The sequence below is a fragment of the Dehalococcoidia bacterium genome, assembly GCA_022451965.1.
In the GTDB taxonomy this organism is placed as follows: Bacteria; Chloroflexota; Dehalococcoidia; order Lucifugimonadales; family Lucifugimonadaceae; genus TMED-70.
On the sequence record JAKUNJ010000007.1, the window covers coordinates 45,591 to 103,261 of the forward strand.

The 57,671-nt window shown below is 31.6% G+C and carries 56 protein-coding genes and 1 tRNA gene (1 of these 57 only partly in view); 36 read left to right on the top strand and 21 right to left on the bottom strand.

Features of this window, described 5'->3' with window-relative positions:
- From MK083_04915 to MK083_04930, 4 genes are all read left to right on the top strand, one after another.
- Nucleotides 1–651: ammonium transporter (locus MK083_04915; protein MCH2673795.1), on the top strand; the 651-nt coding region annotated here is incomplete at its 5' end.
- 70 nt (nucleotides 652–721) lie between these two features.
- A complete protein-coding gene (locus MK083_04920) occupies nucleotides 722–991 on the top strand; it encodes a winged helix-turn-helix domain-containing protein (protein MCH2673796.1) in 270 nt (89 codons plus the stop codon).
- 192 nt (nucleotides 992–1,183) lie between these two features.
- Nucleotides 1,184–2,188, top strand: coding sequence for a fructose-bisphosphate aldolase class I (locus MK083_04925; GenBank protein ID MCH2673797.1), 1,005 nt, complete (start codon nucleotides 1,184–1,186; stop codon nucleotides 2,186–2,188).
- A 2-nt stretch (nucleotides 2,189–2,190) separates the two neighbouring features.
- On the top strand, nucleotides 2,191–3,354 hold the full coding sequence (locus MK083_04930; GenBank protein MCH2673798.1) for a M20 family metallopeptidase: 1,164 nt from the start codon (nucleotides 2,191–2,193) through the stop codon (nucleotides 3,352–3,354).
- Here MK083_04930 and MK083_04935 read toward each other — a convergent pair.
- A complete protein-coding gene (locus MK083_04935; protein ID MCH2673799.1) occupies nucleotides 3,351–4,142 on the bottom strand; it encodes an SDR family oxidoreductase in 792 nt (263 codons plus the stop codon). The two genes, MK083_04930 and MK083_04935, sit on opposite strands and share 4 nt — an antisense overlap.
- Nucleotides 4,143–4,205: 63 nt before the next feature.
- Between MK083_04935 and MK083_04940 the strand changes: the two genes are divergently transcribed.
- Nucleotides 4,206–5,306, top strand: a complete 1,101-nt coding sequence (locus MK083_04940; GenBank protein ID MCH2673800.1) for an alanine--glyoxylate aminotransferase family protein — start codon at nucleotides 4,206–4,208, stop codon at nucleotides 5,304–5,306.
- Here MK083_04940 and MK083_04945 read toward each other — a convergent pair.
- Nucleotides 5,303–6,457 (bottom strand): alpha-hydroxy-acid oxidizing protein, encoded by a 1,155-nt coding sequence (locus MK083_04945; GenBank protein ID MCH2673801.1) that lies wholly within the window; start codon nucleotides 6,455–6,457, stop codon nucleotides 5,303–5,305. The genes MK083_04940 and MK083_04945 overlap by 4 nt on opposite strands.
- A gap of 116 nt (nucleotides 6,458–6,573) precedes the next feature.
- On the opposite strand from MK083_04945, the gene MK083_04950 reads away from it, so the two are divergent.
- On the top strand, nucleotides 6,574–7,665 hold the full coding sequence (locus MK083_04950; protein ID MCH2673802.1) for a pyridoxal-phosphate dependent enzyme: 1,092 nt from the start codon (nucleotides 6,574–6,576) through the stop codon (nucleotides 7,663–7,665).
- Here MK083_04950 and MK083_04955 read toward each other — a convergent pair.
- Complete coding sequence (locus MK083_04955; GenBank protein MCH2673803.1) at nucleotides 7,655–8,836, bottom strand: pyridoxal phosphate-dependent aminotransferase; 1,182 nt, start codon at nucleotides 8,834–8,836, stop codon at nucleotides 7,655–7,657. The two genes, MK083_04950 and MK083_04955, sit on opposite strands and share 11 nt — an antisense overlap.
- Nucleotides 8,833–9,258, bottom strand: coding sequence for an RDD family protein (locus tag MK083_04960; GenBank protein ID MCH2673804.1), 426 nt, complete (start codon nucleotides 9,256–9,258; stop codon nucleotides 8,833–8,835). The genes MK083_04955 and MK083_04960 overlap by 4 nt, the downstream gene beginning before the upstream one ends.
- A gap of 91 nt (nucleotides 9,259–9,349) precedes the next feature.
- Between MK083_04960 and MK083_04965 the strand changes: the two genes are divergently transcribed.
- Complete coding sequence (locus MK083_04965; GenBank protein ID MCH2673805.1) at nucleotides 9,350–10,129, top strand: SDR family oxidoreductase; 780 nt, start codon at nucleotides 9,350–9,352, stop codon at nucleotides 10,127–10,129.
- 10 nt (nucleotides 10,130–10,139) lie between these two features.
- Nucleotides 10,140–11,540, top strand: coding sequence for an ADP-ribosylglycohydrolase family protein (locus MK083_04970; protein MCH2673806.1), 1,401 nt, complete (start codon nucleotides 10,140–10,142; stop codon nucleotides 11,538–11,540).
- A 17-nt stretch (nucleotides 11,541–11,557) separates the two neighbouring features.
- Here the strand turns inward: MK083_04970 and MK083_04975 are convergent.
- The 3 genes from MK083_04975 to MK083_04985 form a co-directional block, all read right to left on the bottom strand.
- Nucleotides 11,558–11,634: transfer RNA gene (locus MK083_04975), tRNA-Arg, on the bottom strand.
- A gap of 69 nt (nucleotides 11,635–11,703) precedes the next feature.
- A complete protein-coding gene (locus MK083_04980) occupies nucleotides 11,704–12,900 on the bottom strand; it encodes an NAD-dependent formate dehydrogenase (GenBank protein MCH2673807.1) in 1,197 nt (398 codons plus the stop codon).
- 68 nt (nucleotides 12,901–12,968) lie between these two features.
- Complete coding sequence (locus tag MK083_04985) at nucleotides 12,969–13,598, bottom strand: DedA family protein (GenBank protein ID MCH2673808.1); 630 nt, start codon at nucleotides 13,596–13,598, stop codon at nucleotides 12,969–12,971.
- Between the two features lie 303 nt (nucleotides 13,599–13,901).
- Between MK083_04985 and MK083_04990 the strand changes: the two genes are divergently transcribed.
- Nucleotides 13,902–14,138 carry a hypothetical protein gene (locus MK083_04990; protein MCH2673809.1) on the top strand — a complete coding sequence of 79 codons (237 nt, stop codon included), beginning with the start codon at nucleotides 13,902–13,904 and terminating at the stop codon, nucleotides 14,136–14,138.
- Between the two features lie 85 nt (nucleotides 14,139–14,223).
- Nucleotides 14,224–14,676: a c-type cytochrome gene (locus MK083_04995; protein MCH2673810.1), complete on the top strand. Its 453-nt coding sequence runs from the start codon at nucleotides 14,224–14,226 to the stop codon at nucleotides 14,674–14,676.
- Nucleotides 14,677–14,708: 32 nt separating this feature from the next.
- On the opposite strand, the gene larB is transcribed toward MK083_04995, so the two are convergent.
- Nucleotides 14,709–15,371 (bottom strand): nickel pincer cofactor biosynthesis protein LarB, encoded by a 663-nt coding sequence (gene larB, locus MK083_05000; protein ID MCH2673811.1) that lies wholly within the window; start codon nucleotides 15,369–15,371, stop codon nucleotides 14,709–14,711.
- Nucleotides 15,372–15,484: 113 nt separating this feature from the next.
- Here larB and dnaN point away from each other — a divergent pair, with 113 nt between their 5' ends.
- From dnaN to MK083_05025, 5 genes are all read left to right on the top strand, one after another.
- Nucleotides 15,485–16,612 (top strand): DNA polymerase III subunit beta, encoded by a 1,128-nt coding sequence (gene dnaN / locus MK083_05005; protein MCH2673812.1) that lies wholly within the window; start codon nucleotides 15,485–15,487, stop codon nucleotides 16,610–16,612.
- 268 nt (nucleotides 16,613–16,880) lie between these two features.
- Nucleotides 16,881–17,237, top strand: coding sequence for a hypothetical protein (locus MK083_05010; protein MCH2673813.1), 357 nt, complete (start codon nucleotides 16,881–16,883; stop codon nucleotides 17,235–17,237).
- A 58-nt stretch (nucleotides 17,238–17,295) separates the two neighbouring features.
- On the top strand, nucleotides 17,296–18,579 hold the full coding sequence (locus MK083_05015) for a homoserine dehydrogenase (protein ID MCH2673814.1): 1,284 nt from the start codon (nucleotides 17,296–17,298) through the stop codon (nucleotides 18,577–18,579).
- A 251-nt stretch (nucleotides 18,580–18,830) separates the two neighbouring features.
- Nucleotides 18,831–19,844, top strand: a complete 1,014-nt coding sequence (locus tag MK083_05020; GenBank protein MCH2673815.1) for an IMP dehydrogenase — start codon at nucleotides 18,831–18,833, stop codon at nucleotides 19,842–19,844.
- A gap of 75 nt (nucleotides 19,845–19,919) precedes the next feature.
- The gene (locus tag MK083_05025; protein ID MCH2673816.1) at nucleotides 19,920–20,453 is read left to right on the top strand and encodes a redoxin domain-containing protein; all 534 of its coding nucleotides are present in this window, start codon (nucleotides 19,920–19,922) and stop codon (nucleotides 20,451–20,453) included.
- Between the two features lie 77 nt (nucleotides 20,454–20,530).
- Here the strand turns inward: MK083_05025 and MK083_05030 are convergent, their stop codons facing one another.
- From MK083_05030 to MK083_05045, 4 genes are read right to left on the bottom strand one after another with little or no spacing between them, the layout of a single operon-like run.
- A complete protein-coding gene (locus tag MK083_05030) occupies nucleotides 20,531–21,658 on the bottom strand; it encodes a mandelate racemase/muconate lactonizing enzyme family protein (GenBank protein MCH2673817.1) in 1,128 nt (375 codons plus the stop codon).
- Between the two features lie 15 nt (nucleotides 21,659–21,673).
- The gene (locus MK083_05035; GenBank protein MCH2673818.1) at nucleotides 21,674–22,924 is read right to left on the bottom strand and encodes a Gfo/Idh/MocA family oxidoreductase; all 1,251 of its coding nucleotides are present in this window, start codon (nucleotides 22,922–22,924) and stop codon (nucleotides 21,674–21,676) included.
- A gap of 24 nt (nucleotides 22,925–22,948) precedes the next feature.
- The gene (locus MK083_05040; GenBank protein ID MCH2673819.1) at nucleotides 22,949–23,734 is read right to left on the bottom strand and encodes an SDR family oxidoreductase; all 786 of its coding nucleotides are present in this window, start codon (nucleotides 23,732–23,734) and stop codon (nucleotides 22,949–22,951) included.
- A gap of 9 nt (nucleotides 23,735–23,743) precedes the next feature.
- Nucleotides 23,744–24,643, bottom strand: coding sequence for an SMP-30/gluconolactonase/LRE family protein (locus MK083_05045; GenBank protein ID MCH2673820.1), 900 nt, complete (start codon nucleotides 24,641–24,643; stop codon nucleotides 23,744–23,746).
- 91 nt (nucleotides 24,644–24,734) lie between these two features.
- Here MK083_05045 and MK083_05050 point away from each other — a divergent pair, with 91 nt between their 5' ends.
- Complete coding sequence (locus MK083_05050; protein ID MCH2673821.1) at nucleotides 24,735–25,532, top strand: glucose 1-dehydrogenase; 798 nt, start codon at nucleotides 24,735–24,737, stop codon at nucleotides 25,530–25,532.
- Here MK083_05050 and MK083_05055 read toward each other — a convergent pair.
- A complete protein-coding gene (locus tag MK083_05055; GenBank protein ID MCH2673822.1) occupies nucleotides 25,520–26,596 on the bottom strand; it encodes a DUF4432 family protein in 1,077 nt (358 codons plus the stop codon). The two genes, MK083_05050 and MK083_05055, sit on opposite strands and share 13 nt — an antisense overlap.
- A 124-nt stretch (nucleotides 26,597–26,720) precedes the next feature.
- Between MK083_05055 and MK083_05060 the strand changes: the two genes are divergently transcribed.
- From MK083_05060 to gnd, 4 genes are all read left to right on the top strand, one after another.
- The gene (locus tag MK083_05060; GenBank protein MCH2673823.1) at nucleotides 26,721–28,142 is read left to right on the top strand and encodes a DNA photolyase family protein; all 1,422 of its coding nucleotides are present in this window, start codon (nucleotides 26,721–26,723) and stop codon (nucleotides 28,140–28,142) included.
- A gap of 116 nt (nucleotides 28,143–28,258) precedes the next feature.
- A complete protein-coding gene (locus MK083_05065) occupies nucleotides 28,259–30,613 on the top strand; it encodes an MMPL family transporter (protein MCH2673824.1) in 2,355 nt (784 codons plus the stop codon).
- Between the two features lie 82 nt (nucleotides 30,614–30,695).
- A complete protein-coding gene (gene hemH / locus MK083_05070) occupies nucleotides 30,696–31,793 on the top strand; it encodes a ferrochelatase (GenBank protein ID MCH2673825.1) in 1,098 nt (365 codons plus the stop codon).
- An 80-nt stretch (nucleotides 31,794–31,873) separates the two neighbouring features.
- Complete coding sequence (gene gnd, locus MK083_05075; GenBank protein MCH2673826.1) at nucleotides 31,874–32,767, top strand: decarboxylating 6-phosphogluconate dehydrogenase; 894 nt, start codon at nucleotides 31,874–31,876, stop codon at nucleotides 32,765–32,767.
- Nucleotides 32,768–32,829: 62 nt separating this feature from the next.
- Here the strand turns inward: gnd and MK083_05080 are convergent, their stop codons facing one another.
- From MK083_05080 to MK083_05105, 6 genes are read right to left on the bottom strand one after another with little or no spacing between them, the layout of a single operon-like run.
- Entirely contained in the window at nucleotides 32,830–33,117 is a 288-nt protein-coding gene (locus MK083_05080) for a DUF1330 domain-containing protein (protein ID MCH2673827.1), read from the bottom strand.
- A gap of 10 nt (nucleotides 33,118–33,127) precedes the next feature.
- Nucleotides 33,128–33,841, bottom strand: a complete 714-nt coding sequence (locus MK083_05085) for a haloacid dehalogenase type II (GenBank protein ID MCH2673828.1) — start codon at nucleotides 33,839–33,841, stop codon at nucleotides 33,128–33,130.
- 12 nt (nucleotides 33,842–33,853) lie between these two features.
- On the bottom strand, nucleotides 33,854–34,657 hold the full coding sequence (locus tag MK083_05090; protein ID MCH2673829.1) for an SDR family oxidoreductase: 804 nt from the start codon (nucleotides 34,655–34,657) through the stop codon (nucleotides 33,854–33,856).
- A gap of 13 nt (nucleotides 34,658–34,670) precedes the next feature.
- A complete protein-coding gene (locus MK083_05095) occupies nucleotides 34,671–35,033 on the bottom strand; it encodes a DUF805 domain-containing protein (GenBank protein ID MCH2673830.1) in 363 nt (120 codons plus the stop codon).
- A 41-nt stretch (nucleotides 35,034–35,074) separates the two neighbouring features.
- Nucleotides 35,075–36,286 carry an FAD-binding oxidoreductase gene (locus MK083_05100; protein ID MCH2673831.1) on the bottom strand — a complete coding sequence of 404 codons (1,212 nt, stop codon included), beginning with the start codon at nucleotides 36,284–36,286 and terminating at the stop codon, nucleotides 35,075–35,077.
- Nucleotides 36,287–36,291: 5 nt separating this feature from the next.
- Complete coding sequence (locus tag MK083_05105; protein MCH2673832.1) at nucleotides 36,292–37,677, bottom strand: sulfatase-like hydrolase/transferase; 1,386 nt, start codon at nucleotides 37,675–37,677, stop codon at nucleotides 36,292–36,294.
- Between the two features lie 99 nt (nucleotides 37,678–37,776).
- On the opposite strand from MK083_05105, the gene MK083_05110 reads away from it, so the two are divergent.
- The 14 genes from MK083_05110 to MK083_05175 all read left to right on the top strand — a co-directional run bounded on the left by MK083_05110 (nucleotide 37,777) and on the right by MK083_05175 (nucleotide 53,225).
- Nucleotides 37,777–38,289, top strand: a complete 513-nt coding sequence (locus tag MK083_05110) for an adenine phosphoribosyltransferase (protein ID MCH2673833.1) — start codon at nucleotides 37,777–37,779, stop codon at nucleotides 38,287–38,289.
- A 128-nt stretch (nucleotides 38,290–38,417) separates the two neighbouring features.
- Nucleotides 38,418–39,776 (top strand): BMP family ABC transporter substrate-binding protein, encoded by a 1,359-nt coding sequence (locus MK083_05115; GenBank protein ID MCH2673834.1) that lies wholly within the window; start codon nucleotides 38,418–38,420, stop codon nucleotides 39,774–39,776.
- A 52-nt stretch (nucleotides 39,777–39,828) separates the two neighbouring features.
- Complete coding sequence (locus tag MK083_05120) at nucleotides 39,829–41,265, top strand: ATP-binding cassette domain-containing protein (protein MCH2673835.1); 1,437 nt, start codon at nucleotides 39,829–39,831, stop codon at nucleotides 41,263–41,265.
- Between the two features lies 1 nt (nucleotide 41,266).
- Nucleotides 41,267–42,313 carry an ABC transporter permease gene (locus MK083_05125; protein MCH2673836.1) on the top strand — a complete coding sequence of 349 codons (1,047 nt, stop codon included), beginning with the start codon at nucleotides 41,267–41,269 and terminating at the stop codon, nucleotides 42,311–42,313.
- The gene (locus tag MK083_05130; protein ID MCH2673837.1) at nucleotides 42,310–43,266 is read left to right on the top strand and encodes an ABC transporter permease; all 957 of its coding nucleotides are present in this window, start codon (nucleotides 42,310–42,312) and stop codon (nucleotides 43,264–43,266) included. Before MK083_05125 ends, MK083_05130 begins: the two co-directional genes overlap by 4 nt.
- Entirely contained in the window at nucleotides 43,267–43,827 is a 561-nt protein-coding gene (locus MK083_05135) for a hypothetical protein (protein MCH2673838.1), read from the top strand.
- A 6-nt stretch (nucleotides 43,828–43,833) separates the two neighbouring features.
- Nucleotides 43,834–44,952 (top strand): hypothetical protein, encoded by a 1,119-nt coding sequence (locus MK083_05140; GenBank protein MCH2673839.1) that lies wholly within the window; start codon nucleotides 43,834–43,836, stop codon nucleotides 44,950–44,952.
- A gap of 2 nt (nucleotides 44,953–44,954) precedes the next feature.
- A complete protein-coding gene (gene solA, locus MK083_05145) occupies nucleotides 44,955–46,088 on the top strand; it encodes an N-methyl-L-tryptophan oxidase (GenBank protein ID MCH2673840.1) in 1,134 nt (377 codons plus the stop codon).
- A gap of 158 nt (nucleotides 46,089–46,246) precedes the next feature.
- On the top strand, nucleotides 46,247–47,329 hold the full coding sequence (locus MK083_05150; GenBank protein ID MCH2673841.1) for an amino acid ABC transporter substrate-binding protein: 1,083 nt from the start codon (nucleotides 46,247–46,249) through the stop codon (nucleotides 47,327–47,329).
- A 67-nt stretch (nucleotides 47,330–47,396) separates the two neighbouring features.
- Complete coding sequence (locus MK083_05155) at nucleotides 47,397–48,599, top strand: ABC transporter permease subunit (protein ID MCH2673842.1); 1,203 nt, start codon at nucleotides 47,397–47,399, stop codon at nucleotides 48,597–48,599.
- A gap of 4 nt (nucleotides 48,600–48,603) precedes the next feature.
- On the top strand, nucleotides 48,604–49,749 hold the full coding sequence (locus MK083_05160) for an amino acid ABC transporter permease (GenBank protein ID MCH2673843.1): 1,146 nt from the start codon (nucleotides 48,604–48,606) through the stop codon (nucleotides 49,747–49,749).
- Nucleotides 49,750–49,760: 11 nt separating this feature from the next.
- On the top strand, nucleotides 49,761–50,498 hold the full coding sequence (locus tag MK083_05165) for an amino acid ABC transporter ATP-binding protein (protein MCH2673844.1): 738 nt from the start codon (nucleotides 49,761–49,763) through the stop codon (nucleotides 50,496–50,498).
- A gap of 76 nt (nucleotides 50,499–50,574) precedes the next feature.
- On the top strand, nucleotides 50,575–51,615 hold the full coding sequence (locus MK083_05170; GenBank protein MCH2673845.1) for a 2-dehydropantoate 2-reductase: 1,041 nt from the start codon (nucleotides 50,575–50,577) through the stop codon (nucleotides 51,613–51,615).
- A 5-nt stretch (nucleotides 51,616–51,620) separates the two neighbouring features.
- Nucleotides 51,621–53,225: a glycoside hydrolase family 32 protein gene (locus tag MK083_05175; protein MCH2673846.1), complete on the top strand. Its 1,605-nt coding sequence runs from the start codon at nucleotides 51,621–51,623 to the stop codon at nucleotides 53,223–53,225.
- 14 nt (nucleotides 53,226–53,239) lie between these two features.
- On the opposite strand, the gene MK083_05180 is transcribed toward MK083_05175, so the two are convergent.
- Together MK083_05180 and MK083_05185 are read right to left on the bottom strand one after the other, a co-directional pair.
- A complete protein-coding gene (locus MK083_05180) occupies nucleotides 53,240–54,433 on the bottom strand; it encodes a mandelate racemase/muconate lactonizing protein (protein MCH2673847.1) in 1,194 nt (397 codons plus the stop codon).
- The gene (locus MK083_05185; protein ID MCH2673848.1) at nucleotides 54,408–55,178 is read right to left on the bottom strand and encodes a hypothetical protein; all 771 of its coding nucleotides are present in this window, start codon (nucleotides 55,176–55,178) and stop codon (nucleotides 54,408–54,410) included. Before MK083_05185 ends, MK083_05180 begins: the two co-directional genes overlap by 26 nt.
- A gap of 115 nt (nucleotides 55,179–55,293) precedes the next feature.
- On the opposite strand from MK083_05185, the gene MK083_05190 reads away from it, so the two are divergent.
- Both MK083_05190 and MK083_05195 read left to right on the top strand, forming a co-directional pair.
- On the top strand, nucleotides 55,294–56,388 hold the full coding sequence (locus tag MK083_05190) for an alanine racemase (protein MCH2673849.1): 1,095 nt from the start codon (nucleotides 55,294–55,296) through the stop codon (nucleotides 56,386–56,388).
- Nucleotides 56,389–56,438: 50 nt separating this feature from the next.
- On the top strand, nucleotides 56,439–57,671 hold the 5' portion of the coding sequence (locus tag MK083_05195) for an NAD(P)/FAD-dependent oxidoreductase (protein ID MCH2673850.1). Its footprint extends 384 nt past the window's final position; only the first 1,233 of its 1,617 coding nucleotides appear in the window; the start codon lies at nucleotides 56,439–56,441; its stop codon lies off the right edge, out of view.

The window sequence follows — 57,671 nt, forward strand, 5'->3', positions numbered from 1 at the left end:
GTTTTGATGGCTCTTGGTGTTTTCATACTTTGGTTTGGTTGGTTTGGATTTAATGCTGGTTCAACAGTTTCTGGAAACGATGGATCAATAGCAGTAATTTTCATAACTACAAACTTAGCTGCAGCTGCTGGAGCAGTTGGTGCCATGGTTCTTTCATATGCAATTTGGAAGAGATTTGATGTGTATATGACACTTAATGGAGTAATTGCAGGTTTAGTTGCTATTACTGCAGGTTGTGCAAATATGGGCCCTGGAATGGCACTAATAACAGGACTAATTGGTGGTTTTGTTGTTGTAGGTTCCGCAGTCTTCCTTGAAAATGTTCTAAAAGTTGATGATCCAGTTGGTGCGATTGCAGCACATGGATTTACAGGAGCTTGGGGAACATTAGCTGTAGGCTTATTTGCCCAAGAAGAATTTGGCGGAATTAATGGATTATTATTCGGAGGTGGTGCCGGACAACTTGGAGCTCAATTTGTCGGTGTGATTGCAGCCTTCGTATTTGTTTTTGGAACTTCATTTGTGGTATTCAAACTGATTGATCTAACTATCGGTATGAGAGCATCAGATGAAGAGCAAGAAATCGGACTTGATGTTACTGAACATAGTGCATCAGGATATCCAGATTTCACAAACGTTACTCAAAAATAAATTTTTACCTTATAACTGGCTCCCTAATCCCTCTGGGGAGCCAGAATTTTAGCTAAGAAGGATTTTGAATATGCTTAAGGTCAAAGAAGAAATATATGAGATTTCTTACAATAATGAAGTTATAGATTTAACTCCAAAAGAGTATGAACTCTTAAAAACACTTATATATCAATCACATAAAGTTCTTAGTAAATCTGAAATTACTGAGCAAATTTGGCCAAATAAAACTCCCAAATCTAGAGTTGTTGATACATATGTATCTCGAATTAGAAAAAAATTAAAGAGATTCGGGCACCCTGGAATAATGGTTCAAAGTAAAAGAGGATATAGGCTTATCTAAATGCCAGCAAATAATATCCTAAAATCTTGATTTATAATTATAAATAAAAAAATTTTAGATTAGATAAAATTTACCTAAAGTTCTCTCATTGAACTCAATTTCCAGTTACAATTTACCTTAAGATGCGATAGATTCTAAAATAATATAATCGTTTTATTAACTTTTTTATTCGGTTTAATATGGAGAATTTTAATGAACAAAAATGAATTAAAAAAAGTTGCAAATTTTATGGTATCTCCTAGAAAAGGAATATTAGCAGCTGATGAAAGCACAGGAACCATAAAAAAAAGGTTTGACTCTATAAAGCTAGATTCTACTGAAGAAAATAGAAGAGACTGGAGACAGCTTCTTTTTCAAACAAGGTCAATATCCGACTACATAAGCGGAGTTATACTTTTTGACGAAACTCTGAGACAAAATACTTCTGATGGTCAATCTATTGTTGAACTACTAAATGAAAATGAAATAGTACCAGGCATTAAAGTTGATAAATCTACACATCAACTAGCAGGTTTCCCTGGAGAAGTGATCACTGAAGGATTAGATGGATTACGTGACAGACTTCAAGAGTATTACGATATCGGAGCTAGATTTACTAAATGGAGAGCAGTCATTAATATTAGTGATATCCTACCCAGTAAATATGCAATAAATGTTAATTCTTACCTTCTAGCAATGTACGCATCTTTAAGTCAGGAAATAGGATTAGTGCCTATAGTTGAACCGGAAGTTTTAATGGATGGTGATCATACAATAGATAAATGTTCTGAAGTTACTGATATTACTTTGTCTAAAGTTTTTCAACATCTCAATGAAGCTGATGTTTATTTACCAGGTATTATACTGAAGCCAAATATGATTTTATCAGGGAAAGATTCCAAGAATAGAGCTAAACCAGAATCTGTTGCAAATTATACTATTGATGTATTAAATAAAAATGTGCCTTCTGAAGTTCCAGGTATAGCCTTTCTATCTGGGGGGCAAGAAGATCAAGAATCCATTGATAACTTGAACTCTATAAATTTATTAGCAAAAATTAAAAAATCCCCATGGCAACTAACTTATTCTTATGGAAGAGGATTACAATCTGCTCCATTAAGAATTTGGAATGGGAAAAAAGAAAATATAGCTATGGCTCAAAAAGAATTTGAAAAAAGAGGGATTTCTGCTTCAAAAGCGAGTCAAGGGATTTATTAATTATGGATTTTAAAAAATTATTAAGTAATACCGATAATAACTTAATTACTCATAGAAGAATACTTCATTCAATTCCTGAATTAGGATTTGAAGAATATAAAACTTCACAATATATCCAAGATGAGCTAGAAAAATTAGGAATTCCTTTCAAAACTGATTATGGGAAAACTGGAGTAGTTGGCATAATTAAGGGAGGATTAGGAGGAGGAAGATCCATAATGATAAGAGCGGATATAGATGGATTACCCTTAACTGAAGAAACTGGACTAGATTTTGCTTCTAAAAATGGAGCTATGCATGCCTGTGGTCATGATGGACATGTATCTATTCTTTTAGAAACTGCTAGAATTTTAAATTCTCTAAAAGATTCACTTAAAGGTGAAATAATTCTGTGCTTTCAACCTGCAGAAGAAATTGTTCAAGGCGCACTGGCTATGATTAATGATGGTTTATTTGACGATTATCATCCAGAAAGAGTTATTGGACTTCATATTTGGAACCAATTACCTTCGGGATTTGTAGGGGTTAATGATTCAGCTGTTTTTGCTTCTGCAGATGCTTTTTCATTAGAAGTTAAGGGTAGAGGAGGCCATGGAGCGCTACCTCATCTTAACATAGATCCAATTGTAGCGGCATCTCATATTATTTCTAATGCCCAGACTATTGTAAGTAGGGAAATATCCCCTCAAGATCCAGGAGTATTAACTTTTGGAAAAATTGAATCAGGATTTGCTCCTAATATTATTCCTGATACAGTGAATATAGAAGGAACAATTAGAGCATATTCACAAGAAGTTCGAGAAAAAATTTACTCATCATTGGATAGAATTAGTAAGTTGAGTGCAGAATCTATGAGATCTACAGCAAGCACAGAAATCATGTATGGAGCCGGTCCAGTCGTAAACGAACAAGAAGTAGCATCATGGGTCAGAGATAAGGCTAGAGAAGTCTTGGATGATTCATTAGTTGGACCAACTGAACCTGTAAGTGTTGGTGATGATATGGCTGAATTTTTACAGAGAATTCCAGGGGTATATTTTCTTTTAGGTGCAAGTGTAGGTAATAAATATCCACACCATAATACTAAATTTGATTTTGATGAAAAAGCTATGATTAATGGTGTAAAAGTTTTTTTATCTTGCACCCTAGATTTCTTAAATAACTAGACTACCGGAGATGTTCCTCCATCAACATTAATAGCTGTTCCTGTTACATAACTAGCTTTAGATGATGACAAGAAACAAATAACATTACCTACTTCTATAGCTTCACCAACTCTTCCCATTGGCACATTTTTTCCCATAACTTCCCAGTGATCTTCTAGTGTGTAATCAGGCTTTTCCTTCTGAATATTTTCTACTCTAGTTCTGTGTTGACCAGATTTTAGTAGTCCAACACAAACAGTATTAACTCTTATATTTTGGGCTGCATATTCTTTAGACCATGCTTTTGTTAGAGAAATTCCTGCAGCTCTAGATAGAGAGGTAGGTTGACTTCCTCCTGCTGTTGCTTTTCCACCAGGTGTTGTTATATTGATAATACTTCCTGATCTATTGGATTTCATATCATCTATGACTGCTCTGGCACAAAATATTGCTCCATAAACTTTTAAGTTAAGATCTTCAGTTAATTGTTCATTTGTCATTTCCTCAAGCGGAGAAGCAGATGACGTCCCAGCGTTATTAACTAGAATATCAATTTTTCCAAATTCATCTTTTACTTTATTTATTGAGCTTATAACTGAAGATTCTTCTCTTACGTCTGTAGATATTGCTAATACTTTACCCTTAGCATCTCTTTTGATCTCTGTAACAGCGTTATCAAGTTTTTCTTGAGTTCTTGCAAGAATTGCTACATTGGCCCCTTCTTTAGATAATGAGATTGCAGCAGCTAAACCAATACCGTCACTTCCTCCCGTAATTATTGCATTTTTGCCATTTAATCCAAGGTCCATATTTTTGTCCTTTCAGTTATAATTTAGTTAATTCTTAAGAATATATATTAACAGGAATTTTCTTTGAAGCCTCTAAAAGTAAATAAAAGAATTATTCTAGGACCTGGTCCATCATCTGCTAATCCAGATGTCTTAAAATCTATGTCTAATCCAATACTTGGATATCTAGATCCAGATTTTTTTAAAATATTAGATGATGTAAGAGTCAGTCTTAAGGATCTTTACAGGACTAAAGATCATGCATTTGCTTTAAGTGGATCAGGATCTTCCGGAATGGAAGCTGGTCTAACTTGTTTAGCAGAAAGAGGTGATAAAGTTATAATTTGTGCTTATGGATATTTTTGTGAGAGACAAATTTTGATGGCAGAAAGACTTGGTTTAGAAATAATTCCTATAAGAACCGAATGGGGTAAACAAATGGACCCTTCACTTCTAGAAGACGCTCTAAAAGAAAATCCTGATACTAAACTTGTAGTTGCTACACATGCTGAAACGAGTACAGGAGTTTTGCAAAATATAGAAGAGTTAGGAAATATAGTTTCTAAAACTGACGCTTTATTTATGATTGATTGCGTTACTTCAATAGCAGGAACAGAAATTCTTTTTGATGATTGGAATTTAGATTTTGCATATTCAGGATCGCAAAAATGCCTTGCCTCTCCTCCAGGATTGTCTCCATGTGCTATGTCTGAAAAGGCATATCAATATATAAAAAACAGAAAGGCAAAGCCATCATCATGGTATCTAGATTTATCTTTGGTAAATGATTATTGGGATAAAGATCATATACCTCAATATACGGTTGCAGTGAGCTCAATCTATGCTCTTTATGAATCTCTCAGACTTCTTGAGGAAGAAGGTTTAGAAAATAGATGGAATAGGCATAAAGTTAATGCTGAAAAACTAAGAGCAGGTTTGACTGAAATTGAACTTAATTTACCTATATCTCCAAACGATAGATTAGATCAATTAACCGTAGTTACTAAACCTGACCACATAGATGACGTTGAATTCAGAAATAAACTAATTTATGACTACAATATTGAAATAGGTAGAGGGCTTGGAGACTTTTCAGGGAAAGTATTCAGAATTGGTCTAATGGGAGAATCTTGTAAGTCTGAGTATGTTGACCAAATATTAGAAGTTTTTAGAAAAGAAATTTAATTATTATATCTAAACCTCAGGTTATTCATTCCAAGCTCACTTATGTTTTTACAACCCATAAGTTTCATATCCCTCTCTAGAGCAGTTTTATATAATCCCAAGGCTTTCTCAACACCAGCCTGACCAGCTGCAGCAAGGGCATAAAGATATAATCTACCACCAGCAACGGCCTTTGCTCCCATAGATAATGCCTTGAGCATATGCGTTGATCTTTGTATTCCGCCTTCACAAATTACATCAATTTTATCTCCAACAGCATCCATTATTTCAGCAAGTTGATCGAAGTTAGATCTCTGTCCATCAAGTTGTCTGCCTCCATGATTAGATATGATTATTCCTGTACATCCTATATCGATGGCTCTTTTTGCATCTTCAACAGACATAACTCCTTTTAGGGCAAAATGACCACCCCAATCTGAAGAAAGTTTTTCCGCATCATTCCAATCCATGGATTGATCTAGCATGGTTGAAAAGTATTGTCCAATAGAAGTGGATACATTAGATAATTCACTTACGCTGTCTTTTAGAAGTGGTAACTCGAATTTTTCTCTAAGAACATAGTTCAATCCCCACTTAGGTTTTGAAATAAAACTATACAAGCTTCCTAAAGTTAATTTTGGAGGAGAAGTAAATCCGGTTTTTAGATCTCTTTCTCTATTTCCTGAAGTTATTGTATCGACTGTAAGAGCTAAAACATCGAATGATGATTCCTTAACTCTATCTAAAACAGCATCATTTATTCCATGATCTTTATGATAGTAAAACTGAAACATTTTTGGAGTATTTATTTTACTTAATTCCTCTATTGGTACAGTACCAATCGTAGAAAGCCCAAACATTGTTCCAAATTTTTCAGCTGCTTTTGCTACAGCTCTCTCTCCTTGATGATGAAATAATCTTTGAAGAGCGGTAGGAGAACAGTAAAAAGGTAAATCTAATTTCTTTCCAAAAATAGTTGTAGATAAGTCTATATCTTCAACTCCACGAAGAACATTTGGAACAAGATCTACATCTTCATATGAACTAGTATTTCTTCTATATGTTGTTTCATCTTCAGCAGCTCCATCAATATAGTGAAATATTGGAGATGGAAGGTTTTTTTTAGCTAACTTTCTAAAGTCATGAAAGTTATTACAATGTTTAAGTTTCATATTAGATATTTAAATTTTTTACACTAATAGTTAATCTTACATTCTTTAAATAAAGTCATCATCTTTTTCTTTGCTTAAATCGTTCATTTCCTCCATAATTTTAATAAGGATTTATAATGAAAAAATATTCTCTGAATTGTTCTATTTGTGATGTTAGACAATCTAATAACTCAATTTCTAATATTTTTTGTGACTGCAACCGTAAAGCTTTACTTTATTGTGAAGATATTTCAATTAATAATATAAATCCTATTGAATCTATAAAGAATTCTAAAAATTTAATCTCACTTGGGGAGGGAAATACGCCATTAGTTAAGTTAGAAAAAATTGGTGAAAAACTAGGCCTAAATAAATTATTTGCTAAGCTTGAATTTATGTCTCCAACAGGTTCATTTAAGGATAGAGGTAGTGCCTTAGTTGTGAGTGTTGCTAAAAGAGAAAAAGTTAAAGAATTTGTGGAGGATTCTTCTGGAAATGCTGGTGCATCTCTATCTGCTTATGCTGCTGCGGCAAATATAAAAGCTCATATCTTTGTTCCGGATACTGCAGGAAAGGGTAAACTCGATCAAATATCTATTTTTGGAGCAAAATTACACAAAATATCAGGACCAAGGGAAAATTCTACTATTGAAGCAAAGAAATTCTCTGAAAAAAATGATATTCCATATATATCTCATAATTTATCGCCATATTTTTCTGAAGGTATGAAAAGCTTTGCTTATGAAATTTATAATGAGATCAAAGAAATAGATCATATAATTTTTCCAACAGGAAATGGATCTCTACTTCTAGGTACCTGGAGAGGTTATAAAGACATTATGAAATCTAATAAAACTATCCTTCCTAAATTACATGTAGCTCAGTCTAAGAATATTGAACCAATAGTAGCTAAATTAAATAGCAAAAAATGGAAATTTGATATACACAAAAAAACTCTCGCTTCTGGAATATCTGTTTCTAACCCTCCAAGAATTAATGAGATTATTCAAGCTGTAAAATCTTCTGCAGGTGAAGGGGTTTCATCTACTGATGAAGAAGCTCTTATTTGGCATGATATATTGGCAAAAGAAGAAGGGATTTTTAGTGAAATAACGTGTGCTTTTGTTTTTCCTGCATTAGAAAAACTAATAAGAAACAAAAAAATTAAAAAGGATGAAACTGTTCTTCTACCAATCACTGGATCTGGATTAAAAGAACCTATTTTATAGATTCAAAAGCTTTCTTGAATCCCTCTATTGATCCTTCGAGTACCCAATCATCAACACTATAAGATATTCTAAAGTATCCTTCAAGACCAAATCCTCTACCAGGAACTGTAAGAACTTTTGAATTTTGAAGTATATTTACAAATCTACTATCATCCTCAATTGGTGATTTGGGAAAAAGATAAAAAGCCCCATCTGGCTTTACACATTCATATCCAATCTTTATTAGCTCATTATATATAAAATCTCTTTTTTGCTTATAAACATTTATATCTACAGATTCTTCTTGAATATCCTCTATAGATTTTTGCATAATTGCTGTTGCATTTACATGCCCTAAGGTTCTTAAAGAAAATACTAATGCATCATAAAGTACTTTTTTATCCTTATCCTTTGGAGATAAGGCTATGTACCCAATTCTTTCTCCTGCTAGCCCTAAATCTTTAGAATGAGATGTGACTACAATTGATCTATCGTGATGAGGAAAAACAAAAGGATATTTTTTATTATCAAATATGATTTTTCTGTATGGTTCATCAGATATAAGATAAATTTCAGTATCTAGCTCTTTTTCTTTTGAAGATAGTATTTCACCGATTTTCTCTATAATTTTTCTTGGATACAAAACGCCAGTTGGGTTATTTGGTGAATTTATTATTATACCTTTAGTATTTTTTGTAATCCTTTCACTTAAATCAGACAAGTCAGGGAAGAAATTTCTATCAGTTTTAGCAAGGACTGGTATTCCATTATGATTTTTAATATAGAATAAATATTCAACAAAGAAAGGACTAAAAACTATAATTTCATCATTTGGATTTAATATAGATTTTAAAATTGCATTTAATCCACCTGCTGCACCTGTAGTTATGATAAGTTCTTCAGCTGTTATAGGAAAATTAGATTCTTTTGCTAAGGAATTAGCCACTTTTTCTCTTGTAGATAGAAATCCCTGATTTGGCATATATCTGTGAAGCCCTTTTTCATCTGAATTAGACAGTTCAATTAATTTTCTTTTGAATTTTTCAGGAGGCTCTAGTAATGGATTTCCTAAAGATAAATCGAAGATATTTTTTTCACCAAATTGCTTCTTTAATTCGATTCCTTCCTCAAACATTTTTCTTATCCAGCTAGATTGTTCTAGCACATCAAGAATTGCTTTAGATATAATCATTTTTTTCTTTCCACTCGTTTATCTTTAATAACTAAAGTTTCAAAAAATATATCATACCATGCTCTATTTTTTTCATCTTTAATTATCCATAGAATACCAATTAGTAGAGGAATAGAGGAGAAAATTTTTCCTCCAATTTCTCTTGCAAATGCTGCTCCAATTCCTATCTTATTTCCTTCTGGATTAACTACTGATATTCTAAGGGCCCATTTCCCTATAGTTTTACCATACAAACCAGTTGGTATTACTAGATAAGAGAAACATACAATTATTATTATGTAATCAAAAATTTCTGTGCTAATAGAAAAAATATTTCTTCCTATAATATTGAATCCAAAATATAAAAGTAGAACATAAAATAGATCTACGATAAAAGCCATAAATCTTCTTCCTATTCCTGCAATTTTAAGTTCTTTTTTCATATCTAAAATTCCTCTAATCTTTTTATGGTATATAAATTTTGAAATTTCGAATATATTATTTACTTAATTATTTGTGTATCGGAGGGAAAAATTGTCTAGATTAAATAATAAAGTAGCAATAATAACAGGTGCAGGTTCAGGTATAGGTTTAGCAACAACTAAGATTTTTCTTGAAAATGGATGTAAAGTTATTTGTTCAGATAATAATGAAAAATCTTTAGAGAAAATAAACAAAGATTTTTCAAATTATAAAGGTGATTTTCTTACTCTTAAGGCAGATGTTTCTAAAAAATCAGAATGTAAGGATACTACAAAATTCACAGTTGATAATTTTGGGAAAATAGACATTTTGGTAAATAGTGCAGGAGTTAGCCAAAGACAGGCTCCTGATCAGAACTGGGACTATGAGAAAAAGTGGGATTTTGTGATGGATATCAACTTAAAGGGATCTATGATGATGTCTTATGAAAGTGTAGTTTATATGAAAGAAAACAAGGTAGGATCAATTATCAATTTAGCATCAATAATTGGAATGGTTGGATACAATGACATCTTAGAATTATCAGATGGATTTAATCCTTATCCACATTCAAAAGGTGGAGTAGTTCAATTATCTAGAGATATGGGTGTAAATCTTGCAAAATTTAATATTAGAGTGAATGCTATATGTCCTGGTTATGCTTATACAAATTTGACTACAGCCTTAACTAAAGATAAGGAGATGGAAAAAAAATTAATAGACCTTCATCCATTAGGAAGATTGGCCACAGGAGAAGACGTTGCTAAAGCAGCGTTATTTCTTGCTAGTGATGATTCCTCATTTATTACCGGAGTATTATTACCCGTGGATGGTGGATATACAGCTAAATAAAGGAGAAAAAATGTTAATTAGATTAGATACGCTAAGAGAAAGGCTTCATGGAGTTGTACTTAACAAAGGTGAACAGGGTTATGATATAGAAGGATTACAGGATCAACTTGATAATTTACAAGATAGTTATGATGAATTTGTAAATTTTACTAAAAAATTATTAAGTCTAAAAATTAGGCCTGATTGGTCTTATGTTGAACCAAGTTCTATAAATGATATTTTGAATGAAATGGATCCATCCAGACCTAAAGGTCAAATTAAAAAAGTTGATATAGAAGATAGTTCAAAAAGAGTAGAAGCAGCTTTTATAGCATCTTTATGCGGATGTATGTTAGGAAAGCCATTAGAGGCTATGTTTACAGGGCATGAAATTATGAAAGCTCTAAAAGAAATAAATCAATGGCCTATGACTGATTACATAACAAAAGAAATAGAAAATGTTTTACCTAGAGTTCATAGATCTTTTCCAGAAACAGCTAAAGAGTATATAAATTATGTAGCTCCAGATGATGATATTAATTACACAATTATGGGCATGTTGATTTTAGAAAAATTTGGTTCAGATTTTACACATGAAAATATGAAAGAACTTTGGATTCATCATTTGCCAATAGGAACAACTTTTGGGCCTGAAAATACAAAGTTATTAAAGTCAGGAATGGATTTAAAGATTGATGGAATGGATAGATCTACTTTTCTTGAAAAGGGCGGCAATGGGCCAAGAAATATTTTACCTTCTGAAAACTCAGAAGATTTAATTGATGTTTTTAATGATGTATTAAATCCTGGAGATGAATTATGTGGAGCAGCAATTAGAGCTGATGCTTATGGTTATGCTTATCCTGGAAACCCTGCAAAGGCTTCTGAACTAGCTTGGAGAGATGCTAGCTTTACCCATAATCGAACTGGTGTTTATGGAACTATGTTTATTGCAGCGGCTATTTCATGTGCTCAAATCATGGAAGATAGAGATGAAATAATTGAAACAGCTCTTAAGTTTGTGCCCCAAAAAAGTCGTTTTTATGAAAGAGTTTCAGTTTGTTTTAAAGATGTAAGAGAATCTAATTCTTGGGAAGAAGCATACGATAAAATAAGTGATAAATATGGAGAATATGGTCACTGCAGAATTTATCAAGAGATTGGTATGTTAATTAATACTTTGAACTTTGCTGAAGATGTTGGTCATGGAATTTGTATTCAAGTAAGTCAAGGTGCCGATACTGATAGTTTTGGAGCAACTTCAGGTTCTCTTCTGGGAGCATATTTTGGCCCAGGTTTTCTTGATGATAAATGGGTAGAACCATTTAATGATGATATTCATACAGGATTAGCATGGTTTTTTGAAAGGTCTATTTCTAAATTAGCAAAAAGAATGTCAAATCTTCCAAGAATGACAAATTCATTGAAGTAGCCTTGTTATTTATTTAATGGCACGCCCGGGAGGATTCGAACCCCCGACCTATTGGGTAGAAACCAATTGCTCTATCCAGCTGAGCTACGGGCGCATGACGACATATACTATTATAAAATTTAAATTTATCTATTGCCAATGCTTATTTTGGTTAGTGAAGCTTTTACTTCTTAAACTTTGCTGCTTCTTCAGATCCACCAGTAGCACTTCCTTTAGTATAAGAATGGGCTCCCATTCCTGCTAGATCTCCGTTTTCTACTATGAGATATTCATTTCTTATTTTTCTTCCCTCAAAAAAACATTCAAGTATTTCTCTTACTCCCGCAGCATATCTAGTTTGTGCAGACAAAGAAGTACCACTTGTATGTGGTGTCATACCATGATTAGGCATTTTTCTCCAAATATGATCATTAGGAGCAGGTTGAGGAAACCACACATCACCTGCGTACCCACTTATATGACCCGACTCTAATGCTCTGGCCATAGCTTCTCTATTTACTATTTTTCCTCTTGCAGTATTAATTACATATGCACCTTTCTTACATTTATTAATTAATTCATCGTCAAAAAGATTTTCTGTTTCAGAATGTAAAGGACAACTGATATTGATTACGTCACATACCTTGACTAAAGACTCAACTGTGTCGTGAAAAGTTAAGTTTAATTCTTTTTCTTTTTCTACAGGCAATCTGTGTCGATCGTTATAATGTAGATGAACATCAAATGGATACATTTTCCTTAAGACATCATAACCAATTCGTCCCGCAGCTATTGTTCCAACATGCATACCTTCGACATCATAAGATCTCTTAACTGCGTCAGCAATATGCCATCCACCATCATTAACAATTTTATGCTGATTATGATAATCTCTAACCATAGCTAATATCATCATTACTATATGCTCTGAAACGGACCTTGAATTACAATATGTAACTTCTACAACATCTACATTATTATCTATAGCAGCTTGTAAATCGACATGATCTGATCCAATCCCAGCTGTTATAGCCATTTTCAATTTTTTTGCAGACTCTATTCTTTCTTTTGTTAAATAGTATGGCCAGAAGGGTTGAGAAATTACTATGTCTGAATCAATTAATTCTTTATCAGCTACACAACCTTTAGCATCTTTATCAGATGTCACTACAAGTGTGTGTCCATTTTCTTCTAAGAATTTTCTCAAACCTAATTCTCCTGAAACACACCCTAGAAGTTCACCTCTCTTGAAATCTATAGTTTTTGGGTTTGGAAGAGACATTCCATCTGGATATTTATCGAGAATAGGGATTTCGTTTAATGGATATGATTTTGGCATACCATCTGTAGGATCGTCATATAAAACGCATAATATTTTCATAATATTTTCCTTATATTTATAATTTCTTTAAGATTTATATTTATATTATTAGAAATTTTTATTTTTGGTTATTGATTTTGTTTTATTTTGAAATACTTGAATAAAAAATATCCTATGATAACTATTATCAAAATTATAAGAATTGGAAATCCAAATCCTCCAACATAATTTTTTATTTCTGAATAGTTTTCTCCTAAATTATTCCCAATATAAACATAAATAAAAAGAGTTGGATATGAAGCTATGAAAGTATATGCTACGTATTTATAAAAATTAAGATTATATATACCCGAAATTACTGAAGTAATAGTTTTGGGTATAAAAGGGATCATTCTCGTTATAAAAATAAAATAAAATTGATTCTTTACAAAGAACTTTTCTTGTTTCATTAAGTCCTCTTCAGAGATAAATAAATATTTTCCATACTTAATTATGAATTTCCTTCCGACAGCTTTTGCCAAATAAAATTCAAACAAACACCCTATCGTAGAACCAATAGTTGCAATCAAAGATAATAAAAATACTTGAGAAATATTATCAGCAAGTATCCATCCCGCTAGAGGAAGAATAATTTCAGCTGGAACGGGTAGGGCAGTCGGATCTAAAATCATCAAAATAAAAACACCTAAATAATCTATAGTTTCTAAAACTTTAGTTATCCACTCGATTATTGAATTTTCTAAACTTAGGCTACCCATTTAAGCTCTTTAATTTATTGTTCTTATAAAAAGTATACAAAAATTAAAAAAGAGCCCTTAAATCAAAATCAAAATAAAAATAAAAAAAGTCATTACTTAATTAAAAAAACAAGACAACATATATGAATTACATGAATATCATATAATATTCAGATAATTATCAGAAAAATTTCGTTTTTTTGATAATTATTATTTGGCTAAAATAAGTTCAAATAATATAAAGTTTTGAACAAGTTCAAAACTAAAACAATAAAAGTATTGAATTAGTTTTGTACTTTTTCTTTGCTATGTTATAATCAAAATATGGCTAACGAATCAAAAAAAACATCTAAAATGTTAGGTGTTGAAAAGAAGTTCAAAAGAGAGCTCGAAAAAGTTATACCAGAACTAGTTAATGAGTTTGGTCTTACTGGTGCTGCTAAGCAGCTAGGCGTTGGTAAAGCAACCTTATCATATTGGATGCTAAAGCTTGGAATTCAATTTAGAAAAGTTGCTCTAGCTCCAGGGGAAAATATAGAAATTAAGAGATTATCTGATTAATAATTACTTTTTTTATATTTATTTTTCTTATTTACTACTTTATTCTTAAAATGAATTATAGAAAAAAACGAATTATACTCACAAAATGAATAAAAAATTTACTTTACTGTTTATTTTCACTTTATTTTCCGCACTACTTGTATCATGTAGAGAGGTTACTGTAGATCCTTCTCCTCCAGTTGTATTTCAACCTACGCCTGCAACATCTGAAAAACTCATGGCAGGAGCTGCTCCGGTTGTACAAGTAGTAATAGTAGGAAATCCTGCTGCTGGTGAAGAATGGTTTCTTACACAAGGCTGTAATGCTTGTCATTCTACTGGTGCAGAGAAATTGGTTGGTCCTGGTCAAAAAGGAGTTTATGCTAGATCTGGAGCAAGGCCTGGTTACGGATCAGCTGATGAATATATAGAAGCTTCGATAAGATATCCTGGGGAATATCTAGTTGAAGGCTACTCAAATCTTATGCCGGCAAGTTGGGAAGAGGCTGAAAAGCAAGATATTGCTGACGTAATTGCATATTTGAAAACTCTAGAATAATTTAGTTACAAGCCAACTTAATAAACAAAAAATCATCTCTTAGCTATTAGTGCTGCTTGATATCCAGCAGAGAAGCCAGCATCAATATTAACCACCGATATTCCAGGCGCACATGAGTTCAACATTGTAAGTAAAGCGGAATATCCTTTTTCTCCTGTTCCAAATCCTACAGATGTTGGAACAGCGATGACTGGTTTATTTACCAAACCAGCAACAACTGTGGGTAGCGCGCCTTCCATTCCAGCTACAACAACTATGCAATGGGCTTTTTTAATTTTTTCAATTTTACTTAAAATCCTGTGTATCCCTGTTACACCAACATCATTAATTATCTCAGTCTTTGCCCCCATCAATGAAGCTGTTATTTCTACTTCTTTAGCTATTGGTATATCTGAGGTACCCGCACTAACGACAGACACAATACCACTAGTATTTTTGATATTTTTAGATGACCAAATCATTTTTGCATTGGAATCGAATTTTGCTTCAGGAATTATCTTTATAACTTTTTCATAAGTTTCAATATTAGTTCTTGTAATTAGAAAAATACCAGAATTATCATATATTCTTTTAGCAATTTTAGAAGATTGATCTGGGGACTTTGTTTCTCCATAGATTACTTCGGGAAAACCTGTTCGTTTTTCTCTTTCATAATCAATTTCAGCGAATTCGATTGTATCATCTTTATTAGTCATTTATTTATTTTACATTATTAAAAAATTAAACTGATTATTATAAATCCCTTGTAAATTACGTTCTAGTTTTTATAATTTACATATTATTTAGTAAAAAATTGGAAGGCAACCTTATGAAGCTCAGCTGCATACAATCAAACTTAAGGAAAGGCTTAGCAATCGTTAGTAGGGCAGTAGCTACAAGATCAACTATTCCTGAAACTCAAAATGTACTCATTGCAACAGATAATGGAAGACTAAAATTAACCGCAACAAATTTAGAAATTGCTATAACTACATGGATTGGTGCTCAAATAGAAGAAGAAGGAGCAATAACTATACCTGCAAGAATGCTATCTGATTTCATAAACTCGCTTCCAGATAAGAAAGTTGATATTGAGATGGTACCTAATCCCATAGGATTAAAAATACATTGTGCAAATTTTGATGCTCAAATGAACGGTATTGATCCTGAAAGTTATCCTCCTATACCTAATATTACAGATGGCCCTAAAGTATCAATTTCCTCTTCAGATTTTAAGAGTTCTTTATCAAGAGTAAAATTTGCTGTGGCTTCAGATGAATCTAGGCCTGCTCTGACTGGAGTAAAAGTTGATATCAAAAATAATCAATTTACACTTGCTTCAGCTGATGGTTTTAGATTGGCTGTAGAAACTGGTAGTTGTGATTCTTCAGTAGAAGACGATATTTCTGTCATTGTTCCTGGAAGAACAATGAATGAAATTTTTTCATTACTAGGTTCTGATAACGGTATGTTGGATATGACTGTTACTGATCAAAAAAGTCAAGCACTTTTTAAGTTTGGAGATGTAGAAGTTGTTACTCAACTAATTCAAGGGAATTTTCCAGATTATGAAAGACTAATTCCTTCTGAAAAAGGTACTATTTGTAGAGTAAACAGACAAGAAATCATACAAGCCACAAGTGCTGCTTCAGTTTTTGCTAGAGATGGCAGTGGGATAATTAGAATGGTTTCTGAAAATATTGATGATGAAGGCTCTGTTAGGATTATGTCTCAAGCTGAAGAACTAGGATCAAATGAAGCTCGAATTAAAGCCGAAATTGAAGGAGAAGAAGCTAGAATAGCATTTAATTCTAAGTTCCTTGGAGAAATCTTAGGAGTTTTAGACGGAGATGAAATTGAAATCGAAACTATGAGTCCTTCATCTCCTGGAGTATTTAGGTCAGCGGCAAACTCCGGATATCTTCATATAATTATGCCTATGTTCGTACAATGGTAATAATTTATTATCAATGATCCTTTGGAAATGATAGAATTATAATGAGCCGACTACTAAGAATTATTTCTTAGTACAGGATATTTGGCCCTCTTATTAAAATATTTTCTCTAATCCACTTTAGATTATGTTTTTTGAGGGTCATTTTGTTTTTAATTGATATAATTTACAAGTGCTATTAATTATTTACGGAACTAATAACTAATAGCACATTTTTTATGAAAAAATATCTCTCAATATTTTAAACTAAATTTATGAGGTGAATTATAAGATGGAATTGATATATGCAGTAAAAGATGGATTTAAGAATTATACTAATACTAAAATTACAGCTACAAGATCTCAACTCTACTATTGGTTTTTATTCGCATTAATATCAATTACACTTTTTAACTTAATTGATATTGTTATTTTTGATTCAAATACATATAGCCAGTTATTCGAACTAAACGAACCCACAGGATGGTTAAGTAGAATATGGTTTTGGTCTATAGTTACCCCTTCAATAACAATTATTATAAGAAGGATAAAAGTTATGCCTAAGCCTATATGGAAACAAAGATCATTTGTAGATATTCTTACAATGGTAGTAATTTTGATGCTTATGTTACTAATACTCGCTTATTAGGTAAAAGATAAATAATCTTTGTGTTTGCAACCCACTTGGAGAAAATAGGAAATTACTTATGAAAATAATAAATATTGGAATACTAGGATTCGGAAATATTGGAAAAGAATTATTTGTATCTTTGACAGATAAAATTGCTTTGATAGAAGAGACGAGCGGTTATAAATTAAACATCTCTAAAGTTTTAGTTAAAGAAATCAACAAAAAAAGAGATATTGATATAAATAAAGAATTAATTACTAATGACCCAGAAGAAATAATAAGTAATAAAGATATATCTATAGTAATAGAATTGATGGGAGGAGCCGAAAACGCATATCCTTTTGTAAAAAAGGCATTGCAGTCAAAAAAATCTATTATAACTGCTAATAAAGATTTGATAGCTACTTATGGGACTGAACTATTTAGTTTGGCTAAAGAAAATAAAGTTTCTATATTTTTTGAAGCTGCTGTAGCGTCAGGAACTCCTATTATTTCAACATTGATGAGAGATTTATCAGCCACAAATATATCTTCTATCAGAGGAATAATTAATGGAACCAGTAACTTTATTTTATCTGAAATGGAAGAGAAGCAATCAGAATTTAAAGATGCCTTAAAATTAGCCCAAAATTTAGGATATGCTGAACCTGATCCATCAAATGACATCACAGGGCTTGATGCTTGTTATAAACTTGCTATCTTAACATCATTAGCATTTAATACTGAAATTACATTTGAAGATATTTTTGTTGAAGGAATAGAAACAATTGAAAAGGAAGATTTTGATTATGCTAAAGAATTAGGTTACACCATAAAATTACTAGGTATTACAGAAAATCAAGATAATAATTTATTATGTAGGGTCCATCCAGTATTACTAAGCTTGAAAGCGCCATTAGCAAAAATATTAGGTCCAAATAATGCTATTGAAATAAAAGATACAATGCTAGGAGAATTGATTATTCAAGGACCAGGAGCAGGTCCCTCCCCAACAGCTTCTGCAGTATTAAATGACCTAGTTTATCTGCTTAATAATCTGTCGAATTTGTCGGTAACTCTTCCAAAAATCTATAATAAAACGAAAATGGAGAATATAGATATTCTAAATTCTAAATTTTTCTTACGATTTGAGGTAATAGATCAACCTGGAGTTTTAGCAAAAATGTCTAACATTTTTGGTGAAGAAAAAATTTCAATTGCATCAGTTATTCAAAAAGAAAATAAATCTTTACAAAATGGTGCTGAATTAGTTTTTATGACTCATGAGTCATCTCAATCTTCAATTGATAAATCATTAAAAAAGTTGCATAGTCTTGATTGTGTAAATAAAGTAATCAATGTTCTAAGGGTTCAAGATTAAGATATGAATTCTTCTAATATTTTTTGTTCTATAGTTATTTTAATAAATACAAAGTATGAAAAAATATAGTTAATATTTAAATTCTTTCATTTTGTTATTTATTTCCTTGAGTTTTATCTAAGCTTGGGTACTATTTGAATAGTATGAATTAGAAAGATTATACTCACTTGAGGAATAGAAGGCTATATGTTTGTTCAATGGTAAAAAAGTCGATTTATTTCTGATTTTGTAACATTATAAAATAAAAAATTATGTTTTATTCAAAAGAAAAAAAATTAAATTTTAAAGATGTGCTTATAGTTCCAAAGTTATCAAAACTTAATTCAAGAAAAGATGTTTTTCTTGATACAAAAATAATTTTTCCTGTTTCAGGCATAAACTGGGAAGGAGTGCCAATAATGGCATCAAATATGGATTATGTTGGGACATTTGAAATGGGTTTAAGTCTGCAAAAATTTCATATGACTAATGCTGTTAGTAAGTTCTACAGTTTAGATGCTTGGATCAATTCTATAAATAAAGGACTAGATCTTAATTACAACTTTATGACATTTGGATTAGAAAAAGTTTCTAATGTTTATGAAATTATTTCATCAATATCTCAAAAAACTAATAAAAATCTTAGCGCTATTGTTTTTGATATTCCAAATGGGTACATTGAAAAATTTTCTTCACTTATAAAGGAAACAAGAAAGGAATTTCCAAAGTTAGGAATTATAGCTGGAAATGTTGTAACTCCTGAAGGAATTAAGCAACTTATGGATTCAGGAGCAGATGGAGTAAAAGTTGGAATTGGCTCAGGAGGAGTTTGTGACACAACTGAAACAACAGGTATAGGGTACCCTCAATTATCTGCAGTCATAGAATGTAGTGAAGAAATAAAGAATTACAATGGATTCGTTGTTTCAGATGGAGGAGTAAAAATTACTGGAGATATTTCAAAAGCTTTCGCAGCGGGTGCAGGATTTGTAATGTTGGGATCTCTGTTAGCTGCTCATAAAGAAAGCATGGCTCCAATTATTCGGAAAGATAATAAAAATTACAGAGAACTTTATGGTATGAGTTCAGCTCAAGCTATGACTAAGCATTATGGTGGTGTTGCAGACTACAGAACATCAGAAGGAAAGTTAATACTTGTTGAAGATAGGGGCCCAGTAAAAATTACTCTAAATAATATTTTAGGAGCACTCAGATCAACTTGTACTTATATCGACGCAAAAAATATTGGAGAAATTTATCAAAATTCAAGCTTCGTATTAATTTAAAAGGCTTGTTGTAAATAACAGACATTTAACAATAATGTAATTTGTATGTAAAACAAATAATGTAAATTTTTATGTATGAAAATAAATATAGGCGATAAATTAGATGATATTAAACTTCCTTCAGTAGATGGTTCTAGTTTTTCTCTCCATAGCCTCAGAGGTAAAAAAGTTCTTCTAACATTTTATAGATTTGCAAGATGTCCCATGTGTAATCTTCGCATAAATGAAATTATCAAAAGATATGATGAATTGGGAAATGATTTTGCAATGGTTGGCATCTTTGATTCTAAAATTAGTAACCTACAAAAAGCTATGAGTAGGCATGATTTATCATTTACAATATTAGCTGACGAAAATTATGAATATTTTGAAAAATATGAAGTAAAAACATCTTGGTGGGGTGTAATCAAGGCATCTCTTACTAGATTCAATAGATTTAATAAAGCACTTTTCGTTAAAGGTTATGTCCCTTTTCCAATTAAAGGTCATTTCAACACCCTTCCTGTTGACATACTAATTGATGAAAAAGGTGTTGTATCTGATGTTAAGTATGGTGAAGATATAGGAGATCATTTTTCATTTGAAAAGATTAAGAGCTTTTCATCTTAAGAAGTAACCATTTCTATCTCAATGAATATTTCTGCATAGCTTTATAATAAATTAAATGAAACAAAGCATATAAAATACTATTGTAAAGCTACGCTTCCATCTTCTCTAATAGGAGGAGGTATTTTTGCGGGATCAAAGCTGTGTATTTTAGGTGCATTATCATTAAATAATATTCCAAGTCCTGGTTTTTCAGATGGTATGTACCATCCATTTTCAAGTTTCATTATTTCATCTGTCATATCTCTTCTAGGAGGTATATCTTCTTGAACTGATTCTTGTACATCCCAAGATTGTGAAGATACCCCAAGAGCAATACACGCAGATGTAGCGATTGGTCCCTGAAAATTATGAGGAGAAATCTTTATATGATGGGCTTCAGCAATTGTAGCTATTTTTTTTACTCCAGTTATTCCACCTGCTACTGCAATATCAGGCTTAAAAAAAGCTGGTTTTGCTAATTGAGCATATTCTCTAAACTCCCATATTCCCATATTTCTTTCTCCTATAGCTAAAGGCAGTTTCATTTTTTTTGAGACTTCTCCCATAGCTAATACAGAATCAGGAACAATAGGATCTTCAATGAAATAAGGTCTTAGTGGGGCAACTTCTTCACAAAAAGCTATAGCTTCATGAGGTTGCATATTTCTGTGAATCTCTATTCCAATATCAAAATCCCATCCGACTGTTTCTCTAACTGCTCGGACACTATCTAATGCAAAACTAATCATTTTGGTATAGTTCATTTCTGCCCATTCCTTAGCCATAGGAGTAAATTTTAAAGCACTGAAACCTTGTTTCATTACTTTTTTGGCTCCAACTGCAAATTCATCAGGAGTATTACCGGAAATTCCTTGAGCAATAGCTCTAACCTTATTTCTAGTCTTTCCACCAAGTAAATTCCAAACTGGAGATTGTAATCTTTTACCTTTTATATCCCATAAAGCCATATCTATTGCACTTATAGCTCCACCTATACTATTGCCTCTGAAAGCAGAATTATATCTCCATAAGTATGACCAAATGAACTCGATATTATCTGCATCCATGCCTATTAGTTCATCTCTAAAACCATGAATTGTAGCCTCTGCAGCTTTTGGATAAGACCAATAACAAGATTCACCTATTCCTTCTATGCCATCTTCAGTAGTTACTTTTACAACTAGGAAACGAGAAACAAAGAACGTTTCAATCTTTTCAATCTTCAATTTTTTCTCACTTTCTTAAATTTTCCAGTATTTATTAATACTTGATTCGTAAACTGATGTTTTTTCATTTTCTATTTCTTCAATAGTAACTGGTCTTCCTAGAATTGAGGATTCTAAAGCAGCGTTACATACAGCCAAATCTTTTCTTCCAACGTATGCATCTACTTCTGGTTGAGTACCTTCAGCTATACATTGACCAAGTTCGTAATATTCTAGAGCTACTAAAAATCTGTCTGCATCTTCAAAAGGTGTTTTATAAAATCCTAATCTATCAGAACCAAACAACCTTGCAGGTAGCTCTTCAAGATGAAAATCAGGGACAAGATCTAAAACCTCATTTCCAGAATATGAGTCGGATCCATCTAGAGTTACATTAAGAGGATCTCCTCTACGTTGTTTAGCGGGTGTTATAGACCCTTTACTTCCGTAAATCATACTATAGTCTATTTCTTTACCGTGGGCAGCAAAAAATGATGTCCACTGACCAATAGCTCCATTCTTGAATTTAATAGTTGAAATAACCATATCTTCAGCTGTAGATTCTATTTCTTCAGGTACTTCATCAATCCAATGATCATAAAAATTAGCAACCCCTATTTTTTCACCCTTAAATCTTTTAGTTTCCCAAATTTTAGAAACTGCAAATACTTCTTCAATCTCACCAAGGTAATACATCATTTGGTCTACTGTATGAACTCCAGCGTCTACAAAAATTCCACCAATATTTTTATAATGTCTCCATGGCCATATGATTATGTTATTTCCTCCACGTGCTGATCCTTGAATAAAACTATACGGTTCTCCAATTATTCCTTTCTCAATAATAGCTTTATTTAATCGACACATAGGGTCTCTTCTTTCTTGTTCTCCTACGCTCAGCACTTTACCACTTTTTTTCCATGCTTTTATTACACGATTGCAACCTCTTATAGTAAGAGATAATGGCTTTTCACAAAGAACGTTATAACCAAGTTCAAATGCTTGTTCGGCGACTAAGTGATGAGATCCTGAATCTGTGGTTATATCAATAGCCTGAATATCAGGTCTATTTTTTTTCATTAGCTCCATAGAATCGAAAACCTCTGGTCTTTTATTAAGAATTTCTTCAGCCAAATCTGCAAGATGATTTGCATTCTCTTTTCTTATGTCACAAACTGCTACTAGTTCCACATTAGACATACCGCTTTCATATAGAGCATTAAGCGCTCTTAGATGTCTGCCACCCATGCCACCTGCTCCTATAATAGCTATTGGTATCTTTATCATAAATTATCTCTTTCCTTATTATTATTAGTCATGAAACTTTTGTGAAGCAATCATTCCTCCGTCTACTAATATAGTTTCACCATTAACATATTGCCCAAGTTCTGATGAAAGATATAAAACAGCATTTGCAATATCGCTGGGTAAACCACCTTTTCCAGAGGGAACAAATCTCTTAAAGTCTTTGGGGTTATGAGGTGGACCATCAATTGAATCATCAGATAATTCAGGTAGTCTATTAGAAATTGCACCTGGAGCTATACAATTTGCTGTTATGTTTTTACCAGCAAGATCTGCTGCAATCCCTTTTACCATTCTTCTAAGACCCATTTTTGCTGTCCCATAAGCAGTCCAATTTGGCATTGCAATGTAAGAGTGAACACTTGAAAGACAGATTATCCTACCGCCTTTTCCACTTGAGATCATCTCATTTGCAGCTCTTTGTGAAGCAAAAAAGTATCCCTTGAGAGATAGATTCATCATTCTATCCCAATAAATTTCATCTGTTTCAAAAAAAGGTCTTTGTTGATCTGGAAATATGGCATTATTTATCAATATATCAATTTGAGCATGAGCTTTCAAAAATGAATCAAATACTTCATTGATACCAGTAAGACTACTTACATCACCTTTATGAAAACTTGATTTAGACTTTTTAGAAATTATACTAAGTAATTTTTTTGTGTAATCATCATCAACAATATCATTTATACCTACTTCAGCACCTTCATTTGCTAGGGTAATAGCAATTCCTCTTCCTATTCCTTTCCTTGCTCCTGTTATTAGAACCTTTTTGCCGTCTAGTAATCCCATAATAATCTCCTAAAATTTTGTACTATATTCTAACTTTCCTTGAATATCTAAAGTTACTTTGAACAAATCTCCACCACGATATGCTTTGTGATTATATCCTTTTGGCTCTGAACCAATTGGAGCTTCTCCTGTACCTGAAAAAGCGGTACTAACATATAATTCATTCAAATCTTCGCCTCCAAACATTGGGCATGAGGTTTGAGTTGCAGGAAAAATAATTTCTCTTTCCAATTTTCCATCTGGATCAAATCTCATTACCTTTGAACTAAACCAAATAGCAGACCATATATAACCTTCAGAATCCACTGTCATGCCATCGACGATACCTATTGAATCATCGTTCAAATTAATAAATACTTTTTTATTAGTTATTGATTTTTTTTGTTTATTATAATCCCATTTATATATAAGTTTTCTCAGTGAATCAGTGCTATAGAAAGTTGATTCATCAGGAGAAAAACCCATTCCGTTACAAAGCTTTACGCCTTCATCTATTACATCTATTGAATTATTAGGATTAATTCTAAAAACAACATCATTACTCCAGTTTGAAGCATCAGTACCACAATAAAAACTTCCATCTGGACCTGCAGTAGCATCATTAATTCTAATATTTATTTGCGTTCCGTCAATTTTTCCACTTTTCAATAATTTGTAATTTTTACCTAGATCCCACAAGTAAATACCTTCCCATGATCCTAGAATTATTCCTCCACTCTCATTAAATCTGAACCCACCAATATTTATACCATCATGTATTATTTCATTAGTTTTTTTATTAGGATCATATCTATATAATTTTCCCCCTGAGATATCCGTCCAATAAATTTTTTTTTCTTTTGAGTTCCATACTGGACCTTCCCCAACATTAGCATTGGGAGAAGCAACTTTTTCAATATGATAATCCATAAAACCTCATTACTTGAATATGAATTTTATATTATCAGGATATATCACTATCGTGTATACTTTTTGAAGAATAATCTAAGAAAGGTAAATTATGGGTGATCTCAATAATAAAGTTGCAATTGTTACTGGTGGTGCACAAGGAATAGGAAAGGGAATAGTTGATATATTTTCAATGGATGGAGCCAAAGTTTGTATTGCAGATATTTCAAAAGAGCACGGTAATAATGCTGTAAGAGATATTACTAAAAGAGGGGGAGAGGCATTCTTTGTAGAGGCTAATTTTCAGAATTCTCAAACACCTGAAAAAGTGGTGGAATCATGCATGAATTATTTTGGTTCAATAGAAATTTTAGTAAATAATGTTGGTATCCAGCCTCCAAGTTCCTATAAAAATGTTGAAGAAACTTCAGAGGAAATTTGGGACGCAGTTATAAATGTTAACTTAAAAAGTTATTTTCTAATGTCAAAATATTCTATTCCCTATATGAAAAAAAATGGTAGAGGATCAATCATAAACATAGCAAGTGTTCAGGGTTTACAATCACAAAAGCTAGTACCACCATATGCAGCTAGTAAGGGAGGTGTTTTATCACTCACTAGGCAGATGTCTTTAGACTATATCAGTAGCAACATAAGGATTAACGCAATAAATCCCGGAACATTTAATACACCCATGGTCAGAAATTCTATTTCGGGAAATATTGAGGAAAGTATTGATCTTTTTGGAAGCGATATTCCAATTGGAAGAGTTGGTGATCCAAAAGAAATTGGTCATGTAGCCTCGTTTCTTGCAAGCGAAAAATCTTCATTTATATCAGGTGAATACATAAATGTAGACGGAGGAATTATGGCAAAAGGGGGATGGGATTCTGATCTTCAGGGAGAATAATTAAAAGGATTATCACCATTCGAGTATTTAGAAAAAATTCCTGCCTTGATTTTTGCTTTGATAGTTTCTCCAGCTTTGACAATATAGGCTGATCCATTATTTTCAGCTTGTTCTACTCCTCCATTATGCCAACTAGTGCATGGTTCTAATCCTGCGTTGTAGCATCTACCATACCATGGATATCCGTATCCTCCTCCAAAATTTCTCCAGTACCATATGTACTTAAATAAATCTTTTGGAAATTCTACACCCCAAGTCAATTGCAAATCATTATTTGTTATTGCGTACCAACCATCAGTTAAGTTTGTAAAGTATGCCATATCTAAGGATCTATCTTGCTTACCAGGTATTTTTCTTAGGTCATTTTTAGTTCCATCTTTCATTTCAATATATGGCCACTTTCCCTTATAATTAGGTTTAAGTTTGGATGATTTGTCTGCATCAACAGGATGAGACAATACTGTACACTCAGGAATTGACAGAGAACATTTATCTGAAAGGAATGATCCACCTATAGCAATGTGTTCAAGCCACACAATATTTAGATCTTCTTCTGCAAAATTAGAAACTTCTTGATATATTTCTATAAAAGTATCTTCATCACTTAAGGAAATAATCCTCTTGATTTCAAATGGACTTCTCAAACTTCTTGTTGTGAATTCTACAATACATTTTTTATTTGAATCCTGAACTATTTTTGTATCCCATGGGATGTTATTAACATCACCATGAATTCCAAAATCAGCTCCATAATATTTACTTGGATATCCACCATGTGGCACAACACTTTGCCAACCACCTTCATAATAATCTAACCAAACTGAAGCTCCATCACCAGTTGAAGGAACATTATTCTTGGGATTTCTTATACCCCATGGTGTCTTGAACATAAATTCTGTATCTGAAGATTTATGAACAAAACTGGATATATCTGCTCCCTTATCAGCAAGGATTTCTAAACGAATATTTTTATTTTCTAAAATTACTGTTTTTAATCCTCTAAAAGTCCATGCATCAGACACTCTCACTCCTTCTGACCTTTCTTCCCTATAATTAGTTCCCATAAATATTTCCTTGTTTCTGATTTAGTATGTGATAATAATACAAAACTTATTTATTAATGGTTAAGTTTATTTGACTTTTTTCTTTTCAAAGAATTTATTTAATATAAAAGTTTAGAATAGTAGTATGAATACGTATGATGACTTATCTGTTTATTGGCTTAGGCAAGATCTTAGGCTAACTGATAATCCAGCTCTAACAAAATCTCTTGAATCAAATAATGTTCTTGTAATCTACATTTTAGATGATATTAATTCTAAAGATAATAAAATGGGAGGATCAAGTAGGTGGTGGCTACACAGATCCTTAGAAAATCTAAATGAGAAGCTAGATAATAAAATATCATTTTATTCTGGAAACCCTTCAGACATTTTTTCTGAACTTACATCAAGACTAAATATTAAGAAAGTATATTGGAACAGATGCTATGAACCATGGAGAATTAAAAGAGATATTGTGCTAAAAAAACTTTTGTTAGACAAGGGTATAAAAGTTAACTCATACAACTCAAATTTACTATGGGAACCTAATCAAATACTTAAATCTGATAAAACTCCATACAAGGTTTTTACTCCTTATTACAGAAAAGGTTGCCTAAATCATTCATCTCCTAGAATGCCTATTAATAAGCCAAACTTAGAAAATATAATAAAGGATGAGAAAAATAACAATTTAGAAGATTTGTGCCTTTTGGACAAATTTAAGTGGTACTCAAAATTTGAAAATCTTTGGACTCCTGGTGAAGATTCTGCTTATTTAAAGTTTAATAAATTCTTAGAAAATGGCTTAAATGGTTACAGAAATGGTAGAAACTTTCCAGAAAAAGAAAATGTTTCTCAGTTATCTCCACATCTTCATTTTGGAGAAATATCTCCAAATCAAATCTGGTATGAATTAGATGAAAAATTTAATAATTATCCAGAAAAAGATATCAACCATTTTAAGAGTGAACTAGGTTGGAGAGAATTCTCATATTATCTAAATTTTCATTTTCCTGATTTAAATAATAAAAATCTACAAACAAAATTTGATGCTTTTCCTTGGGAAAATGATTCAAAGCTATTAAATGCTTGGAAAAAAGGTGTTACAGGATATCCTATAGTTGATGCAGGGATGAGAGAGCTTTGGCAAACAGGGTATATGCATAATAGAGTAAGAATGATAGTTGGTTCCTTTTTAGTAAAGAATTTGTTAATAGATTGGAAAAAAGGTGAAAGATGGTTTTGGGATTGCCTAATTGATGCAGATCTTGCCAGTAATTCTGCCAGTTGGCAGTGGGTTGCAGGAACTGGAGCAGATGCAGCTCCATACTTCAGAATTTTCAATCCAATATTACAAGGATCAAAATTTGATCCAAATGGAAATTACACAAGAAAATTCATCCCAGAATTGAATAAAGTTCCTGTAAAATATCTGTTTAATCCCTGGGATGCACCAAAAGATTTATTATTAGAAGCAGGAGTAATTTTAGGTGTCAATTATCCAAAACCAATAGTTGATATTAAGGATTCAAGAAATAAAGCTCTTGAATCTTTCTCTATGTTATAGTTTGTTGTAATAAATATCTGACATTTATCATTACAAAAAAAAGTTCATATAATTTTCACATATCTTTTATAAAATGGTTTCAAATTCATTAAATATAACTGTATTAAGGAATTAAGATGTCATTACAATCTTTGGTAAGTTTCTGCGCTAGAAGACCATTTGTAACTGTTGGAATTTGGGTATTACTAATGATTTCTTCAGGATTACTTTCTCAAAATTATTTAGATAGCGCATTGAGTGGCGGTCAAGGTGCTACTCAAGATCAAGAATTTAGGCTTGCTCAGAAGTTAAAAGATGAAAAAATGAATGATCTGAATCCACAACAACAACAGTCTTCAGGATCCTCTGGTATGGAAGACAATCTATTAGTAGTAACCTCTAATGTTTATACATTTCCTTCTGACGAGTATTTTACTTCACTAAATGGATTCTTTAATAAAATACAATCTGAAATTGACAAATTTGAAGTTGACCAAAATATTGGTAAAGTTGAAGATTATCAGATTAATCCCTCCCAAGATGGAACAACAATAATGATATCCGCACCTTTCGTTAGAGGCGAACTTGTTGGTCCACTAATACATGTCACTGAAGATTTTTCAGATGATAATTTTCAATATTATTTTATTGGATTTGAATCTATTCAATATTCATTTGCACATATAGCAGAAAAAGACTTAATAACAGGTGAAACTATAGGAATCTCTGTAGCATTAATAATATTAGCTCTTGTATTTGGTTCGGTAACTTCAGCGATAATACCGGTTATTCTAGCAGTAGTGGCAATTTTTGTTTCTATTGGTGCAGTTTCTGTAATAGGTCAGATAGTTGATTTAAATGATTTTGTGCCCAATATTATGACTATGATGGGTCTAGCTGTTGGGATTGATTATTGTTTGTTCATATTATCAAGATATAGAGAAGAAAGAGCAAATGGATTTGAAAAATACGATGCAATTATAAACTCAGGGAGTACTGCAGGAAGAGCTGTTTTGTTCAGTGGATTAACTGTAGTACTTGCATTAGTTGGAATGTTTATAATACCTGAAAAAACTTTTCAGGCATTTGGAGTGGGAGCTATCGTAGTAGTTTTTGTTGCAGTAATGGCAGGAATTACCATACTTCCTGCAATAATTGGTATTTTAGGAGATAGAGTCAACAGTTTTGGCGTACCCAAAGGATTAACTATAATTCTCTACATCATTGGTTTTTTGATTGTGGCTTTTACTCAAGACTTAGGCCCAATATTATTATTAGTTTCTGGTGCTGTAATGTCATTGCTAATTTTATTATCAATATTAAGAAAAAGAGGTTTAAATATTAGTTTCTTCAATCCTGATAAAAGTAGTGAAACAGAAGGAGGCTTTTGGAATCTAATTACTCTTCAAGTAATGAAAAGGCCATATATCAGTATGTCTATTGCAGCAGGCTTTCTAATAATACTTTCTTATTTTTATTTCGATTTAGAAAAGGGCACTAGTGGTATTTCAGTTTTGCCTGATGATGAACCTGTCAAGGTTGGATTTAATCTTTTGGATGAAAAATTTGGATTTGGTTCAAATGCTCCCGCCACAATAATGATAGATGCAGATATGAATTCTGAAAAAATTACATCATCAATAAATAAAATCGAACAAAGCTTAATTGAAGATGCAGGCTTTTTACCTCCTGAAGTATTGATTGAACCATCAGTTAATTTTGCCGAATTGACATCAATGATACCTGGTGACCCTCAAAATCAAATTTCATTAAATTCAATAAAGCGTCTTAGAAATGAAATAATTCCATCTGCTTTTGATGGAATACCTTCATCAGAGTATACAATTTACGTCGGTGGACAGTCAGCTGAAGTAGTAGATTCTGTTGAAATGACAGATGAATATTTCCCTATCGTCCTGGGATTAGTTCTTTCATTGAGTTTAGTACTATTATTGTTTGCATTTAGGTCAATAACAATTTCAATAGCTTCAATAATAATGAATTTGCTTTCTGTAGGAGCTTCCTATGGTTTGTTAGTCTTAGTTTTTCAGAAAGGATTTATGATAGATATATTTGGATTTGAGCAGGTAGATCAGCTTGAATTTTGGCTACCATTGTTTATGTTCAGTATACTTTTTGGATTATCCATGGATTATCACGTTTTTATGCTAAGTCGTATAAAAGAACATTTTGATGAAACGGGCTCATCAGATGAATCTGTAGCTTTTGGTCTGAGAAAAACAGCAAGTATCATTACAGGTGCAGCTTTGATAATGGTTGCTGTTTTTGGAGGTTTTGCTTTAGGTGAGCTTGCATTTTTTCAGTCAATGGGATTTGGGCTAGGAGCAGCAGTACTAATTGATGCAACAGTTGTAAGATCAATTCTAGTTCCAAGTGTAATGAAGTTACTGGGAACAAATGCTTGGTATTTGCCAAAGTTCTTAAATTGGTTACCGAATATATCTATTGAGGGTAATATAAATAAAAATTAAAAAAGACATTTTTTACAGTTTTTTTTATTTCAAATCCTTAATAAAATTAAAGAAAACTCGAATTTAGTTTTCAGGAGATAAATTGGTTGCTACAAAGAAAAATGGATATCTAATATTAAATACAGGCACACCTGATGAACCGAGTATTCCTGCTCTTAGAAGATATTTGAAAGAGTTCTTATCAGATCCAGATATGCTTGATTATCCGTCTACAAGGCCTGAAGAAATTTCAAAAGGATTTGATAAAGTCAAAAATAGAATTGCATCTGTTCTCAGATGGACAATAGTTAATCTTATTGTAGTACCTTTTAGACCTGCTAAAATTCAACATAAATACCAAGGTATATGGACAGATGAAGGATCTCCTTTATTAGTAAATACTGTTAAATTTACTGAAAAATTAAAAAAGTATGTTGATGGAAATATTGAGATAGGAATGAGATATGGTAACCCTTCAATTGAAAGTGCCATAAAAAAATTAAAAGCAAGTGGAACTGAAAAACTTTTTTTAGTTTCTATGTTTCCACAATATGCCGAAGCTACTTCAGGTTCAACATTTACTGAAATATATAGAGTATTAAAAGCAGAAAACTTTGATCCTGAAATCATAAAAGTTGAACATTATTATAATGAAGATTTTTACCTAAAATCATTAGCAAAAAGTATAATTGAATCTGAAGAATATAAAAATAGTGAATATTTACTATTTAGTTTTCATGGTCTACCAGTAAGACATCTAAAAAAAGCAGATCTTTCTCAATCTCATTGCCAAAAAATAGATAATTGTTGCGAAAAGGTTAGTAAAAATAATGAATTTTGTTACAAATCTCATTGTGTAAAAACAATTATGAAACTTGCAGATATAATTGATCCGGATAAACCATTTAAGGTATGTTATCAAAGTACATTTGGACCAGAGCAATGGATTCAACCTAATATTGTTGACGTACTTGAAGATTTAGCTAATAAAGGTATAAAGAAAGTTTCTGTAGCTTGTCCATCTTTCACAGCAGATTGTTTAGAAACTTTAGAAGAAATTGCAGTCGAAAATCATGAAGATTTTGAAAAAAATGGTGGTGACTCGGTTAAATTAATACCAAGTTTAAATGATAACGATGATTGGGTTAAAGGTTTTGCTGGTTATCTTCAAGATAAAGAGTTTGAATTTTCTAGAAAATAATTCCTTTGTCATAAAAATTAATCTAAAATAAATACCAATTGAAATAATAATTCTTTTAATTTAGTAAGTTGAGGTAATTAATGGAAGTTGGTGTAGTCGGTTTAGGAAAAATGGGTAACCAAATAGCTCAGAAGTTAAGTGATTCAAATTTTACTGTTTTTGGTTATGATCAAGACCAAGAAATAATAAATACTATTGACCATTCATATCATATAGATAATGACTTAATAACTCTAATGGATCGATTTACCTCAAAAAAAATTATTTGGTTGATGGTACCAAGTGGAGAACCAACAAATAATCTAGTTATCAAATTGTCAGAGATTATGAGCCAAGGTGACGTAATTATAGATGGTGGGAACAGTTATTATAAAGACTCTGTAAAGAATAATAATATTTGCTCCAAAAAAGGTATAAGTTTCCTTGATTGTGGTACAAGCGGAGGAGTTTGGGGATTAAGAAATGGATTTTGTTTGACTATAGGAGGCTCTGAAGAAGTTTATAAAGAAATTATAGGTATATTTGAAACATTATCTACCAAAGAAGCTCAAGGTGGTCTATTTGTGGGACCTTCTGGATCAGGTCACTACGTAAAAATGATTCATAATGGTATTGAGTACGGGATGATGCAATCTATTGCTGAAGGTTTGGAGATATTGAAACATAAGTCAGAATATAAATTAAGTCTTGATCAGATAGTAAATAATTGGAGAAGAGGCTCAGTAGTTCAGTCATGGCTTATAGATTTAATTGCAGTGGAATTAAGTAAAGATTCAGATCTGGAAAAATTTAGTTCAGAAGTTAGTGATTCAGGAGAAGGAAGGTGGACTATAAAAGAGTCCATAGATCTTTCAGTTCCTATTCCGAGTATATATGCTTCTATTTCTCAAAGATTTAATTCTAAAAACACAAATTCTTATGCTGGTAAAATACTTTCAGCTATGAGGAATGCTTTTGGTGGTCATACGAACTAGATAAAATATAAATAATAACTTAATCTCTTACTTCGACTAAATCCACTATATTAAGATATGCTTTATATACCTTGAACTACAAAAGATTCGCTTTCAGAAGCTTTGATTCTTATAGCAGCGACAGGCTTGTAGTCTTCAGAATTTATGAAATTATTCATATCTTCAATTGTAGGAAATTCTAAAATAACTATTCTTTGAGGATTCCAGGTTGTATTATCCGATATGATTTCACCACCTCTAACAAGATATTTACCACCATATTTTTTTATAATCGCAGGTACTAATTTCATATACTCTGCATAAGCATCCCAATCTTTAACAGTGATACTACCAATATGATAAACTGACATTTTTTCCTTTCTATTTTTTCAAGTATACAGAAATTTCTTCAAAACTTTCTACAACTAAATCAAATCTAGATAAATCTCCATAATTTTCACTAATACCTGTACCAAATTCATTTGGTCTATGAACATAGCAAGTTTTCATCCCTACATTAATTGCACCATCTAAATCATAAGCATGTGATGCTACCATCATAGATTCTTCTGAATTAGATTCAAGTAATTTCATAGCACCTAAATAGACTTTTGGGTCAGGTTTATAAGTCCCAAAAAATTCTGTAGATAAAATTGAGTCCCAGTGAATATTAGAATTTTTTGACAACTTAACTAACATTGATAAATTCCCATTTGACAATGCTGAAATTATGTAATGATTTTTTAGATCTGATAAACCTGCTTTTGAATCATCCCAAGGTTTTAATCTATGCCATGATTCGTTGAAATTAACCAGGTTTTCTTTACTAATATCATTTATATTTAGTTCATCTAGTAATTGATTTAGCACTTCCATATGAATTTCATCCATTGATAAATAATCTCTTTGACCATTTGCTACCTTTGATTGCAGTAATCTAAAGCCTGCTCGCCATTTATCGGTAAAAACAAACTCATCAAAAGAAAGTTTGTACTTTGATGAGAAGATTGTAGTTTCTTGTCTAATTGATTTATGCCAATCAAAAACAGTGCCAAAAACATCAAAAAATATTGTATTTATTCTTAATTTCTTCATAAGAGTTAAGGCTTATATTTTAGCCGCAACTCCTCCATCAATATTTATAATTTCAGAAGTTATAAACCTTGAATTTTCACTTACTAGGAAAAGAACTAAGTTTGCCACATCCTTTGGATAACCAGGGCCAGGAATTATTTGAGCTAAATCAAACATTGATTCAAAAACATGATGACCTCCGTCTGGATCACTTAGAGTTCCTCTAGTCGCTCCTGGAGTCATTATCTGTCCAGGTCTTATACAATTTACTCTTATATTTTTATCTCCTCCTACTCCGGCCATATATCTAGTTAGAGCATCAATTCCTGCTTTTGCGACATAATATGATGGAGCAGTAGTACCAAACTCCTCCTTCATTTTTGGGGAAAATCCTCGTTGAGCTGCTAAAGAAGACATATTTACTATAGCTCCTCCTCCAGAATTAACCATATAAGGCCAAACTGCTCTTGATACAAAAAATGTTCCATTTAAATTATCATTTATTACATTATTCCAATCTTCAGTTGTTGACTCAGGAAAATCTCCAGCTGCTCCATGTCCAGCATTATTAAATAAAATATGAATTTCACCATAAACTTCAGCAGCTTTTGAAATTGCTGAATTTACAATATTTTCATCTCCTACATCACATTTTATAAATGCAGCTTCTCCACCATTCTTAATAATTTCAGACTCTACTCTTTTTCCTTCTTTATCTCTACGTGCCATAATTATAACTTTGGCGCCTTGTTCAGAAAATAAATGTGCTGTAGCTTCTCCAATTCCACTATTTCCACCAGTTACTATTGCAACTTTATTTTCTAGTATTTTATTCATAAAATCTCCTTAATTATTGTGGTATTCCTATTGGTCTTTTTTCAGGATCAGTTTCAAAAGATTCTTCACTCCATAAGATAATTAATATTATCCATCCGATAATTGGTGGTATTAATAAAAGTTGCCACCAACCACTTCTATTTGTGTCGTGTAATCTTCTTGATCCTACTGCTAAGACAGGTATTATTGTGAACAAAATCCACAATAACAGTATAAATCTATAGGGTGCTCCAAATACTAAATAATCAATTATTGTTGCAATTATTACTCCCAGAAAGAAGAAAAGTTGAAACCACCAAAATTGAGATCTATCAGCATTTCCAGTAAACATTCCATAATTATTTATTCCATCTTTAACTGATGGTATAAATTCCATATTTAAACTCCTAAGATTTTATATTGATAATATAGCAAAAATTAGTGTCTTTTTACTTCTAAATCTTCTAATTTATGTGTTTTGGATAGGTATTCTTTAGTATTAAATTCCTCAAACCTTCTTGGTAAATAAGATTCTGAATCAATACTTGTTTCTCCATTTATTACGTGTTCAGATATGAGCATTCCAGCTACTGGATTATAAGCAAATCCACCTGAATGAAAATTTGAGCATAAATATAATCCTTCGATATTTGGTACTGGCCCAATAACAGGCGTTGCGTCAGCGGTTACGCTTATTAATCCAACAGTATGGTAGTCCCATTCTTTATTCTCAATAATTGGAACTCTATTTTTGAAAGAGTCTTTGAGAAAATCTAAAGCATTTGGATAAGGGTGTAATTCATTTATATTAAAATCTTTATCTTCTATAACGAAGTTTTCTGGGTTATGCTGAGAAGTTCCTACTAAAATTCTATTATCTTCTGTACCTCTAATGTAGCTTTGGTAAACTCTATCATTTATTGCAGGTAAAAATAGTTCTCTATCAAATGGTTTGGTTACAAATCTTTCATGTACAAAATTTTTCATAGGTATTTTAAAATCAATAGGGGATAGTATTAAATTTGTCCAAGCATTGACTGCACATATAATAGCATCGCAATTGTATGATTTTTCTTTATTTTCAGTTTTTGAAAAAGTAATTAATCCATTTGTTTTATTACCTGAAAATGTAAAATTTCTTACTTCTTCATTTTCAAATATTTTTACACCCATATTTTCAATTTTTTTTCTTAATGCAGGTATATATGTATGAGCTTCACTGTAGCCGCCTCTTGGATCTAGAATTCCGTATTCATCATCTTCTGCCTTAAGATCACTAAATTTTTTAGTAAGTTCATTTCCTATATATGTTTCATATTTTGCGCCTAGTTCGTCATGCAAATTTCTTAAGTCAGATCCTAAATCATAATCTTTTTTATCAGATAAATTTAAACATCCTACTTGTTGAAAAGTATAGCCATCCAGAATTTGACTAAATTTCTCGAATAAATCTAATGATTTCATTCTTGCTTTTACAGATGTTTCATTCCACTGCAAGCATGTAACTATACCAGCAGCTTGTGAACTTGAACCGCTTCCAATATTATCTTTTTCAATTATAGTAATATCTTTTACACCTTTTTCAGCAAGTTGAAAAGCTGTACTCATACCTATAACTCCGCCACCAATAATTATTACTTTTTTTATCATTATTTCTATCTAAGTCCCATTTGAGTATTAAGTCTTTGAGCTTCACTTGGAGCTCCATAATCTTTTATCCATTTATCCTCTATTTTACTTCTCCAATTTTCTGCTAATTTAGTTAACTCAGCGGTAATTTCAGGCTCTTTGTCAGCAAGATTATTTGACTCACTAATATCCTCTTCTAAATTAGCTAGATGAACATCTGGAACTGGTCCATAAGCATCAATCAATTTTCCTTTTAAGACTAATTTCCATTTTCCTTTTCTTACTGCTGTTTGATCAAGATACTCCCAAAAAATAACTCTATCATCGTGATTATCATTTCCTTTAGCAAGTTCAACAAGACTTTTACCATCTAAATAATGATCATCTAAATTTACACCTGCAGCTTCTAGAATAGTTGGGGCAATGTCCATAGAAGCGCATGGTTCACTGGAAACAACTCCCGTTTGAATATTTCCAGGCCAATGCATTATTCCAGGTTCCCTAATTCCACCTTCAAACAAACTACCTTTGTGACCCTTAAATTTGCCTGCAGTACCTCCATAATAAGGATCTAGAGTACTGTCTAGCCAATTTCTTGTTTCTCTAGATGGCCCATTATCTGATGTAAAGAATGTAAGAGTATTATCATCTACTCCTAATCTTTTTAATTCATCCATAATATTACCTACTGAATCATCCATTGCACTAAGCATGGCTGCCATTACTTGCCTATCCCAAGGTAGATTAGAAAATCTATCCATATACTTCTTTGGAGCATGCATAGGATAATGAGGTGCATTGTAAGGAACATATAAAAAGAAAGGCTTACCCTCAGAATTCATTTTTCTTAGATATTCAATACATTTTTCAGTAATAATTTCAGTAAAATACTCCCCATCCATCCAAACTTCTTTTTCGTTTTCCCAAAGATCATGAGTTGGATTTACCTGAGGTAATATTGAATCTTTTGTATTTGCACCGTAATAGTATATATGTGAGTAATAATCTACATTTCCAGCTAAAAATCCAAACCAATTATCAAAACCATGATTATTAGGTCTAGATTTTTTTTCTAAACCTAAGTGCCATTTTCCCACCATAGAAGTTGAGTATCCTTCAGATTGTAATATTTTTGCCAATGTTGGAGTAGATTCTGGTAACCCAGCAGCTTTCCTATGGCCAGGCAGGATTCCTCTTATACCTGTATTACCTGGGTATCTACCAGTTAATAATGCTGCTCTAGCTGGGCTACATACTGGACAATTAGTGTACCAATCTGTAAACCTAATTCCTTCGCTTGCTAATTTATCTAGAGACGGAGTCTTAAAGTCTGTAGCCCCCATGCAGGATAAATCTCCATATCCTTGATCATCTGTCATAAATACAATAAAGTTTGGTTTATCATTAGCCATGGTTTTCTCCATAATATTTAGTATTTTTAAGAATATTATTTAAGATAGAAAAATTATTCCACTAACATATGATAATTTATCAATATAATTATTAGATATATGAATATTAGTAACTACATTAGATCTATAGACAATTTTCCTTCAAAAGGAATAATTTTTAGAGATATATCTCCAATATTTCAAAATCCTAATATTCTTAATTATGTAGTAGAAGAAATGAATAAATATATTGATAAATTGAAGCCCGACTATCTTGCAGCTATTGATTCAAGGGGTTTTTTACTGGGATCATCTGTGGCATATTCTTGTAAAATCCCACTTATATTAATTAGAAAAAAAGGCAAACTACCCCCACCTATAATATCTGAGAAATATTCATTGGAATATGGGGAAGATTACTTAGAATTGTCTTCAGATTTAGATCTTTTAGGAAAAAAAATAGTAATCATTGATGATGTATTAGCTACAGGAGGAACTGTTTTGGCTGCAATTAAGCTACTTACAAGACTTGATGCTAGTGTATGTGGATTAAGTTTTTTAATTAATTTAAGGGATATTGTTAGGCCACAAGAATTAAGAGATTATTCAATAAATTATCTAATTTCTTATTAGTTAAAAATTAACTTTTTGTTACATTTTCTAAAAATTGACTTAATTGATTATTTAATTCTTATATTTTAATTCTTCAGATGTTATTGTTTCTTTATCAAAAAAAAAAAACTTTTTACAAGGAAGTAGTTATGAAAATTTTTCTTAAATTATTTTTGGTTTCGGTTCTAATGTTTTCAGTTTTTGCCTGTTCTGATGAGGCAGAAGAAATTGTTGAGTCAATCACTGAAAGTACTTCTTCAGAATCTGAGGAAAAAGAAGCTCATTCTGATGAGGATGATCACGGTGAGGATGAAGATCATGAACACGATGAGGATGAAGATCATGAACACGATGAGGATGAAGAACATGATCATGATGAGGAAAAAGAAGCTCATTCTGATGAGGATGATCACGGTGAATTTAAATTTGGATTAATACTTGTTGGTCCTAGAGATGATAAAGGGTGGTCACAAGCTCATTTTGAAGGTGGAGAATATGTAGAAGAAATAACTGGTGGAGAGATGATAGTAGCTGATTTTATTAATCCAGCTGATAGTCCTAATCTAACTGTTGATCAAGTAGCTTCAGACATGATCGATGAAGGAGCACAACTTATAATTGCAACTTCAGATGATATGAAAGATGGTATTCTTGCTGCTGCGGAAATGTATCCAGATATACCTATGATTTGGGCATCAGGGGATAGTGCCAAAGCTGATGGTAAGGGATATAGAGAGGATCTTGAAAATTTGGGAAATATTATGGGAAGAATGGAATATGGAAAAATGATAGCTGGTTGTGCAGCTGCCCTCAAAACTAAGACGGGTCATATAGGATTCCTTGGCCCATTAATAAATGATGAGACTAGAAGATTAACAAATGCTGCTTACCTTGGAGCTAAACATTGTTACAAAGGAGAGAATGAACTTAAGTTTGATGTAATATGGATTGGATTTTGGTTCCATATTCCTGGAGTGACTTCTGATCCAACTCAAGTAACAAATGAGTTCTTTGATGCAGGAGCAGATGTTGTTATTTCTCATATCGATACTCCNGAAGCATTAGTTGTAACTGGACAAAGAGCAGCTGAAGGTGAAGATGTTTATGTTGTTGGATACGATTATGAGTTCACTTGTGAAACAGCTCCTGATGTTTGTTTAGGTGTTCCTTACTACAATTGGGGTCCAGATTATCTAAACGCTGCAATGAATGCTGCACATGGAGAATTTGAAGCAGAATGGATATGGTCAGGACCAAATTGGGAAGACATGAATGATAAAGACAGCTCAGCAATTGGATGGCAAATGGGTGATGGTTTATCTGATACTGAAGCAGGTGAATTGGGAAGTTTTATGAGTCTATTAGCTTCTGAAGAGCTAAACCTTTTTACTGGACCAATTAATTTTCAAGATGGATCTGTTTATCTAGAAGATGGAGTTGAAGCAACAGATAATGAAATATGGTACACACCTCAGTTATTAGAAGGAATGTTAGGGGATAGCGAATAGTAAATTTTTTCGGGCTTCTTATAATAAAACATTAAGAAGCCCGAATTACTTTATGAAAATTGAAATAAATAACATTTCTAAATCCTTTGGTAATGTTGATGCAAATAAAAATATATCTCTCAAATTATCTTCTGGTATACATGCTCTCCTAGGGGAAAATGGTGCTGGAAAATCTACTTTGGTTAAGATTATTTCAGGTCAAATTTTGCCCGATAAAGGTAATATCTTGATCAACGACAAAGAAGTTATTCTTGGTTCGCCTAGAAGTTCTATAAATGTTGGAATTGGTTTATTAAATCAAGATCCCCTAGATTTTTCTAATCTTTCTATCTTTGAAAGCTTCTTGATTGGAATTAGCGAAAGTAATCCTTATAGAAAGATTGTTCAAATAAAATCAAAAATTGAAAAATTATTTGATAATTATAATGTCAAAATAAATCTAAATAGAAAGACTAGCTCATTATCTATTGGAGAAAGACAACAAGTTGAACTACTGAGACTTCTATATAATGGGGCAAAGTTAATTATTCTGGACGAACCTACTAGCGCATTTTCTCTTGAACAAAAAAAAATAATGTTTGATACATTAAGGAAATTATCAAAAGAGGGAATAATAATAATTTTTGTTTCTCACAAATTAGATGAAGTTTTTGAGATTTGTGATTCAGCTAGTATTCTAAGGTCTGGTAAATTGATAGAAAATATTAAACAGCCATTTGATTCTAAAAAAATCCTGTCGATAATGTTTGAAAAAAGTGAAATTAATTCTCTTGCAATAAAAGATTTCGATAGAGAAGAAAACTTTATTATAAATTTTTCAAAAAAAGATCTAAATTTAAAATCTGAAATCTCCAGTTCACACAAAATAAAACAAGGAAGTATTATTGGCATTGCTGGTCTTCAAGGTTCCTCTAATGATGACTATGTAAAAAATTTTTTTACTGGTGAATTTTCATCAACAGGAATTGAGTTAGAAAATAATTTAAAGTTGAGTAAAAATGAAATCTACTATATGCCTGCTGATAGGTTAGAAAAAGGGCTATTTAGTGATATGACTCTAATTGAACACTTCGGATTATCAGAAACTGTAAAAAAAAGAATAATTAATTGGAATTTTGTTAAGGAAAAAGCAACTAATAAAATTCAAGAGTTTGATATAAGAGCTAATTTAGATAGCCAAATAAATGAATTATCTGGTGGTAATCAGCAAAGAGTAATGCTCTCTCTAATGCCTTCAGAAAAATCCTTTCTTTTGTTAGAGCAACCAACAAGAGGATTAGACATAAATTCAGCTAATAAGATTTGGGAAATGATATTGGAAAGAAAGGAAAAAGATTACGGAGTATTTTTTTCCTCTACAGATATTGACGAGATATGGGATTATTCTGACATAATTATATCGGTTTCGGGTGATCAGATAATGAATATTGATACAAAGAATAATTTACAAAAAGATAGAATTGCAAAATATATATCAGGAATAATATAAGATGTTTGATTTATATAACTTAAGAATAAATTTATTGAGACTTTTTCTTACATTAATTATTATTTTTTTTACCCTAATTTTATTTGGAATTTCACCATTTCAAGTATTTGAATCTATTATATATGGATCTCTAGGTAGCTTACCTAAATTAATTAGAACACTTATAGTTTGGACTCCAATTTCTTTAGCATCTTTGGCTCTTATTTATACATTTTCTGCTGGTATGTGGAATATTGGAATTGAAGGTCAGATAATTATGGGTGCTGTAGGGTCCACGCTGGTAGCAAGATCATTTTTAGGTGATGATTTTATTTCTCCTTATTTACAAATAATCCTAGCAATTATTTTTGGTGGACTTTGGGGTTTGATTTCTGCAATTTTGAAAGTCAAAGGAAATGTACATGAAATCTTTAGTGGATTAGGATTAGACTTTGTAGCTTCGGGAATAGTAATTTATTTGATTATTGGACCTTGGAAAAGAGCAGGGATTGCTTCAACTGGAGGAACAGATATTTTTGACAAATCATCTTGGGTTCCTACAATAGGTAGCTCTAACTTCCCATTATTTTTACTAATAATTATATTATTTCTTTACATATCAAGTGCCCTATTGATCAAGTATAGTTCTATCGGAATAAGACTGAAGGCAACAGGTATTAATATTTTTGCAACTGAAAGATTTTATTTTACATCAGATAAATATATTATTCTTTCCTACTTATTAGCAGGTGGAATTGCAGGTATAGCTGGATTTTCTCAATCATCAGCCGCCTATCATAAATTAGTACCATCCATATCAGGAGGATTTGGCTTTTTATCTATTTTGATTGTCTTAATTTGTTCCAGAAATATTTATTTCTCTTTTATAGTTAGTTTTCTTTTTTCAGCTCTAATTGTTGGAGGTAGTCAATTACAAATAAGGATGGGACTAGACCATAGTATTATAGGAATAATTCAAGCTACATTCGTTCTTAGCTGGCTTGTTTTGCAAAAACTAGAATTAGAAAAGATTATAACTAAACAAATAACTAAGGTATTTACGAGATGATTTTTTTTGAAAATACTTTAGTAACTGTAATATCACTGAGTACCCCGCTTATTATTGCAGTAATCGGAGAGACTATTTCAGAGAAAGGAGGAGTAATTAATTTATCTGCTGAGGGTACTATAATGATCTGTGCTTTATTTGGATTTATGATGGGGTTTATTACTAATATTGCAATAATAGGATTTATATTTGCTATATTTTTGGGTGCATTTATTTCATTTTTCATTTCATACTGCGACATCAGACTTAGAATGGATCAAATAGCTGTTGGATTTGTTCTCACCATACTATTAGCACGTTTGAGTAGTTATTTAGGCCAAGACTATGTCAGAATAAATGGTCCTATGATTACTAAAATTGAAGTACCCCTGTTATCAAAAATTCCTTTTTTGGGAGAAGTTTTATTTAATCATTCCATAATTACGTACTTTTCAATTATTTTAATTCCGCTTTCTTGGTTTTTCTTAAATAAAACAACTTTTGGTTTATCTATAAGAGCATCAGGGGAAAATCCTACAGCAGCTAGTTCAAGAGGTATAAATGTAAAAAGAATGAGATTATATGGAACTCTAATAGGCGGAGCTTTATTAGGTTTAGCTGGTGCATCTTTTTCTTTATACACTAAATATGGGTGGTCAGAAGGACATACTACTAACTATGGTTGGATCGTATTAGCAATAGTTATATTTGGTGGATGGAATCCTTATAGGGCAGCTGTAGGCGCATATTCATTTGGGCTTTTACAAGTACTTGCTATCAAGGCCCAATCTGTAACTTTAGCTTTATCTCAAATTCTCCCATTATTACCATTTCCATTAATGATTTTTATTTTAATTTTCATACAATATATTAACAGAAAAGAAAGAAGCTCAATACCTAAATTTTTAGTTTCTTTAATAGGTGGTAATCAACCAGAAGCATTAGGTAAGAAATTGCCTGAGGATATAAATTAAATGAGAGATATCACAACAAAAGATATAGAAGTTTTATGGGATAAAAATTCTATAGATAGAGAAGTCAAAAGAATTGCGAAAGATATAAATTCGAAATTTAAGTCCGATAAAGCAGTTAATCTTATCCCAATTATGACAGGTGGTCTTATGTTCGTTTCTAATCTAATAGCAGAATTAGAGATACTCAGATCGGGTTGTTATCATATGTTCCCACTGATAGCTAAAACTTATGGTAATTCTACTGAATCTCAAGGTACAACAATTTATGGATATGACTTTCTTGCTGAAAATATTGATATAGATTCTCCAAGCGTTATTGTTGATGATTTAATGGATTCTGGTGAGACTTTATATAATCTTTCAGAAAAATTAGAAAAAACCTCAAATAAAAAAGTATATTCTGCTGTTCTATTGGATAAATTGGGTAAAAGGCATATGGAAATTGAACCTGATTTTAATTGTTTTATACTTGATGATAAAAGATGGGTAGTTGGGTATGGAATGGATTATAAAGGGTTATTCAGAGGTCTAGATTATGTAGGAACTATAAATATAGATTGATTTTAGATGAAAATTTCCAAAGTTATAATAGACATTATTGAAAGAGATACTGGACCACTAAAGGTAATAGATGAAAGATCTGATATTGGAGGTAAGACTACTCAAGGAATCCTAAGAATAATTACAGACGAAGGATTTGAAGGTAATTCTTTAATTGGAGATCAGGCATCAGATTCTACAGATAGAATCAAGATTATCAAGGATAAAATTGCTCCTCAAATAATAGGAATGCCATTTGAAAATAGAGAGTGGTTATGGTCGAAAGTTGATGATACAAGTGGACATGGACTTCCAATATTTTCCTCTTGGGCACCAGTAGATGTTGCATTATGGGATCTGGCTGGCAAATTTTTTAATAAACCAATATATAAACTCTTGGGTGGTCAAGATAAAGAAATACCTTTATATGCAACTTTCCCACCTAGACACATATCTCCAGATGGATTTATCAATGAAGCAGCACAACTCCTGAGTGAAGGATACTTAGCCTATAAAATTCATCCTGGAGAATTAAGTGTTAATGAAACAATAATTTCAATAGAAAAAATAAGAGAATTAGTTGATGATAAGATGACTTTAATGCTTGATAGAAATCATGGATATTCACTTCAAGAAGCTATTTTAGTTGGGCAAGCATTAGATGCAAATAATTTTTATTGGTATGAAGATCCAATCGAAACCTCAAATATTAGAGCTATAAAAAAATTGAAAGAAACTCTTATAACTCCCATAAATATGAGTGACTCAGCAGAATTTCTAATAAAACAAGCAGCTAATTATATGAGTCAGGACTTAATTGGTATGGTAAGAGGAACCACAAGAAAACTTGGAATAACTGGACTCATTAAGCAATCCGCTATGGCAGATGCTTTTGGGATAAATTGTGAAATTGGTTTAGCAGGTAATTCTATGATGAATGCAGCTAACTTGCACGTAATTGCTTCAGTTAATAATAATTCTTATTATGAATACTGGAGACCAGAGCATATACACCAATGGGGTGTTACGAACGAAATTTCTATAAACAAAAATGGAAAACTAGACATACCAAATCAGTCTGGACTAGGTATGCAATTAGATGAAAATTGGATTGATTTTCACAAAGTAGAATCTGTGGAAATATAACTTTGAAAAAGAATATATATGATGTTATTATAATCGGACTTGGTGCTATGGGAAGTTCTTCCTCATATTATCTGTCTAAAAAAGGTGCAAAAGTATTAGGTTTAGATATATATAGACCACCTCATGAATTGGGATCATCTCATGGTCATACAAGAGTAATTAGAGAAGCATATCATGAAGGAACTTCATATGTACCAATAGTGCAAAGAGCTTATGAACTTTGGAATGAACTAGATAATGAATCTGATGAAAAATTAATATTAGAATATGGTGGATTATATTTTGGAAATAATACAAATTATATTAATAATGCAAAAAAATCAGCAAAAAAATATAATATACCCCTGATAGAATATTCTCCTACCGCAATAAAAGAAAAATTTAAGGTATTTAATCCATCTGAAAAATTTAATATATTATTTGAAAAAAGAAGTGGAGCAGTTTTCCCTGAGAAAGCTATATCAACTTTTTTATCTAAAGCCCAATTATTAGGTTCTACACATAATTATAATGAAAAAGTAATTGCTTGGGAGAAAGTGTCTGACTTATATAAAATTTCAACTGATAAAGAAATTTATTACTCAAAAAAATTGATTTTTTCTTCTGGAGCATGGTTAAAAAATTTAGTACCTAAACTAAATCTTCCACTGAAAATAGAAAGACAAGTTCTTTTTTGGTTTTCTCCTAAAAACTCTCAAGATCTATTTAATTATTCTACTCTTCCCAATACAGGGTGGGATTTAGATGACGGTATAGAGTTTTATACTCAACCAAACATTGAGGATAAGGGATTTAAGGTTGCAAAGCATCATGATGGTGAATTTATTGAAGAAAATGATTTGAAAAGGGGGTCAAATGAAAAAGATTTATTGGAAGTAAGGGAATTTCTGGAAGAATATATTCCTTCTGCAAATGGTAAACTTCTAGATTCAAGAGTATGTGTTTATACAGATACACCTGATTTTGATTTTTTAATTGACTTTTACAATGATGATGAAAATATAATTATATGCTCACCTTGTTCTGGACATGGATTTAAGTTTGCTCCTGCAATAGGAGAAATTTGTTCTGAATTAATTACAAAAAAACGATCAAACTATGACATCAGTATTTTTTCAACTAAAAGATTTATGTAATACATAATAAACTTTTCGATACATTGAATAAAATTTACATTTCTGTAATAAAAAAGGTGTATATTATCTCTTAGAAACATAGTGTTTAATTCAGTGAATCCCGGACATGTGTCGCTGGTGTCAATCTCTGAAAATTTAAAAAATTGAAAGGAGATATTATGTTTTATTTGCGGAATAAATTAGTAGTCATAAGTATGCTACTAATGTCAGTCTTAATCTTTGCTGCTTGTAGTGAAGAGACTGTTGTAGAAACTGTAGTTGAAGTACCAGTTGAAAAAGAAAGTACTTTGACAACAATTCTTGATAGAGGTGAATTAGTTTGTGGTGTTAACGATAACCTGACAGGTTTTGGAGTAGTTAATTCTGCAGGAGAATTTGAAGGCTTTGATATAGACTTCTGTAAAGCTGTAGCTGCAGCAATTCTAGGAGATTCTAGTAAAGTTGAATATGTTCCTTTGACTGCATCAGCTCGATTCGAAGCTTTAGCAGCAGAAGAAATTGATTTGCTAATTCGAAATACAACATGGACTGCAAGTAGAGATAGAGATTTGGGTAATGACTTCACTGCTGCAACTTTTTATGACGGACAAGGAATGATGGTTAAAGCAAGTAGCGGTTATGACTCTATAGAATCTATGACTGGTTCAACTGTTTGTGTGTTACAAGGTACTACCACAGAGCTAAATCTAGATGATAGATTTACATCTGCAGGAATTCCTTATACTCCACTAACTTTTGAAACTAATGATCCCTTACAAGCTGCCTATGAAGAAGGTAGATGTGATGGGTGGACTACTGATAAATCTGGTTTAGCATCCAAGCGTGCTGGATTTGATAATCCTGATGATCATGTTGTTTTGGCTGAAACTTTATCTAAAGAACCACTAGGTCCTCTTACAAGAGATAATGATAGTGAATTTTATGATGTAGTACAGTGGGTGGTCTTCGGAATGATGCAAGCAGAGGAAAGTGGCATAACTAGTGCAAATGTTGCAGCTATGGCAGCAGATCCAGCAGATCCTGGTATGGCAAGATTACTAGGTGTTGGTTTTGATGGTGGTGAAGCTACGGACTTCTCATTTGGTATTCCATTAGACTTCATGCAAAAAGTAATTTCTCAAGTTGGAAATTACGGAGAAGTTTATGATGAACATTTAGTACCTCTAGGTTTGACAAGAGAAGGTAGCTTAAATGCTCAATGGACAGAGGGTGGATTAATTTACGCTCCTCCATTTAGATAGAAAAATCTAAATACACAATAGTTTATAATCTACAGGGTATTTCACCCTGTAGATTATACTAATATTAATGTTTACCTCAATATTTGAACAATTAAGATCCAAAGAATCATTTGGAAAAAAGATTCGAGTTCTTTTTTATGATCGAACTTTTAGAAATCTTTTAGTACAAATGATATTTTCAATCTTAATGATAATGTTTCTCTGGTATCTAGTTTCAAGAGCTCTAGAATTAGATCTTGGCTTTTCTCACCTTAGAAGTAGGGCAGGATTTGGATTGAGTCATACTTTTCTTATTGACTACACAAGTAATGATTCTAGGTGGCAAGCTTATTTTGCTGGAATTATAAATACTATAAGAGTAAGCATTGTAGGAATTTTACTTGCAACCTTGTTAGGTGTAATTATGGGCTTGGCTAGATTATCTAAAAACTTCCTAATAAGTAAAATTGCAGCAGGTTATGTTGAATTTATAAGAAATACACCTCTGCTTGTTCAAATCATATTTTGGCAGCTAGTTTTACTACAATTACCTCAGATTTCAAACGCTATTACTTTCGGTGGACTTTCAGTTTGGTCTAATAGGGGAATACTATTGCCATTCATTAATTCTGTAGAGAACGGCTCTTTGTGGTTTCTTGTTTTGTTGATTAGCTTAATATTTTGTTTGTTTATAAGGTCTTATCTAAATAAAATTAGGGAAGAAAATACCAATTTTTTTTCCCCTAATATTATTTCATTATTTATTTTCATTGGAATAGGGATAATTTTCTACTTTATATTAGGAATTGATCTGTATTCGGATATTCCAACCTTAGAAGTAAATCAATATGGAACATATATTCAATCGGGAGGATTTTTACTTTCACCTGAATTTGCTGCTATATTATTTGCTTTAGTGATTTATACAGGTACATTTATCACAGAAATAGTTAGAGGAAGTATTCAAAGTCTTCCTAAAGGTCAAACAGAAGCAGCACTGGCTCTAGGTCTAAGTTCTTATCAAAGAATCACTCTTATAATTTTGCCTCAAGCTCTAAGATCTATAATTCCCCCCTTGACTAATCAGTATCTAAATTTGACTAAAAATTCTAGTTTGTCAGTTGCTATTGCTTATCCTGATGTTTTTATGGTTTCAAGAACTATTATGAATAATGCTGGTCATGCTTTACCTATGTTATTTTTGATACTAATTACATTTCTAGGTTTGAGTCTATTTATTTCCTTATTTATGAATTTTTTAAATAGAAGAGTTACTAGGATAGGGGCATGATCAAATGATAGCTTGGATAAAAGAAAATCTTTTGGCAACAAAAATTGATATGCTTCTGACAATTTCTGGTGCTTTTGTAATATATTTTATTGGATCATTATTTTTTACTTTTGTTTTTACTTCAGATTGGACTTTGATTGAAGTGAATAGAAAAATACTGTTGGTGGGACTATTTCCAGAAGAGGATTTATGGAGAATTTGGACAATTTTTTATATATCATCTTTTCTAATATCTTCAACTATAAGTTTTATTTATGGATTTCAAATCAAAACTTCGATTCTTTATATTGGAATGCTTATAATCCCATTTCTAATATTCACTACATCTTCCATGCTAATAAATGTGGTATTACTTTTATTTTTTTCACTTATGTTTTATATTTCCATATATTTCATAAGGACAAACTATAAAAAAATAATTTCAAGAGGCCTAATTATTTCATGGATAATATTTATTCCTTTTATGTTTTTCCTGCTAGCTATTGCTGGTGGTCCAAAGGTTACACTTTGGGGAGGTTTTTTTGTTAATATTATTCTTGCAATAATAGCTATATTAGCAGGGTTTCCTCTAGGGGTAATATTTGCTTTGGGTAGAGCTAGTTCCTATAGAACAATAAAGCTTGTTTCAATTGCTTTCATTGAAACATTTAGGGGCGCTCCATTGATTGCATGGCTTTTCTTTGCATGGTTTGTTCTTCCAAATTTTCTTCCAGATTTATTCTCATTAAGTGATATAAATTTAGTTATCAGAGCAATGATTGTTCTTTCATTATTTTCCAGTGCATATATAGCAGAAGTAGTTAGGGGAGGGTTGCAATCTATTCCTAAAGGACAAAAAGAAGCTGCTACAGCTCTTGGTTTAAGTACGTATTTAGAATTACTTTTTATTACCTTACCGCAGGCAATTAGAATTGTTATTCCGGCAATTGTCAGCACATTTATAGCTATTTTTAAGGATACATCCCTAGTGTTTATTTTAGGTATAACCGATCTACTAAGAATTGGTAGATTGATACCTGAGCAACAGCAAGAATTTTATGGTAAATCTATAGAAGTTTTACTTATAGTAGCACTGCTTTTCTGGTTTATTTCCATAATTCTTTCACAAATAAGTAGATCTATAGAAAGGAAGCTTAATGTTAGTCAATAGGGAGGGAAATTATGAATAAAAAAATATCTGTAGAAACTAAAGAAGTCACAAAGTTTTTTGGCTCCTTTCAGGCTCTAAAAGGAATAACTGCTGATATATATGAAGGTGAAGTAGTGGTTGTTCTTGGTCCGTCTGGATCAGGAAAATCAACATATATAAGAACTATTAATGGTTTGGAAGAGCATGATTCTGGTTTGATTAAAGTAAATGGAACAGAATTAAATAATAACTTGAAAAATATTGAAAAAATCAGGTCAGAAGTGGGTATGGTTTTTCAACAATTTAATCTTTTTCCTCATTTATCAGTACTCAGAAACATAACATTAGCACCACAAAAAGTAAAAAAACTTCCCAAGTCAGAGGCTGAAGATTTAGCAATGAGTTTATTGGAAAGAGTAGGTATTCCTGAACAAGCTATGAAATTTCCCTCACAGCTTTCTGGGGGACAACAACAAAGAGTAGCAATTGCTAGAGCTTTGGCAATTCTGCCTAAATTACTGTTATTTGATGAACCTACTTCTGCTTTAGATCCTGAAATGATAAAGGAAGTTTTGGATGTTATGACTGAGTTAGCACAATCAGGTATGACTATGATTTGTGTAACTCACGAAATGGGATTTGCTAAAGAGGTAGCTGATAGATTTCTTTTTTTTGATGAAGGTCTTATAGTAGAATCAGGAACCCCAGAACATTTTTTTGAAAATCCTCAAGAAGATCGTACTAAATTATTCTTAAGCCAAATATTATAAATTTTTCTATTGTCATTTATTTTAGAGTTATATTATTATCAAATAAAATTTTAATAATTTAACTAAGGAAATAAATATGCATGAAAAGAAAAGAATAGCCGTATTTGGAGCAGGTGGTATTGGTGGAGTTGTTGGGGGAATGCTGTCTAAAGATGGTCACGATGTAACCTTAATAGATACTTGGCATGAGCACATAACTGAGATTCAAAAAAATGGTTTAGAAGTAACAAATCAAGATGAAGTTCACAACTGTAAGCCCAATGCTATTCATCTCAACATGCTTCAAGAAACAAAAGAAAAATTTGATATTGGAATAATATCAGTAAAATCATATGATACTGAATGGGTAACTCATGCTTTAAAAAATTACGTAAAGAATGAAGGCTACTTTGTTGATTTTCAGAATGGAATAAATGACTTAAAAGTAGCAGAGATTGTTGGAAAAGAAAAAACTCTAGGATGCGTTATTTTGATTAGTGCAATGGCAACAGAACCTGGAAAAGCATGGAGAACAGATAGTAGACCAGATGTTGCGTATAAAATAGGTGAATTAAGCGGTGGGTTATCCAATAGACTGAAGGAATTTGTAGATATGATGCAAGCAGTTGGTGTTTCTGAATATACTGAAGAATTGATTTCTGAGAGATGGTCAAAATTAATGATAAATTGTATGGTTAATCCCTTGGCTGGATTAACTGGTTGGGGTACTGCTGATGTTAGGTCAAAGACTATTACTCAAGATATTGCCATAAAAGTTGCAGCTGAGGTAGTAATGGTTGCTAAATCTGAAGGATATAAATTGGGTAAGATTGTAGGATTAGAACCAGATGATTTTGTAGAAGCTGCTAAAGGTGGTAAAAAAATTGAAGAAATAAAAAGTCAAATGTTAGAACAGGCAAGGCAAGCAGGTTCATCTAGTAGACCTTCTTTTGGTCAAGATGTACTAAAAAAGAGAAGAACAGAGATTGATTATCTTACAGGTTTTGTCAGTCAAGTTGGTAAAAAAAATAATGTTTCTACACCTTTTTGCGACAAAGTTACGCAGGTTGTAAACTCACTCGGAGTTGGTTTTGAACCTTCAGAAGAAAATCTTTCAGAAATAGAAAAATTACTATAAATCAAATGCAAATTTATCCCGATAGAGAATCTAAGGTTCCGAAATATAGCTACCCAAGTATATTTTCTGATCAAATTAAGGCTTTAGAAAAAGATGAAATAATAAAAAGGCTCAATGCTAGTAGAAATATCTACAAGGACGATCCTTTTAGGCCTAATTTTCATTATGTTAATCCAGAAAACACACTTAATGATCCTAATGGTTTGTGTTTTTGGAAAGGATATTGGCACCTTTTCTATCAGGCTTATCCTCCTGAAGATACTAGACAACATTGGGGTCATGCTTATAGTAAAGATTTAGTTCATTGGGAAGATTTGCCATATGCGATTTATCCTAATCCAGAAGAGGCATGTTTCTCAGGTGCAACATATGTGGAAGATAATAAAGTGATAGCAATATATCACGGTACTAAAGTTGGAAATATGATAGCTATTTCTAATGATGATTTACTGCTAAATTGGGAAAAAATAAATGATAATAGGCCGGTTATAGATATTCAGAGTGAAGATGGTTCTAAGCTTCCTTATAGAGTATTTGATCCATGTATTTGGAAAAAGGATAATTATTATTATTCTCTGTCTGGTGGAACATTACCACATTTATCATCAGGCAGAAGGAGGAGGGCTAATTTTTTATTTAAGTCTGAAGATCTTATAAATTGGGAATATCTACATCCATTTATTGAGGGAGATAATTTTACTAAAATCGGAGATGATGGAGCCTGTCCATATTTTTGGCCTCTAGAAGACAGATATATTCTTTATTTCTTCAGTCATATGAGTGGAGGGCAAGCATTACTCGGTGATTATGATAAAGATAGAGATAAATTTATAGTAACCTCCCATCATGAATTTAATTTTGGTGCAGCCCATCCCGGAGGTGTTCATGCACCCTCTGCTACTCCATCTAAAAATGGTAAAAATATAGTTATTTTTAATATGAATCATTCAAAAAATACTTATGGATGGGATCAACTTATGACACTTCCTAGAGAAATAGGTATAGCTGGTAAAGATGCTATTAATAGAGATGTCTTGACTATAAAACCAGCTGGAGAAATTGAATCTTTGAGAAAAAATCATATTTCTCTCAAGAATATAGAAATTTTACCTAATCAGGAAAAAGTTTTCGAAAAGATTAGGGGGAACTCAATTGAAATTAAACTAGATTTACAAGTTAGTGATGCATCGATGTTTGAAATACGAGTATTAAGATCGGAAAATAGTGAGGAATTCACTAGAATATCATTTTATAAAAATAGAGGTTTTAGAGATTGGGATAAGTATGATGGATGGGATCTCAAAAAAAGACTAGAAGCTTCCTACAGTATAATTTCTCTAGATACCTCATATTCAAGTCAAGATAAAGAAGTTATATCTCGACCTCCTGAGGTTGCTCCATTTTATTTATCTGAAAAAGAGAATCTAAAACTAACAATTTTTGTTGATAAAAGTGTAGTGGAAGTTTTTATAAATGAAAGACAATGTATAGCCTCAAGATTATATCCTACAAGAAAAGATAGTGTTGGTGTGTCAGTAATATCTCAAGGATCTAGCTCAAAAATCTTATCTTTGGATGCTTATGAAATGGAAAATATTTATAAAAAATAGTTTATTTATTTAGATTATTTTATTTCTATTTTTTCTTCTTTTTCTATTTTGTCGATATCCAATTCCATCCCTAATCCAACTAAATCAGTTTCATAAAATTTTCCTTTATCAGGAGTTTCAGGAGTTTTCAAAAAATGCTGATGTATTTTATTCCATTTTATTAAGAACTCTTGGTAGGGAGTATGTATTGGTACTTGAGACAAGGAAAAATGTAAAGAAGCATTTGATGAATGACCATGTGGAATTGTTATTAGATCATAAGTAGTTGCTAAGCTGGATATTTTTATAACTTCAGATAAACCACCTGCCCAGTAAATATCTGGTTGAAGAAAATCTAGAGCTTTTTTCTCTATAAATCTAAGCATTCCCCATCTTGTATAATCATGTTCTGCTCCTGAAAGAGGAATAGAAATTTTATCTTTAATTTTTTTATAAATTTCAACTCTGTCATTCATAACTGTTTCTTCTAGCCAATATGGTCTGAATTCTTCTATATTTTTTGCAAGTTGTACAACATACTTATAATCCATAGACTGCCAACAATCTAACATTATTTCATAACTGTCACCAAGTGTTTCTCTAAGAGTTTTTACCATCTCAATATTTTTTTTCAATCCTTCATTTCCTGACATTGGTCCATATCTAAAAAACCATTTTTGTGCAGTATATCCTTGATCCTTAAAATATTTTGAACGTTCTTTTACTAAACCCATATCAGTAACATTAAAACCGAGCATAGATGCGTATGCAGGAACTTCTTTTCTAGTTGGACCACCTAAAATCTTAAAAACTGGAGTTTCGTAAAATTTTCCTTTTAGGTCCCATAAAGCACAATCTATAGCACTAATTGCCATCATTGTTATTCCTTGTCGACCATGAACATTAATCCTATGCATTTGATCCCACAATAACTCTATTGCTAAAGGATCCTTACCTAAGATAATTTTGGACAGAGATTTTTCTATAACGTCAGCCTGTAAAGAATCTATAGGACCAGCTGTTCCATACATATCTTTGTCTGTATGAATCTCCACAAATATAGAGTTTGTAGAAACATTTTTATTTTTTTGAAGAGACCAATTTTCGTGTTTTTCAATTTCATATTCAGGATATATATCTATGGGCCTAACTAGTCTTTCTTCCCAGAATTCTCCATCAGATTCAAAATGACCAGATAAGTTTCTAATTACTAATTTTGTTATTTTCATATCTTAAAATTACTTCCTTTCCTCTAGTGGGCCAATCTATAGTAGTTCCTTTACTTCCTGAATTATAAGCATTTATTAAATCTTTTTCATCTTTTATACCCCAATTCCTTACAGAAATATTTTTTTCATAAGCTTCTGAAACCATATTATATTCACTATTTGAAGCTTTTGGACAAATCATATCAATTTTATTTTTACTACATATAATCAAATCATTTGGTGTAATTCGATCGATTAGCCAAGCAGTATTTTCATTTATACAAAAAAAATTAAATCGTATGATTTGCTCGATATAAAAACTACTAATTGTTATGCCTCCAATTTCAAATATTTTTTTTTCAGAATGTAGCCAATTATATTTTTCCAAGTAATTGTAGACAATTTGTGATAATTCCTGATCTCTTGATTTTAATTCAAGATGTAAATGAGCTTTATTTTTATATCTTATTAATACTTCATCAAGTTTGGGTATATAGAAACTTCCATTGGTATTAAATTTATTTTTTACTTCTATGTGTCTTAATTCAGAATAATTCATATTAGAAATCACACCCTTACTACCTGATGTTCTTACTAAATTATGATCATGAATAACTATGGGTATTTTGTCTTTAGTAAGTTGAACATCAAATTCAAAATTATAAAACCCTTTTTCTAGAGCTAGATCAAAAGAATGTATAGTATTTTCCGGAGATTCCTCTGAATACCCTCGATGAGCTATTAAGTTGAATTCATTATTAAACACTTATTTGATAACTTTATGAAAATTTATGAAAAAATAAACTTCAATTTTGATATGTTTTTTATGTAAACTAACTACCTTGATAGTATACTAGTAATATATACACTTTATAATTATTATGTTCAATGACTATAAATTAAGTGATATTTCTGAAATCGAAACTCCCGAATTTCTAATATTTGAATCTAAAGTAGAATCAAATATAGATACAATAATTTCAATGATTGGAGATAAAAAAAGACTTGTCCCTCATGCAAAGACTCATAAGTCAAAATATATCTTAAATAAGTTAATTAAGAATGGAATTACTAGGCATAAAACCTCTACGCTTAATGAGCTGGAAGTTCTAGCTGATTGTGAACCAGAAGAATTGATACTAGCATATCCAATTTCATCCTTAAAGAAAATTGAAAGATTTCAAAAAATCATTAATAAATTTCCTAAAACAAAATTCTCAACAATTGCTTCTAATATTTATCATATTAACTTACTGAAAAATATTGAAGGTTTGCATGGAGTTTATATTGATTTAGATACTGGAATGAATCGAACAGGTGTATTAATTGACAATATTGATGAATTCTTACTTCAAATCTTTGGTACCGAAAATATTAATATTCTAGGTATTCATGCTTATGATGGCCATATGCATGGAAAAACCGATATCGAAGAAAGAAAAATTGAATCTAAAAAAACTTTGGATGAAATTAGAATTTTGGAAAATAAGTTGAAAGAAACTTATTATCTTAATAATCTTGAAATTATAGTTGGAGGTTCTTGGTCATTTCATTTTTATATTGAAGAAAAAGATATTAAGTTATCTCCTGGTACATGGATATATTGGGATGCATCAAATATCAAGCAAAAAGAATTAGATTTTATAATAGCTGGAGTTGTAATAGGTCAAGTAATTGATGAAAATAAAGATAATGACACAGTAACAGTGGATATAGGTGCAAAAGCTATTTCATCTGATCCTATTACTGAAAATAGATTTAATCTTGTTGATAAACCCAATTGTAAGTTAATTTTTCAAAACGAAGAGCATGGAATTATAAAGTTGAATGGAGAATCTTTATCATTTGGAGATTATGTTTTGGCTCAACCTGGTCATGCTTGCACAGTATCACCTAAGTATTCAAGAGCTTTGAAAGTTAATGAAGAAGGGTTTGTGTCAGGAGAAATAAAGATTGATGCTAGAGATAGAGTCTAGTATTTGATGGGTTATTTTTTCGATAATAATAAAATAAACTTTATGGAAAAATGAAAAAAATAAAAAAAGTAGAAAATAAGAAATTAGATGTAGTTATAGTTGGTGCAGGTTTTGCAGGTATGTATATGCTTTATAAATTACGTCGACTGAATTTGAAAGTTGAAATCATTGAAAGAGCGTCAGATGTTGGAGGTACATGGTATTGGAATAGATATCCAGGAGCAAGATGCGATATTGAAAGTATAGAATATAGCTATTCATTTTCTGAAGAACTCCAACAAGATTGGGTATGGTCAAATAGATACTCTGATCAATCAGAAATATTAAGTTATGCTGGACATGTGGCTGATAGATTTAATTTGCGTAAAGATATCAATTTTGACCTTAGTGTTAATTCAGCAAGATATGATGAAAATTCAAAGAAATGGGAAATAATTACTGACTCAAACCAAAAATTTACTGCAAGCTTTTGTGTAATGGCTACTGGAACACTTTCTTCCATCAAGGATCCAGACTTTGATGGATTAGATTCTTTTGAAGGTGATTGGTACTTAACCGGAAAATGGCCACATAGTGGAGTTGATTTTACCAATAAAAAAGTTGCAATAATAGGAACAGGCTCTTCAGCAGTACAATCAATTCCTGTTATTGCTAAACAGGCAAAAGAATTAAAAGTTTTTCAAAGAACTCCGAATTATTCTATTCCAGCAAAAAATAGGCCACTAACAAAGAAGGAAATAATTAGAGCCAAATCTAGTTATTCAGATATAAGGAATAAAGCTAGATATACCAGGGCTGGAATCAGCTATAACCAATATGATGAAAAAAAACTACTAGATCTTTCAGAAGAAGAAAGAATAAATGAATTAAATAAAAGATGGCAAATAGGAGGACAAGAAGTTTTTCTTTCTGGATTTACTGATGTTGCAGTTGAACAAGAAGCTAATGATCTTGCCGCTGAATTCGTAAGGCTGAAGATTCATGAAATTGTAAAAGATACCAAAACTGCGAATCTTTTATCACCAAAAAATACTATTGGTTGCAAAAGATTATGTGCAGATACAAATTATTTTGAAACATATAATCGAAAGAATGTTGAACTATTAGATATAAACGTTGATCCTATTACTTCAATAACTAAAAATGGTATTTCAACCAAAGAAAAAGAATTTAAGTTTGATGTGATAATTTTTGCTACTGGATTTGACGCAATGACTGGAGCATTATTATCCATTGATATTACTGGAAAAGATAATATTAAATTGTCTGAAAAATGGATTGAT

Coding starts and splice junctions, on each gene's coding strand:
- MK083_04920 (MCH2673796.1), top strand. CDS start 722: ATGCTTAAGGTCAAAGAAGAAATATATGAGATTTCTTACAATAATGAA.
- MK083_04925 (MCH2673797.1), top strand. CDS start 1,184: ATGAACAAAAATGAATTAAAAAAAGTTGCAAATTTTATGGTATCTCCT.
- MK083_04930 (MCH2673798.1), top strand. CDS start 2,191: ATGGATTTTAAAAAATTATTAAGTAATACCGATAATAACTTAATTACT.
- MK083_04935 (MCH2673799.1), bottom strand. CDS start 4,142: ATGGACCTTGGATTAAATGGCAAAAATGCAATAATTACGGGAGGAAGT.
- MK083_04945 (MCH2673801.1), bottom strand. CDS start 6,457: ATGAAACTTAAACATTGTAATAACTTTCATGACTTTAGAAAGTTAGCT.
- MK083_04950 (MCH2673802.1), top strand. CDS start 6,574: ATGAAAAAATATTCTCTGAATTGTTCTATTTGTGATGTTAGACAATCT.
- MK083_04955 (MCH2673803.1), bottom strand. CDS start 8,836: ATGATTATATCTAAAGCAATTCTTGATGTGCTAGAACAATCTAGCTGG.
- MK083_04960 (MCH2673804.1), bottom strand. CDS start 9,258: ATGAAAAAAGAACTTAAAATTGCAGGAATAGGAAGAAGATTTATGGCT.
- MK083_04970 (MCH2673806.1), top strand. CDS start 10,140: ATGTTAATTAGATTAGATACGCTAAGAGAAAGGCTTCATGGAGTTGTA.
- MK083_04980 (MCH2673807.1), bottom strand. CDS start 12,900: ATGAAAATATTATGCGTTTTATATGACGATCCTACAGATGGTATGCCA.
- MK083_04985 (MCH2673808.1), bottom strand. CDS start 13,598: ATGGGTAGCCTAAGTTTAGAAAATTCAATAATCGAGTGGATAACTAAA.
- MK083_04990 (MCH2673809.1), top strand. CDS start 13,902: ATGGCTAACGAATCAAAAAAAACATCTAAAATGTTAGGTGTTGAAAAG.
- MK083_04995 (MCH2673810.1), top strand. CDS start 14,224: ATGAATAAAAAATTTACTTTACTGTTTATTTTCACTTTATTTTCCGCA.
- larB (MCH2673811.1), bottom strand. CDS start 15,371: ATGACTAATAAAGATGATACAATCGAATTCGCTGAAATTGATTATGAA.
- dnaN (MCH2673812.1), top strand. CDS start 15,485: ATGAAGCTCAGCTGCATACAATCAAACTTAAGGAAAGGCTTAGCAATC.
- MK083_05010 (MCH2673813.1), top strand. CDS start 16,881: ATGGAATTGATATATGCAGTAAAAGATGGATTTAAGAATTATACTAAT.
- MK083_05015 (MCH2673814.1), top strand. CDS start 17,296: ATGAAAATAATAAATATTGGAATACTAGGATTCGGAAATATTGGAAAA.
- MK083_05020 (MCH2673815.1), top strand. CDS start 18,831: ATGTTTTATTCAAAAGAAAAAAAATTAAATTTTAAAGATGTGCTTATA.
- MK083_05025 (MCH2673816.1), top strand. CDS start 19,920: ATGAAAATAAATATAGGCGATAAATTAGATGATATTAAACTTCCTTCA.
- MK083_05035 (MCH2673818.1), bottom strand. CDS start 22,924: ATGATAAAGATACCAATAGCTATTATAGGAGCAGGTGGCATGGGTGGC.
- MK083_05040 (MCH2673819.1), bottom strand. CDS start 23,734: ATGGGATTACTAGACGGCAAAAAGGTTCTAATAACAGGAGCAAGGAAA.
- MK083_05045 (MCH2673820.1), bottom strand. CDS start 24,643: ATGGATTATCATATTGAAAAAGTTGCTTCTCCCAATGCTAATGTTGGG.
- MK083_05050 (MCH2673821.1), top strand. CDS start 24,735: ATGGGTGATCTCAATAATAAAGTTGCAATTGTTACTGGTGGTGCACAA.
- MK083_05055 (MCH2673822.1), bottom strand. CDS start 26,596: ATGGGAACTAATTATAGGGAAGAAAGGTCAGAAGGAGTGAGAGTGTCT.
- MK083_05060 (MCH2673823.1), top strand. CDS start 26,721: ATGAATACGTATGATGACTTATCTGTTTATTGGCTTAGGCAAGATCTT.
- MK083_05065 (MCH2673824.1), top strand. CDS start 28,259: ATGTCATTACAATCTTTGGTAAGTTTCTGCGCTAGAAGACCATTTGTA.
- gnd (MCH2673826.1), top strand. CDS start 31,874: ATGGAAGTTGGTGTAGTCGGTTTAGGAAAAATGGGTAACCAAATAGCT.
- MK083_05080 (MCH2673827.1), bottom strand. CDS start 33,117: ATGTCAGTTTATCATATTGGTAGTATCACTGTTAAAGATTGGGATGCT.
- MK083_05085 (MCH2673828.1), bottom strand. CDS start 33,841: ATGAAGAAATTAAGAATAAATACAATATTTTTTGATGTTTTTGGCACT.
- MK083_05090 (MCH2673829.1), bottom strand. CDS start 34,657: ATGAATAAAATACTAGAAAATAAAGTTGCAATAGTAACTGGTGGAAAT.
- MK083_05095 (MCH2673830.1), bottom strand. CDS start 35,033: ATGGAATTTATACCATCAGTTAAAGATGGAATAAATAATTATGGAATG.
- MK083_05100 (MCH2673831.1), bottom strand. CDS start 36,286: ATGATAAAAAAAGTAATAATTATTGGTGGCGGAGTTATAGGTATGAGT.
- MK083_05105 (MCH2673832.1), bottom strand. CDS start 37,677: ATGGCTAATGATAAACCAAACTTTATTGTATTTATGACAGATGATCAA.
- MK083_05110 (MCH2673833.1), top strand. CDS start 37,777: ATGAATATTAGTAACTACATTAGATCTATAGACAATTTTCCTTCAAAA.
- MK083_05120 (MCH2673835.1), top strand. CDS start 39,829: ATGAAAATTGAAATAAATAACATTTCTAAATCCTTTGGTAATGTTGAT.
- MK083_05125 (MCH2673836.1), top strand. CDS start 41,267: ATGTTTGATTTATATAACTTAAGAATAAATTTATTGAGACTTTTTCTT.
- MK083_05130 (MCH2673837.1), top strand. CDS start 42,310: ATGATTTTTTTTGAAAATACTTTAGTAACTGTAATATCACTGAGTACC.
- MK083_05135 (MCH2673838.1), top strand. CDS start 43,267: ATGAGAGATATCACAACAAAAGATATAGAAGTTTTATGGGATAAAAAT.
- MK083_05140 (MCH2673839.1), top strand. CDS start 43,834: ATGAAAATTTCCAAAGTTATAATAGACATTATTGAAAGAGATACTGGA.
- MK083_05150 (MCH2673841.1), top strand. CDS start 46,247: ATGTTTTATTTGCGGAATAAATTAGTAGTCATAAGTATGCTACTAATG.
- MK083_05155 (MCH2673842.1), top strand. CDS start 47,397: ATGTTTACCTCAATATTTGAACAATTAAGATCCAAAGAATCATTTGGA.
- MK083_05160 (MCH2673843.1), top strand. CDS start 48,604: ATGATAGCTTGGATAAAAGAAAATCTTTTGGCAACAAAAATTGATATG.
- MK083_05165 (MCH2673844.1), top strand. CDS start 49,761: ATGAATAAAAAAATATCTGTAGAAACTAAAGAAGTCACAAAGTTTTTT.
- MK083_05170 (MCH2673845.1), top strand. CDS start 50,575: ATGCATGAAAAGAAAAGAATAGCCGTATTTGGAGCAGGTGGTATTGGT.
- MK083_05175 (MCH2673846.1), top strand. CDS start 51,621: ATGCAAATTTATCCCGATAGAGAATCTAAGGTTCCGAAATATAGCTAC.
- MK083_05180 (MCH2673847.1), bottom strand. CDS start 54,433: ATGAAAATAACAAAATTAGTAATTAGAAACTTATCTGGTCATTTTGAA.
- MK083_05190 (MCH2673849.1), top strand. CDS start 55,294: ATGTTCAATGACTATAAATTAAGTGATATTTCTGAAATCGAAACTCCC.